This is a genomic window from Niallia circulans NBRC 13626 (genome assembly GCF_001591585.1).
GTDB lineage: Bacteria > Bacillota > Bacilli > Bacillales > Cytobacillaceae > Niallia > Niallia circulans.
The window spans coordinates 230,687-288,357 of record NZ_BCVE01000003.1 but is presented as its reverse complement, the minus strand read 5'-3'; the positions used below and the strand labels follow the sequence as shown (position 1 = coordinate 288,357).

The 57,671-nt window shown below is 36.8% G+C and carries 58 protein-coding genes and 1 riboswitch (2 of these 59 running past the window's edge); of the genes, 47 read left to right on the top strand and 11 right to left on the bottom strand.

Going from position 1 to position 57,671, the window contains the following annotated elements; genetic code table 11:
* The 10 genes from BCI01S_RS05625 to BCI01S_RS25170 all read left to right on the top strand — a co-directional run.
* On the top strand, nucleotides 1-1,685 hold the 3' portion of the coding sequence (locus BCI01S_RS05625; RefSeq protein ID WP_061797144.1) for a sensor histidine kinase. Its footprint begins 58 nt before the window's first position; the window shows 1,685 of its 1,743 coding nt (coding positions 59-1,743); its start codon lies off the left edge, out of view; the stop codon is at nucleotides 1,683-1,685.
* A gap of 77 nt (nucleotides 1,686-1,762) precedes the next feature.
* The gene (locus BCI01S_RS05620; protein ID WP_047940984.1) at nucleotides 1,763-2,434 is read left to right on the top strand and encodes a response regulator transcription factor; all 672 of its coding nucleotides are present in this window, start codon (nucleotides 1,763-1,765) and stop codon (nucleotides 2,432-2,434) included.
* Between the two features lie 17 nt (nucleotides 2,435-2,451).
* Nucleotides 2,452-2,598 carry a teichoic acid D-Ala incorporation-associated protein DltX gene (locus BCI01S_RS24635; RefSeq protein WP_082138248.1) on the top strand — a complete coding sequence of 49 codons (147 nt, stop codon included), beginning with the start codon at nucleotides 2,452-2,454 and terminating at the stop codon, nucleotides 2,596-2,598.
* A gap of 17 nt (nucleotides 2,599-2,615) precedes the next feature.
* A complete protein-coding gene (dltA, locus tag BCI01S_RS05615; protein ID WP_061797142.1) occupies nucleotides 2,616-4,118 on the top strand; it encodes a D-alanine--poly(phosphoribitol) ligase subunit DltA in 1,503 nt (500 codons plus the stop codon).
* Complete coding sequence (dltB, locus tag BCI01S_RS05610; RefSeq protein ID WP_047940982.1) at nucleotides 4,115-5,272, top strand: D-alanyl-lipoteichoic acid biosynthesis protein DltB; 1,158 nt, start codon at nucleotides 4,115-4,117, stop codon at nucleotides 5,270-5,272. The genes dltA and dltB overlap by 4 nt, the downstream gene beginning before the upstream one ends.
* 15 nt (nucleotides 5,273-5,287) lie before the next feature.
* On the top strand, nucleotides 5,288-5,524 hold the full coding sequence (gene dltC, locus BCI01S_RS05605) for a D-alanine--poly(phosphoribitol) ligase subunit DltC (protein WP_047940981.1): 237 nt from the start codon (nucleotides 5,288-5,290) through the stop codon (nucleotides 5,522-5,524).
* Nucleotides 5,524-6,684, top strand: coding sequence for a D-alanyl-lipoteichoic acid biosynthesis protein DltD (gene dltD, locus BCI01S_RS05600; RefSeq protein WP_061797140.1), 1,161 nt, complete (start codon nucleotides 5,524-5,526; stop codon nucleotides 6,682-6,684). The genes dltC and dltD overlap by 1 nt, the downstream gene beginning before the upstream one ends.
* A gap of 201 nt (nucleotides 6,685-6,885) precedes the next feature.
* Nucleotides 6,886-8,334, top strand: a complete 1,449-nt coding sequence (locus tag BCI01S_RS05595) for a DEAD/DEAH box helicase (protein WP_061797138.1) — start codon at nucleotides 6,886-6,888, stop codon at nucleotides 8,332-8,334.
* Nucleotides 8,335-8,756: 422 nt separating this feature from the next.
* Nucleotides 8,757-10,262, top strand: a complete 1,506-nt coding sequence (locus BCI01S_RS05590) for a sodium-dependent transporter (protein ID WP_061797137.1) — start codon at nucleotides 8,757-8,759, stop codon at nucleotides 10,260-10,262.
* A gap of 1 nt (nucleotide 10,263) precedes the next feature.
* Nucleotides 10,264-10,371, top strand: coding sequence for a methionine/alanine import family NSS transporter small subunit (locus tag BCI01S_RS25170; RefSeq protein WP_123258587.1), 108 nt, complete (start codon nucleotides 10,264-10,266; stop codon nucleotides 10,369-10,371).
* A gap of 81 nt (nucleotides 10,372-10,452) precedes the next feature.
* Here BCI01S_RS25170 and BCI01S_RS05585 read toward each other — a convergent pair whose 3' ends face one another.
* Complete coding sequence (locus BCI01S_RS05585) at nucleotides 10,453-11,625, bottom strand: MFS transporter (protein ID WP_061797135.1); 1,173 nt, start codon at nucleotides 11,623-11,625, stop codon at nucleotides 10,453-10,455.
* 83 nt (nucleotides 11,626-11,708) lie between these two features.
* On the opposite strand from BCI01S_RS05585, the gene yeiL reads away from it, so the two are divergent.
* From yeiL to BCI01S_RS05505, 16 genes are all read left to right on the top strand, one after another.
* On the top strand, nucleotides 11,709-12,380 hold the full coding sequence (yeiL, locus tag BCI01S_RS05580) for a transcriptional regulator YeiL (protein WP_047940976.1): 672 nt from the start codon (nucleotides 11,709-11,711) through the stop codon (nucleotides 12,378-12,380).
* A 126-nt stretch (nucleotides 12,381-12,506) separates the two neighbouring features.
* Nucleotides 12,507-12,688, top strand: a riboswitch (Lysine riboswitch).
* Nucleotides 12,689-12,796: 108 nt separating this feature from the next.
* Nucleotides 12,797-13,633, top strand: coding sequence for a transporter substrate-binding domain-containing protein (locus BCI01S_RS05575; protein ID WP_047940975.1), 837 nt, complete (start codon nucleotides 12,797-12,799; stop codon nucleotides 13,631-13,633).
* Between the two features lie 64 nt (nucleotides 13,634-13,697).
* Nucleotides 13,698-14,444, top strand: coding sequence for an amino acid ABC transporter permease (locus BCI01S_RS05570; protein ID WP_047940974.1), 747 nt, complete (start codon nucleotides 13,698-13,700; stop codon nucleotides 14,442-14,444).
* Nucleotides 14,445-14,462: 18 nt separating this feature from the next.
* Nucleotides 14,463-15,215: an amino acid ABC transporter ATP-binding protein gene (locus BCI01S_RS05565; RefSeq protein ID WP_047940973.1), complete on the top strand. Its 753-nt coding sequence runs from the start codon at nucleotides 14,463-14,465 to the stop codon at nucleotides 15,213-15,215.
* Between the two features lie 462 nt (nucleotides 15,216-15,677).
* The gene (locus BCI01S_RS05560; RefSeq protein WP_053215592.1) at nucleotides 15,678-16,949 is read left to right on the top strand and encodes a globin-coupled sensor protein; all 1,272 of its coding nucleotides are present in this window, start codon (nucleotides 15,678-15,680) and stop codon (nucleotides 16,947-16,949) included.
* Nucleotides 16,950-17,190: 241 nt separating this feature from the next.
* Nucleotides 17,191-17,688 carry an LURP-one-related/scramblase family protein gene (locus BCI01S_RS05555; protein WP_047940972.1) on the top strand — a complete coding sequence of 166 codons (498 nt, stop codon included), beginning with the start codon at nucleotides 17,191-17,193 and terminating at the stop codon, nucleotides 17,686-17,688.
* Between the two features lie 84 nt (nucleotides 17,689-17,772).
* Nucleotides 17,773-18,114, top strand: a complete 342-nt coding sequence (locus tag BCI01S_RS05550; protein WP_061797133.1) for a zinc ribbon domain-containing protein YjdM — start codon at nucleotides 17,773-17,775, stop codon at nucleotides 18,112-18,114.
* 270 nt (nucleotides 18,115-18,384) lie between these two features.
* Nucleotides 18,385-19,395, top strand: a complete 1,011-nt coding sequence (locus tag BCI01S_RS05545) for an ATP-binding cassette domain-containing protein (protein WP_156485389.1) — start codon at nucleotides 18,385-18,387, stop codon at nucleotides 19,393-19,395.
* Nucleotides 19,392-20,207, top strand: a complete 816-nt coding sequence (locus tag BCI01S_RS05540) for an ABC transporter permease (RefSeq protein WP_061797131.1) — start codon at nucleotides 19,392-19,394, stop codon at nucleotides 20,205-20,207. The genes BCI01S_RS05545 and BCI01S_RS05540 overlap by 4 nt, the downstream gene beginning before the upstream one ends.
* Before the next feature lie 100 nt (nucleotides 20,208-20,307).
* Nucleotides 20,308-20,985, top strand: a complete 678-nt coding sequence (locus BCI01S_RS05535) for a response regulator transcription factor (RefSeq protein ID WP_061797129.1) — start codon at nucleotides 20,308-20,310, stop codon at nucleotides 20,983-20,985.
* Nucleotides 20,985-22,082 (top strand): sensor histidine kinase, encoded by a 1,098-nt coding sequence (locus BCI01S_RS05530; RefSeq protein ID WP_082810003.1) that lies wholly within the window; start codon nucleotides 20,985-20,987, stop codon nucleotides 22,080-22,082. Before BCI01S_RS05535 ends, BCI01S_RS05530 begins: the two co-directional genes overlap by 1 nt.
* Nucleotides 22,083-22,132: 50 nt before the next feature.
* Nucleotides 22,133-22,435, top strand: a complete 303-nt coding sequence (locus BCI01S_RS05525; RefSeq protein ID WP_047940968.1) for a DUF3219 family protein — start codon at nucleotides 22,133-22,135, stop codon at nucleotides 22,433-22,435.
* A gap of 91 nt (nucleotides 22,436-22,526) precedes the next feature.
* Nucleotides 22,527-23,522, top strand: a complete 996-nt coding sequence (locus BCI01S_RS05520; protein ID WP_061797127.1) for an LLM class flavin-dependent oxidoreductase — start codon at nucleotides 22,527-22,529, stop codon at nucleotides 23,520-23,522.
* A gap of 37 nt (nucleotides 23,523-23,559) precedes the next feature.
* Nucleotides 23,560-24,540: an LLM class flavin-dependent oxidoreductase gene (locus BCI01S_RS05515; RefSeq protein WP_061797126.1), complete on the top strand. Its 981-nt coding sequence runs from the start codon at nucleotides 23,560-23,562 to the stop codon at nucleotides 24,538-24,540.
* 226 nt (nucleotides 24,541-24,766) lie between these two features.
* Nucleotides 24,767-25,042, top strand: a complete 276-nt coding sequence (locus tag BCI01S_RS05510) for a CD3324 family protein (protein WP_061797124.1) — start codon at nucleotides 24,767-24,769, stop codon at nucleotides 25,040-25,042.
* 127 nt (nucleotides 25,043-25,169) lie between these two features.
* Nucleotides 25,170-25,826: a FusB/FusC family EF-G-binding protein gene (locus BCI01S_RS05505; protein ID WP_047940964.1), complete on the top strand. Its 657-nt coding sequence runs from the start codon at nucleotides 25,170-25,172 to the stop codon at nucleotides 25,824-25,826.
* A 17-nt stretch (nucleotides 25,827-25,843) separates the two neighbouring features.
* Here BCI01S_RS05505 and BCI01S_RS05500 read toward each other — a convergent pair whose 3' ends face one another.
* Nucleotides 25,844-27,298, bottom strand: a complete 1,455-nt coding sequence (locus BCI01S_RS05500) for an aminotransferase-like domain-containing protein (protein WP_061797122.1) — start codon at nucleotides 27,296-27,298, stop codon at nucleotides 25,844-25,846.
* Between the two features lie 124 nt (nucleotides 27,299-27,422).
* On the opposite strand from BCI01S_RS05500, the gene BCI01S_RS05495 reads away from it, so the two are divergent.
* The 12 genes from BCI01S_RS05495 (at nucleotide 27,423) to BCI01S_RS05445 (ending at nucleotide 39,930) form a co-directional block, all read left to right on the top strand.
* The gene (locus BCI01S_RS05495; RefSeq protein WP_061797121.1) at nucleotides 27,423-28,040 is read left to right on the top strand and encodes a LysE/ArgO family amino acid transporter; all 618 of its coding nucleotides are present in this window, start codon (nucleotides 27,423-27,425) and stop codon (nucleotides 28,038-28,040) included.
* 95 nt (nucleotides 28,041-28,135) lie between these two features.
* Nucleotides 28,136-28,885: a methionine ABC transporter ATP-binding protein gene (locus tag BCI01S_RS05490; RefSeq protein ID WP_047940961.1), complete on the top strand. Its 750-nt coding sequence runs from the start codon at nucleotides 28,136-28,138 to the stop codon at nucleotides 28,883-28,885.
* On the top strand, nucleotides 28,878-29,540 hold the full coding sequence (locus tag BCI01S_RS05485) for a methionine ABC transporter permease (protein ID WP_047940960.1): 663 nt from the start codon (nucleotides 28,878-28,880) through the stop codon (nucleotides 29,538-29,540). The genes BCI01S_RS05490 and BCI01S_RS05485 overlap by 8 nt, the downstream gene beginning before the upstream one ends.
* Before the next feature lie 16 nt (nucleotides 29,541-29,556).
* Entirely contained in the window at nucleotides 29,557-30,384 is an 828-nt protein-coding gene (locus BCI01S_RS05480) for a MetQ/NlpA family ABC transporter substrate-binding protein (RefSeq protein ID WP_061797119.1), read from the top strand.
* Between the two features lie 237 nt (nucleotides 30,385-30,621).
* Nucleotides 30,622-32,184: a malate:quinone oxidoreductase gene (locus tag BCI01S_RS05475; protein WP_082138246.1), complete on the top strand. Its 1,563-nt coding sequence runs from the start codon at nucleotides 30,622-30,624 to the stop codon at nucleotides 32,182-32,184.
* 371 nt (nucleotides 32,185-32,555) lie between these two features.
* Nucleotides 32,556-34,160 carry a xylan 1,4-beta-xylosidase gene (gene xynB, locus BCI01S_RS05470; protein ID WP_061797117.1) on the top strand — a complete coding sequence of 535 codons (1,605 nt, stop codon included), beginning with the start codon at nucleotides 32,556-32,558 and terminating at the stop codon, nucleotides 34,158-34,160.
* 223 nt (nucleotides 34,161-34,383) lie between these two features.
* On the top strand, nucleotides 34,384-34,698 hold the full coding sequence (locus tag BCI01S_RS05465; RefSeq protein ID WP_061797114.1) for a PTS sugar transporter subunit IIB: 315 nt from the start codon (nucleotides 34,384-34,386) through the stop codon (nucleotides 34,696-34,698).
* A 55-nt stretch (nucleotides 34,699-34,753) separates the two neighbouring features.
* Entirely contained in the window at nucleotides 34,754-36,031 is a 1,278-nt protein-coding gene (gene celB / locus BCI01S_RS05460; protein ID WP_047940956.1) for a PTS cellobiose transporter subunit IIC, read from the top strand.
* Between the two features lie 104 nt (nucleotides 36,032-36,135).
* Nucleotides 36,136-36,450: a PTS sugar transporter subunit IIA gene (locus BCI01S_RS05455; protein ID WP_047940955.1), complete on the top strand. Its 315-nt coding sequence runs from the start codon at nucleotides 36,136-36,138 to the stop codon at nucleotides 36,448-36,450.
* Between the two features lie 18 nt (nucleotides 36,451-36,468).
* Entirely contained in the window at nucleotides 36,469-37,860 is a 1,392-nt protein-coding gene (gmuD, locus tag BCI01S_RS05450; RefSeq protein WP_061797109.1) for a glycoside hydrolase family 1 protein, read from the top strand.
* A gap of 136 nt (nucleotides 37,861-37,996) precedes the next feature.
* A complete protein-coding gene (locus tag BCI01S_RS26290; RefSeq protein ID WP_305781555.1) occupies nucleotides 37,997-38,317 on the top strand; it encodes an HTH domain-containing protein in 321 nt (106 codons plus the stop codon).
* 38 nt (nucleotides 38,318-38,355) lie between these two features.
* Entirely contained in the window at nucleotides 38,356-39,930 is a 1,575-nt protein-coding gene (locus tag BCI01S_RS05445; RefSeq protein ID WP_305781556.1) for a BglG family transcription antiterminator, read from the top strand.
* Nucleotides 39,931-39,994: 64 nt separating this feature from the next.
* Here BCI01S_RS05445 and BCI01S_RS05440 read toward each other — a convergent pair whose 3' ends face one another.
* Nucleotides 39,995-41,656: a peptide ABC transporter substrate-binding protein gene (locus BCI01S_RS05440; protein WP_047940952.1), complete on the bottom strand. Its 1,662-nt coding sequence runs from the start codon at nucleotides 41,654-41,656 to the stop codon at nucleotides 39,995-39,997.
* 372 nt (nucleotides 41,657-42,028) lie between these two features.
* On the opposite strand from BCI01S_RS05440, the gene BCI01S_RS05435 reads away from it, so the two are divergent.
* Both BCI01S_RS05435 and BCI01S_RS05430 read left to right on the top strand, forming a co-directional pair.
* A complete protein-coding gene (locus tag BCI01S_RS05435; RefSeq protein ID WP_061797104.1) occupies nucleotides 42,029-42,478 on the top strand; it encodes a GNAT family N-acetyltransferase in 450 nt (149 codons plus the stop codon).
* 158 nt (nucleotides 42,479-42,636) lie between these two features.
* Nucleotides 42,637-42,855 (top strand): hypothetical protein, encoded by a 219-nt coding sequence (locus tag BCI01S_RS05430; RefSeq protein WP_061797100.1) that lies wholly within the window; start codon nucleotides 42,637-42,639, stop codon nucleotides 42,853-42,855.
* Between the two features lie 45 nt (nucleotides 42,856-42,900).
* Here BCI01S_RS05430 and ahpF read toward each other — a convergent pair whose 3' ends face one another.
* Entirely contained in the window at nucleotides 42,901-44,430 is a 1,530-nt protein-coding gene (gene ahpF, locus BCI01S_RS05425) for an alkyl hydroperoxide reductase subunit F (protein ID WP_047940950.1), read from the bottom strand.
* 14 nt (nucleotides 44,431-44,444) lie between these two features.
* On the bottom strand, nucleotides 44,445-45,008 hold the full coding sequence (ahpC, locus tag BCI01S_RS05420; protein ID WP_047940949.1) for an alkyl hydroperoxide reductase subunit C: 564 nt from the start codon (nucleotides 45,006-45,008) through the stop codon (nucleotides 44,445-44,447).
* A gap of 446 nt (nucleotides 45,009-45,454) precedes the next feature.
* On the opposite strand from ahpC, the gene BCI01S_RS05415 reads away from it, so the two are divergent.
* Nucleotides 45,455-46,885, top strand: a complete 1,431-nt coding sequence (locus BCI01S_RS05415; protein ID WP_061797096.1) for a phospholipase D-like domain-containing protein — start codon at nucleotides 45,455-45,457, stop codon at nucleotides 46,883-46,885.
* Between the two features lie 61 nt (nucleotides 46,886-46,946).
* Here BCI01S_RS05415 and BCI01S_RS05410 read toward each other — a convergent pair whose 3' ends face one another.
* From BCI01S_RS05410 to BCI01S_RS05385, 6 genes are all read right to left on the bottom strand, one after another.
* Nucleotides 46,947-47,759 (bottom strand): ABC transporter permease, encoded by an 813-nt coding sequence (locus BCI01S_RS05410; RefSeq protein WP_061797093.1) that lies wholly within the window; start codon nucleotides 47,757-47,759, stop codon nucleotides 46,947-46,949.
* Entirely contained in the window at nucleotides 47,756-48,733 is a 978-nt protein-coding gene (locus BCI01S_RS05405; RefSeq protein WP_061797088.1) for an ABC transporter ATP-binding protein, read from the bottom strand. The genes BCI01S_RS05410 and BCI01S_RS05405 overlap by 4 nt, the downstream gene beginning before the upstream one ends.
* Nucleotides 48,734-48,745: 12 nt before the next feature.
* Nucleotides 48,746-49,555, bottom strand: a complete 810-nt coding sequence (locus BCI01S_RS05400) for an ABC transporter permease (protein ID WP_061797085.1) — start codon at nucleotides 49,553-49,555, stop codon at nucleotides 48,746-48,748.
* A 30-nt stretch (nucleotides 49,556-49,585) separates the two neighbouring features.
* Nucleotides 49,586-50,581, bottom strand: a complete 996-nt coding sequence (locus BCI01S_RS05395) for an ArsR/SmtB family transcription factor (protein ID WP_061797081.1) — start codon at nucleotides 50,579-50,581, stop codon at nucleotides 49,586-49,588.
* A gap of 219 nt (nucleotides 50,582-50,800) precedes the next feature.
* The gene (locus tag BCI01S_RS05390) at nucleotides 50,801-51,136 is read right to left on the bottom strand and encodes a type II toxin-antitoxin system PemK/MazF family toxin (protein WP_061797077.1); all 336 of its coding nucleotides are present in this window, start codon (nucleotides 51,134-51,136) and stop codon (nucleotides 50,801-50,803) included.
* A complete protein-coding gene (locus BCI01S_RS05385; protein ID WP_061797075.1) occupies nucleotides 51,133-51,372 on the bottom strand; it encodes an AbrB/MazE/SpoVT family DNA-binding domain-containing protein in 240 nt (79 codons plus the stop codon). The genes BCI01S_RS05390 and BCI01S_RS05385 overlap by 4 nt, the downstream gene beginning before the upstream one ends.
* Before the next feature lie 572 nt (nucleotides 51,373-51,944).
* Between BCI01S_RS05385 and BCI01S_RS05380 the strand changes: the two genes are divergently transcribed.
* From BCI01S_RS05380 to bglX, 6 genes are all read left to right on the top strand, one after another.
* A complete protein-coding gene (locus tag BCI01S_RS05380) occupies nucleotides 51,945-52,412 on the top strand; it encodes a hypothetical protein (protein WP_235844443.1) in 468 nt (155 codons plus the stop codon).
* Nucleotides 52,413-52,508: 96 nt separating this feature from the next.
* Nucleotides 52,509-53,543: a polysaccharide pyruvyl transferase family protein gene (locus tag BCI01S_RS05375; RefSeq protein ID WP_061797073.1), complete on the top strand. Its 1,035-nt coding sequence runs from the start codon at nucleotides 52,509-52,511 to the stop codon at nucleotides 53,541-53,543.
* Between the two features lie 242 nt (nucleotides 53,544-53,785).
* Nucleotides 53,786-55,033 carry a sugar ABC transporter substrate-binding protein gene (locus BCI01S_RS05370; protein WP_061797071.1) on the top strand — a complete coding sequence of 416 codons (1,248 nt, stop codon included), beginning with the start codon at nucleotides 53,786-53,788 and terminating at the stop codon, nucleotides 55,031-55,033.
* A 214-nt stretch (nucleotides 55,034-55,247) separates the two neighbouring features.
* Complete coding sequence (locus BCI01S_RS05365; protein ID WP_369988880.1) at nucleotides 55,248-56,078, top strand: carbohydrate ABC transporter permease; 831 nt, start codon at nucleotides 55,248-55,250, stop codon at nucleotides 56,076-56,078.
* A gap of 12 nt (nucleotides 56,079-56,090) precedes the next feature.
* Entirely contained in the window at nucleotides 56,091-56,921 is an 831-nt protein-coding gene (locus BCI01S_RS05360; RefSeq protein WP_061797067.1) for a carbohydrate ABC transporter permease, read from the top strand.
* 11 nt (nucleotides 56,922-56,932) lie between these two features.
* Nucleotides 56,933-57,671 carry the 5' end (the start) of a beta-glucosidase BglX gene (gene bglX / locus BCI01S_RS05355; protein WP_061797064.1) on the top strand. It continues 1,421 nt past the right edge of the window, so the window shows 739 of its 2,160 coding nt (coding positions 1-739); its start codon is at nucleotides 56,933-56,935; its stop codon lies off the right edge, out of view.

Genomic DNA, 57,671 nt, shown 5'->3' with positions numbered 1-57,671 from the left:
TGTTTTACGCCATGATTATGATATTTCAGTTAGTATTCTTTGACCGTTTTTATCAACATCATAAAACGAAAGAAGCAGCAAGGCACATCCATCAGTTAGCAGAGGGATATGAGCAAAATTCTTGGAGTGAAGCAGAACTGACAAAACAGACCTTGTCCTACATAAAGAAGACAAAAAGTCCGTTGACGATTGTGGACACAGAAGGTTATCAGTTGGTACAAGATCCTTTTAATATCATGTTGGAGACAGGGGATGGCGAAATTGTGGAAGTATCCCTTTCGTTACTCATCACAGATTACGGAAAACAAGTACAAGCATTGAATATTGCAAAGGGAGATAAAGTGATTGTGCAAGGAGAAGTAGATGCTCTAGTTCCTTCAGTCATTTATCCATCTATTATTACGAAGGATAGCTCTAGTGTCGGAGAAAGTCAGGCTGAGAATGAAGTGACCATCAAAGGGAAGGTAAAAAGTATTTCGCTGCCTAAGGGGAAAGTGGCAAGTAGAGGGTTAGGAATTCTCTATGATGCACTATTGGAATGGTTTCCTCTTCAAGAGAAGCAGATAAAGCAGCTTTCCGAAGGAGAAAGCCTGCAGCTAGACTGGGTGGAGTCATGGAGTGGAAAACATTATTTAGTATTAATGGAGCCAATTAAGAAAGACGGAGAAATGCAAATTATGTTCTCTGTCACATCTCTTCAGGAAATCAGAGATACTAATGAATCACTCCGAATATTTTATGTATATATCGGGATTGCTGGCTTTATTCTCATTCTTTTATTGTCGTTGTTCTTCTCTCGTCTTGTTAGTAGACCACTAATTAAGCTAAATGAAATGGCAAAAAAAATGGTGCATCTAGACTTCACATCGCTGAAGCCGATTAAGCAGAAGGATGAGCTGGGGAGTTTGGCGAACAACATGCTAGTTATGGCGCAAAACTTGGATATTGCATTAAATGGTTTGAAAGAAGCCAACGGAAAGCTGAAGGAAGATATGGAAAAACGACTGCAAATGGAGAAGGAGCAACGTGAATTTTTCGAACATGCTTCCCATGAACTGAAGACCCCTCTTAGTATTGTTAAAAGCTTTGCAGAGGGACTGCAAGATGGAATCAGTCCTGATAAACAAGATCACTATATAGAAGTAATTATTGAGGAATCAGAAAAGATGGAAGTGCTGATTAAGAATATGCTGGATTTGGCTAAGTTGGAGAATGGTGCGATCAAACTACGGAAAACATCTTTCTTGCTTAGTGAAATGATTGAGGATTTGGCAAATAAACTATTTTGCATAGCCAAAGAGAAAAATGTGGTAATTGAAATTATGCCGAAGAATGAACAGCATATTTTGGCAGATTATGAGTGGATGGAACGGGTAATGAAAAATCTTCTTATTAATGCAATCCGCCACAGCGAACCTGACTCTGTCATTAGGATTCGTATCGAATTAGATCAGGAAAATGGCAACAGTGTGTTCCAAATCGAAAATACAGGTGCACAGATACCAGAAGAACAGCTGGATAAAATCTGGAAACGTTTCTATCGGGCTGAATCTTCTCGCAGCCGAATGACGGGTGGGACAGGATTAGGATTGGCCATTGTTCAGCAAATACTTAGCCTGCATGGCTTTCATTATGGAGCAGAAAACATACCAGGCGGTGTGCGTTTCTATATTTACTTTTGTTAATGGTAATAATTTCTTATTAGGACACATGAAAGACATATAACCTTGTTAATATCTTTAAATTGGAAGGAAGATTCACGATGGGGAAGAAAGTATTGCTTGTCGAGGATGAAGTGAGAATTCGAGAAGTCGTAGCTGATTATTTTAAAAAGGACGGCTGGGAAGTATATGAAACGGATAATGGCAGCAGTGCAATAGATTGGTTTGATGCTATATATCCTGATTTAGTTATTCTTGATATTATGATGCCGCAAATGGATGGGTTTGCTGTCACCAAGCAGGTTCGCATGAATTCTGGCGTACCCATTATTCTGCTGACAGCGAAATCCAGTGATGATGATAAAATCCATGGCTTTGAACTTGGAGCTGATGATTATGTTACCAAGCCGTTCAGTCCAAAAGTGTTAGTAGCACGCGCTAATTCTTTAATGAAACGGGCAAAAGAGCATTATCTGCCGACTGGCCATATGATAAGCTTCGGTGAGGCAATTGTTAATACAAAGTCTCATCAGCTTCAGCTTGCAGGCCAACAAGTCGAATTGACGCCAAAAGAATATGAATTATTAGTTTTCTTGCTTCAGCATAAAAATAATGTCCTTTCACGGGAAACAATTTTGAATCATGTATGGGGATTCGACTTCGATGGTGATAGTCGAGTTGTGGATACACATATTAAAAAGCTTAGGGCTAAATTAAGCTTTGAATCCCATCATATCCGGACTGTTATTGGAACAGGCTATAAGTTTGAATAAAAGAAAGGAGAGAGAAGATGAATAAGCTTAAACAGTTGTATAGGCATACTGGCGTCCGGTTTGCTTTACAGACTTGTTTTTATTTTGCCATCCTCATTACCTTATTCTTGATGTATGGCTTCCATACGGCCAATACAGGCAACTATATTTATAATGATTTCTAAATGGAGAAGATAATAAAATGAAACTTTTAACTCGTATTGCGCAGCATGCGGTAAGAAAATCAGAACAGATAGCATATCGTACAGAAGGCCAGATGCTGACTTATGGAATGCTCTGGGATAAATCAAGAAGGCTGGCAAGCTTATTACATGCTATTAAGCTTGAGAGGCAGACGCCAATTGTAGTGTATGGACATATGGGAATAGATATGCCGGTATCGTTTCTCGCTTGTGTTCAGGCCGGCCATCCTTATATACCGGTAGATACGTCGATTCCAATCGAACGGGTACGTCTTATTGTCGAAAAGTCCGGTGCTGGAGTGGTAATTAATACGACAACTAGCAAGCTGGATTTTGATGGTGTTATAGTTTTACAAATGCTAGAAATGAATTTGGAACAAATAGAGCATATTGGAGAAGAGTACTGGGTCCAAAGTGATGAGGTTTTTTATATCATTTATACGTCCGGCAGTACTGGAAATCCTAAGGGAGTTCAAATAACTGCAGCGAATCTACAATCCTTTACCGATTGGATGACAGGGGACTTTCCGTTAGGGGAAGGAAAGGTATTCTTGAACCAGGCACCCTTTTCATTCGATTTGTCTGTAATGGACTTTTATCCAGCCTTACAGAGTGGGGGTACCATTCATACGCTGGAGAAAGAAGTAAGCAATAAACCGAAGCTTTTGTTTGAGAACTTAAGTCATTCGTCTATACAAATATGGACCTCGACACCATCCTTTGTGCAAATGTGTTTTCCTAATCCTGATTTTGATCAAAAGATGCTTCCAGAGCTTGAACTATTCCTTTTCTGTGGGGAAGTATTGCCACTTGCTGTAGCCAAGGAGCTGAAGGAGCGTTTCCCAAGAGCGAGAATTTTTAATACCTATGGACCTACAGAAGCAACAGTAGTGGTGACGTCTATTGAAATCACGGAAGAATTGCTTACGAAAGAGAAGGCTCTGCCAGTAGGCTATCCAAAATCGGATATGAGGGTTTTCGTTTTAGATGAATTGGATAATCCGCTCCCAGAAGGAGAAAAAGGTGAACTTATTCTTGCGGGGCCAAGTGTATCAAAAGGATATCTCGGTGAGCCGCAACTGACAGAAAAGGCATTTGGCATGATAAACGGAATGAATGTATATCGTACTGGAGACGCAGGCTTCATTCAAGACGGTGTGGTGTACTGCCAAGGAAGAATGGATTATCAAATCAAGCTGCATGGCTATCGGATGGAACTGGAAGAAATTGAGTTCCACCTGAATCAGTCTGAATATATTAAGAATGCCATTATTATTCCTTATGCACCAAATGAAGAAATTGAATACTTGATTGCGGCAGTTGTTCCAGAGGATCATGATTTTGATAAGGAATTCAAACTGACAGCTGCTATCCGTAAGGATCTTGCTTTGCGCTTGCCAGCATATATGATTCCTCGTAAATTTACGTATCATTCTTCTATTCCCATGACGATAAATGGAAAAGCAGACCGTAAGAAGATGAAGGAAGAGGTACTCGCATGACCCCGTATAGCTCTTTCCTTTTCTTCATAATTCTAGGTATCTTGCTGCTGCCGACGATAATCCTCGGTATAAAGGGCAAGAACCTGCGTTTTTACAATGTATTTGTTTCTATTGTTGTATTGGCCATTATCTTTTCTGGTGGGAATGCAGGCTTTTTCTCGTTAGTAGTTTTCACTATCCTTCAAGTGATATTGGTAAAAGGCTATATTCATTATCGCCAGGAAAAGAATAGTAGTCTCGTATTTTATGTAATAAGCTTTCTATCCATTCTGCCTTTAATTTTATCTAAAGTCTTGCCTATTTTGGCAGTGGATAATTGGGCGAGTTTTCTAGGTATCTCTTATCTGACATTCCGAGCTGTCCAAATTATTATTGAAACAAGAGATGGATTGATTAAAAATCAGCTTTCGATTTATCAGCTTGTTAATTTTATGTTATTTTATCCGACCATTTCATCGGGGCCGATTGACCGTTTCCGTCGATTTGAGAAGGATGAGAATAAGCGTTGGACACCAGAGGAATACAGAGATCTGCTTTATAAAGGGATTAACAAAATCTTCCTTGGTTTTTTGTATAAATTTATAATCGGCTATTGCATTAATGCGTATTTCATCATGAATTTAACTTATATTGCAGATGGTAAGCTTTCTTATCACCTGCTATACATGTACAGCTATAGCCTATACCTATTCTTTGACTTTGCCGGCTATACGGCATTTGCAGTCGGAGTCAGTTATATAATGGGTATCCGGTCACCGGAGAACTTTAATAAGCCATTTATGAGCCGTAATATAAAGGATTTCTGGAATCGATGGCATATGTCTTTGTCATTTTGGTTCCGTGATTATGTGTTTATGCGCTTTGTTTTCTTAATAAAGAAGAAAAAATGGATAAAGAACAATATGCTCGTTTCAAATTTAGGGTATATTCTCCTGTTCCTTTTGATGGGTGTATGGCATGGATTAGAGATTCAATACATCATTTATGGAGCATATCATGCCCTGATGATGAGCGGTTTTAATTTCTTCGAGACTTGGAATAAAAAACATAAACGCTGGCCAACAGGAAAAGCGATGACAGTGGTTTCTATCATTATTACTTTCCATGTCGTTTGTTTCGGTTTTTATCTGTTTTCCGGCAAACCATTTCAATAAAAAGGGGATCTATCTATGAATTTTAAAGAAAAAGTACTACAAGTTATTGCAGAAGTTTGTCAAGATGATGTGGTGAAAGAAGAGCATGATTTGGATTTATTCGATTCAGGATTGATCGATTCATTTGGGACTGTAGAATTACTTGTTAAATTTGAGGAACAACTTGATATCAATGTACCAATTACAGAGTTCGACCGAGATACATGGAATACACCAAATGCTATCGTTGAACGTCTGAATGAGCTGAAATAATGAAGAAGAAATATTTATTTGGACCAATCATTCTTGCATTGGTCCTGTTTGCCGGGGTTGTATTTATACCCACATCATGGCTGGCTAAGCTAGTTCCTGCTGATCGGTTAGAGGAATCTGCAATCAGTTTAGAGCCAAGTATGTTCCAAGGAACATACTTACAAAATGAGATGCTCAAAAGTTCGACCTATGTTCCGATTTATGGCTCTTCGGAGTTGTCACGCTGGGATCCATTTCATCCATCAAATTATTTCGAAATGAATTCCGCCCCATTCACACCTTATTTAATAGGAAAAGGCGGAATGACATCTATTATTCATGATTTAAACTTTGCAACACATGCTGCTCAATTGAAGAACAAGCAAATGGTCATCATAGTATCGCCGCAATGGTTTGTAAAGCATGGGACAGACGAACAGCATTTTGCACCAAATTATTCTGCCCTGCAAGCGTACCAGCTTCCGTTTAATAAGGATGTGGATGAGCAGGTGAAACGAAAATTGATGGAGCGGCTGATGTCATATAATGCGGTCAAGAATGATACGGTACTCTATCAACTTTATGATGCTTATCTAAATGACAAGAAGACAATGTTTAAAATGTTATCCGTTCCTGCAAAGGGGTATATATCCATCCTTAAGAAAAAGGATTTATATTTTACACTTTTGAAAGATAAACCAACCAATCGACATCAGTCAGCTGAAGTGAAGGATAAGACTTGGGAAGAATTACGTGCACAAGCTGATGCCTATGGCAAAAAACGGACACAGCATTCTAAATTTTACATTGATGATAAAGTATATAAGCATAAGAATGATTATATGAAGAGTATGAAAGGAAAGAACAAAGGCCATTCCTATGCTGAATCGCTGGAGTACGATGATTTTCAGCTGATGCTTGATATTCTAAAAAAGGCAGAAGCTGAACCGCTTTTTGTTATCATTCCAGTTAATGGTGCTTATTATGATTACACAGGCTTTCCTAAAAAAGGGCGGCAAGGTTATTACAATCGTATAAAGAAACAGATAAGCGATAACGGCTTTAACTATGCTGATTACTCCGGCCATGAGCACGATCCCTATTTTATGAGGGATACGATTCATATTGGCTGGAAGGGCTGGGTTTATGTAAGTGAGGATATGCAAAGATTCCTTGAATAGCATTAGGACGATTCACGTATGAAGTGGATCGTCTTCTTCTATTTCGACAAAGTGTATTTTGAAATTAAGATGAATGAATGACAATATAGTTCATTTAAGGCCGTCATTTTAAATATTCAAGGAGAATCAAGTGAAAAATAGCGTATAATAGGAGCTTACGGAAATAATAAAAGAATAATCCAAAATAAAAGAGGCTTTGTTATGAGTGGAAAAGGTTTTCATGCATTTAATTTAAGTAATCAAATAGTAAAAGCTCTAGATAGTTTAGAATATAAAAATCCAACAGAGGTTCAAAATAAAGTTATCCCCCTTGTGTTAGAAAAGATTGATCTTGTTGTAAAATCCCAAACTGGAAGTGGTAAGACAGCTTCCTATGGAATTCCTATTTGTGAATTAGTGGAATGGGAAGAGAATAAACCACAAGCGTTAATATTAACACCAACAAGAGAACTTGCTGTTCAAGTCAAAGATGACTTTATTGATATAGGAAGACTGAAGAGGATTAAAGCAACAGCTGTATATGGAAAACAGCCGTTTGCCATCCAAAAAACAGAATTAAAGCAAAAAACACATGTAGTAGTTGGTACTCCAGGTCGCGTATTAGATCATATCGAGAGAGGAACATTGACCTTAGAAAAATTGAACTATCTTGTGATCGATGAAGCGGACGAGATGCTAAACATGGGATTTATTGAACAGGTAGAGGCAATAATCAAGGCTTTACCAAAAAAAAGAGTAACTATGCTGTTTTCAGCAACGTTGCCGGAGGAAGTTAAAGAGCTATCCCAGCGCTATATGAAGACACCTATTGACATTGAAATCAAGGCAAATGGACTGACTACCGATAAAATTGACCATACGCTTATAAGAGTAGAGGAAAAAGAAAAATTCTCTCTTCTTCAAGCTATAACGATTGTAGAGAATCCTGATAGTTGTATTATCTTTTGTCGGACAAAAGATAGGGTGGACATGCTGAGTGATCAATTAACGGACTTAGGATATAACTGTGATCAAATTCATGGCGGGATGGTACAGGAAGATAGACTGGATGTTATGAATGATTTTAAAAGGGGAGAATTCCGCTACTTAATTGCGACAGATGTAGCAGCAAGAGGAATTGATATTGATAATATAACCCATGTGATCAACTATGATATTCCTTTAGAAAAGGAAAGCTATGTTCATCGTACTGGAAGAACTGGACGAGCAGGTAAACAAGGAAGAGCCATTACCTTCATGACACCATTTGAAGAGAAGTTTTTACAGGAGATAGAAGAATATATCGGCTTTAAAATTCCTACAAGGGCTGTTCCTGCAGAGGAGGAAGTTGCCGATAAGCGATCTGACTTTGAGGCAAAAAAGAAGGTTGAGCCGGCGATTAAAAAGGCAAAAAATGAGAAATTAAATAAACATATTATGAAATTATACTTTAATGGCGGTAAAAAAAAGAAGCTTCGAGCAGTGGACTTTGTTGGAACAATTGCAAAAATTGAAGGGGTATCAGCAGAGGATATTGGGATTATTACGATTATGGATACTTTTTCGTATGTAGAGATTTTGAATGATAAAGGACGTGTCGTGCTCGAAAAGATGAAGAATACACCAATTAAGGGTAAATCCTTGAAGGTATATGAAGCAAAGAAGGACTGACAAAGGCTTTAGAACAGTTCGCAGTCAAGATTAATTTTTTTAAAATGGAGCAGACTGAATACGCATAGACTCTTAGGGGAGCTGCGAGATAGTTCGACCCCCCTACCAAGCTCGTCCCATGAAAGCAAAGTGTATTCAGTCTGCGGATGATTACTACTAACTTCTTTCTTAAAATGAATGAAAAACGCGAACAATTGTCCTAATCAAATTTACACAGATTACTAAAGTATTTATACTACTTTTTCTTTTAAAAAGAGGGAAAATATCACACTATAAAAGCCTGGGAAAAATCACCACCTAAATTTCGACAAAAACTTCAAAAAGTAGTTTGACATTCATCTTAATAACCCCTATATTAATAGAATGCAAAAAACTAAACTATCTGAATCTTTTTAAAAAATAGTTTAATTGGAGGTCATCTTATGGAACAACGTCAGCAATGGGGGTCACGCTATGGCTTTATCATGGCGGCTGTAGGCTCTGCAATTGGTTTAGGTAATATTTGGAGGTTTCCAGCGGTTGCTTATGAAAATGGGGGAGGAGCATTTTTCTTACCGTATTTATTTGCGATTATAACAGCAGGTATCCCAATATTAATATTAGAATTCACAATTGGACAAAAATTTCGTGGTTCCGCACCACTTTCTCTATTTCGTTTAAATAAAAAGGCAGAATGGCTGGGGTGGTGGCAGTTGTTAATTGCCTTTGTCATCTGTACGTATTATTCTGTCATTGTCGCATGGGCAATTAAGTTTACTATTTATTCATTTGGGACCCAATGGGGTTCAAATCCGGAAAGTTTCTTTTTCAATGATGTTTTAAAGAGAGCAGATACAGCTGGAACGATTGGCGGTTTAGTTCCTGGTATTGTCATTCCAGTACTTTTTGTATGGGTTGTAGCGTTATTTGTATTGTATCGTGGAGTTTCTAAAGGAATCGAAAAATTAAATAGGATATTCCTTCCTGTTCTTATTGTGATGTTTTTGGTAATCGTTATTCGTGCCTTAACATTAGATGGAGCTGTCCAAGGCTTGAATGCTTTCTTTAAGCCAAACTGGGATATGATTTTGGACGGAAAAGTTTGGATTGCCGCATATGGGCAAATTTTCTTTTCTTTATCGATTGGTTTTGCCATCATGATTACTTATTCTAGCTATCTACCAAAAAAATCAGATATCAATAATAATGCGTTTATTACAGCATTTGCAAATTCTGGATTCGAATTATTAGCGGGGATCGGTGTTTTTGCTGCTCTTGGATTTATGGCTAACCAACAAGGTGTGGAGGTCCAAGATGTAGTCAGCAGTGGAATTGGACTAGCATTTGTGGTTTTCCCAAGCATCATCAATGAATTTCCTAGTATGAACGGATTATTTGGGGTATTATTTTTCCTTTCTCTTGTTTTTGCCGGTTTGACATCCATGATTTCAATCGTGGAAACCTTTATAGCAGGTGTGCAAGAGAAATTTAATGTATCAAGAACAAAAGCAGTATTAACAAGCGGAATTGCTGCAACAGTTATCTCCCTGCTTTTCGCAACAAACGGTGGTTTATATTTACTGGATGTAGTGGACTACTTTATTAATAATTTTGGAATTGTTACGGCAGGATTTGTAGAAGTAATCTTAATTGCATGGTTCTTTAGAGGATTAAACGGATTACAGTCACATACGAATGCTATTTCTGACTTGCGTATTGGTGCATGGTGGAAATTTTGTTTAAGTGTTATAACACCTATTGTTCTAGGCTATATGATGTTTGATAATATTCGCCAAAACTTAAGAGAAAATTATGGAGGATATCCAACAGAACTGATTCTGTCTGCCGGTGTGCTTGTTGTTGTGCTGAGCATTATTATTGGAGTTCTTCTATCTAGAAAAAAATGGAATGCGAATATAGCTCTAGAAAGAAATAAGGAGGTTGCTTGATATGTCAGCTAGTGCAATCACTATGATGATAGTGGGTATGATCATCCTCTGGGGTGGTTTAGCAGCCAGCATCTTTAACGTTGTAAGAGTATCTAAAAAGGCAAAATAATGACTAAAAGGATTGGTCCATCATAGTGGCCAATCCTTTTTAAATAAAGCAATAGTAAAGCTGTTTGGTAAGAAGGGTATATCAATTAGAAATCCAAGCTTGTTTTCGCTGCTCTAGCCTTTGATAAATCAGTGCAACGATCATTGCTGGCAGACTGCAAGCGAGCATACCAAGAAAGGCATATCTTGGTTCTATTTCGTATAAAAAGCCTCCAAGCATGGTGAATACGGCAGTGCTCCAGCTCAGAGCGAGAGCTGAGTATATGCCTTGTGCTTTTGGGATTTGTGCCTGTGGAATATTGTTGATCAAATATTTCATAAAGGCGTAATGTCCCATCGCAAATGAAAAGGCGTGTAAAGCTTGCGTTAGGCAGAAAACAATGACATTAGGAAACGCAAAAATGATTATCCATCGCAGAGAAGAACCAGCTGCTGCTATTGCCAATAACGTACCGACAGAGAATCTACTAAAGTGTTTATCTGCTATGGAAAAAAAGATGATTTCTGCAATGACGGCTATGTTAATGATTACTCCAATGAGATAAATAGGTGCATGTATATCCTGAAGAAAAATATAGCCATAATTATAGTAAGCAGCATGGGCTGCTTGAAGCAAAATGACAATAATAAGTACTAAAATAAAATGTTTGATGCGAAATAGTTGCAGCAAACTTATTTTTTCTGCTGGCTTAACTTGTGGTTTTTTCGCTAAAATTGCAGGTGCATTCATAAAACTAAGACCTACAAAGCTAATAATCCCTAGTAAGAGAGCCCAAAAAATGATCTCATCCCCGAACTTACCTGTAAAAATAGTTAATATGACTCCTACTGAAACAAACCCAATAGATCCCCATTGGCGGCTTCTCCCATAGTGTTTTAATTGTTTATTCTGCACAAGGACACTCGCGGCACTATCTAAAGCTGGCATTAGAGTTGGATAAAATAGATGTAAAATAACCGTTACGATTAATAGACCGGAATAAGAGTTTGTTAGCATATAACCACTAATAGAGACAAGTGTGCCGGCGCCCATTATATTTAATAACGTTTTACTACTAAATTTCTCCGACAAATAAGGAAAGGCAAATAATGTTGACAGCCCTCTAGCGATTAAGCCAAGACTCATAATGAAGCTGGCTTGTGAGACGGAGATTCCCTTTGTATAAATTAACCAGCCAGACCAATAAGGCAGGAATATTCCCCAAGTCATAAAAAAACTAAAAAAACGTGTACTCATCCATCGTTGTGTATTCATTCTTATCCTCCTCATTCATTTGCATGGTATCATAGAAGTAAAGATAAATAATAGGAGATATCTCTTATTTATGGAGGCAGAAGATGCAAATTTACAAAGGAGATAAAAAGCAGCAATTTTTAACAAGGAATTCAATTGCTGATCTATTTTCTTTCCAAGTAGAAGAGTATATAGAAATTCATGAATACCAGCGGGATGAATGGATTATAAAAGAAGGAATGAGACCGGATTATTTATTTTTTGTAATGGAAGGAAAAGCGAAAATATATGTAACACATCAAAATGGAAAGGTATCTTTAATAAATTTCATTAATGCAAATGATTATATTGGCGAAATGGAATTACTGCATGATGTGTATTATACAAAGGGCATACAAGCATCAACTAAAGTTATTTGTTTTGCTCTTCCGTTTTATTATTATCGAACAAAATTGTTGGAGGATGCTAAGTTTTTGCGTGAGCTTACAAGGTTTTTAAGTGAAAAGGCAACAGTAATGGCAGCTAAGTATTCGCAAACCCTTGCTTTTCCCCTTGAAAATAGACTTGCAGACTTTATCTTGCAAACGGCAGACAATGGAATTTATAAGGAGAAACATGTGATTGTTTGTGATTATTTAGGGGTATCCTATCGCCATTTGTTATACATGCTTACAAAATTTTGTGAAAAACAATATTTGCAAAAGAACGGAAGAAATTATCAAATAAAGGATTATCAGTTTTTAAAGAAACTTGCAGAAGCTTTAAAGAATAAATAATCTATAGGAAAGATTTTCTTAAAGAGACAAAGTAATATGGGAAAAACTAGAATTGAAAAACGGGTTGACTAAACTCGACTAAATACGGTACTATTAAAATTAATTGAATAAGACCTCACTTTTTTACAGTGAGGTAGAGGCGCGATATTTAACAGTCTTTAGTGGAGTTTGAGAAGCTATGATGCTAAGGAGAAGGAAATGTCGCCGAAGTTTGTAATATTTCTCCGTATTACATGCTGGGTCTGTAGTTAAGAGCTGCAGGACTGTCTCAATAAACGCCTAGTTTATTGAGTTGTGCTATCTCATTTGGGATAAAGAGAGGACTTTAGGGCTATTACATATACTACGACCTGAGTTGATCTCAGGTCGTTTTTTTTGTTTTAGTAGATTGAAAGAAAAATAGGAGGAGAGACAACATGAGAAACAAATTATTAATGATGATGGTTTTAATGGTCTCAGCCATGCTTTTATTGGCAGGCTGTGGAACAAGCGATAAGCAAGCTTCTGGATCATCAGATGACAATACATTTAGAGTAGGACTGGAAGCGGGATATGCTCCTTTTAACTGGACACAAAACGATGATTCCAATGGGGCTGTTAAAATCAAAGGATCATCAGAATATGCTAGTGGATATGATGTAGAAATTGCTAAAAAAGTGGCTGAAGGTCTCGGAAAAGAATTAGTCATTGTGAAAACAGAATGGGACGGGCTAGTACCAGCGTTAGTTTCAGGGAAAATAGATGCTATTATTGCAGGGATGTCACCAACTGCAGACCGTAAAGAAACTGTTGACTTTTCAGATAGCTATTATAAATCAAATTTAGTAATGGTAGTAAAAAAAGGCAGCAAGTATGAAAAGGCTTCTTCTATTCAGGATTTTAAAGGTGCTAAAGTTACAGCACAGCTAAATACCTTTCACTATTCTGTCATTGACCAAATTGAAGGGGTAGAAAAAAAGACAGCTATGGATAACTTCCCAGCCATGAGGGTTGCTTTAGAGTCTGGTGTTATTGATGGCTACGTATCAGAACGTCCTGAAGCAGTTAGTGCGTCAACTGCAAATGATAAATTTGTAATGGTTGAATTTAAGGAAGGATTTAAAACATCAGAAGAAGACACATCCATTGCTGTAGGGCTGCAAAAGGATAGTGATTTAACAGAGAAGATTAATAAAATCTTAGCAGATATCCCAGAGAAAGAACGTACAAGCTTGATGGATAATGCAATCAAAAATCAACCAGCAGCAGAATAAAAAAGAACAAAACCGGCTGTATATCTTAATACAGGCGGTTTTATACAGTAAGTGAGGAGAAAAAATGAGTCTTGAGTGGATCATTAAAATAATTTCAGAAAACTGGCCGATGTTTCTTCGTGGTGCTGGGTTAACACTTATCATTGCCTTGATAGGGACCATTATTGGAGCTGCTATTGGATTGATTGCGGGGGTTATCCGCACTATTCCAACACCGGAACGCGGCATAAAAAAGTTTATTTTAAAAGTAATTAATATCATCCTGTCTATCTATATTGAATTCTTCCGTGGAACACCAATGATTGTTCAAGCAATGGTTATTTATTATGGTTCTGCGCTAGCATTTGGTATAGACATGAATGTTTTTGCTGCAGCAATCATTGTAGTCTCCATTAATACAGGTGCCTATATGGCAGAAATCGTTCGAGGGGGGATTATTTCTGTTGATAAAGGGCAGTTTGAAGCAGCGCATGCGATTGGAATGAATCATGTGCAGACAATGTGGAACATTGTATTGCCACAGGTCATCCGTAATATTTTACCTGCAACTGGTAACCAATTTGTTATTAATATTAAGGATACCTCTGTATTAAACGTTATTTCTGTTACTGAATTATATTTTGTGACAAAATCAATTTCTGGAAATAATTTTAAGTATTTTGAATCATTCTTCGTAGCGTGTCTAATTTATTTTGTAATGACCTTTATTGTTACGAGAATATTGTTATATATGGAGAGAAAGTTAGAAGGGTCCGATAGCTACACTGTTATCGGAACAGATGCACAACCATTAAGGGGTAAATTAAAATAAGGAAGAAGGTGAATAAGGTTGGACAAAATTATTGATATCAAGCATTTGAATAAATCCTATGGGAAACATGAGGTATTAAGAGATATTGATTTTTCCGTTAATAAAGGTGAAGTGGTTTCGATCATTGGTTCCTCTGGTTCTGGTAAATCAACGCTTCTTCGGTGTATAAATCTATTAGAAAAGCCAAGTGGCGGGGAGATATTCTATCATGGCGAAAATATATTAGATGAAAAACATGATGTTGCGGTCTACCGAAAAAATTTAGGGATGGTATTTCAGCAATTTAACTTATTTAACAATCATAATGTACTGAACAATTGTATAGTAGGCCAAATAAAAGTTTTAAAACGCTCTAAAGAAGAGGCCGAAAAAGTAGCAATGCATTACTTAAATGTTGTGGGAATGGACAAGTATATTAATGCGAAGCCAAAACAATTATCAGGCGGTCAAAAGCAGCGTGTGGCAATCGCAAGAGCCTTATCCATGAATCCTGATGTGATGCTATTTGACGAACCTACATCAGCTCTTGATCCAGAAATGGTAGGAGAAGTACTGAAGGTCATGAAGGAGCTTGCACATTCTGGCTTAACGATGATAGTGGTAACACATGAAATGGAATTTGCAAAAGAAGTATCAAACAGAGTTATCTTCATGGACAAGGGCGTTATTGCGGAAGAAGGAAGTCCGGAACAAATCTTCCACCATCCTGTACAAGAACGTACGCAAGAATTCTTAAAGCGCACCATTGTACAGCCACAAGTCAGCCTATAGTACTTTCATGGAAAGACTTGTTATAGTGGTTCTCTTTTGTAAATTGTAAATCATCTGTTAAAAGAATCGAAAGAAAGCAGTATAATTTTCTAATTTCTTCTATGATGAGAAATAGTTTCCGGTGATTTAGAGAGAAAAATGGTGAAGCATGGCATCAGTAGTGACAAGGTTGATTAGATAACATAACTAGATAAAGAGAAGTCAATGGGCTTCTCTTTTTTTATGGCCATTTATAAATGGAATTATAGTTTCAATGTTATTTTTGTATAATAATTTAATGGTGTTTTTCATATTGGATGAGTCAATTTTATTTTTAAATAAATAGTTAATTATAAATAAGGTTTATAAAAAAATGGAATCTTTAATTATATCAATATACATCAATAAGTCCATTTACCTATATATATAATGGTATAATAGTTATAAATATACATTTTCTAACAAACAAGGAGAGACCTCATTATGCTCTTATTAGGAAAGAAAAAGGAAGAATTATATTTTTCCTCTTTAGGAACCATACAAGTTGATTTTAATTTGCCCAAAGAATTACAAACCCAAATTGAAATGATTGGATTAACAGAGCTAGATGTGAAGCGATTATTTGTTTTGCAGCCAATTATAGAAAGAGAAGCACAGCAACTAGTAGATTCATTTTATGAAACTATTGGGAAGGAACCTTCCTTAATTACAATTATTAATACCTATAGCAATGTTGAAAAACTTGGAAAAACATTATACCACCATATTAAAGAAATATTTTCTGGGAAGGTAAATGAATCTTACGTCATGCAGAGAAAAAGAATTGCCCATGTCCATGTCAAAATCGGATTAGGAACGAAGTGGTATGTTAATGCCTTTCAACAGCTGCTGAATACAATTATAGAAGTTTTCTACAAAGAAATAAAAAATAAAGCGGAATTATTTGAAGCTGTTAGTTCTCTCCAAAAAATCTTTAGTTTAGAACAACAATTGGTATTAGAATCCTATGAATTGAGGGAAGAGTCTCTTCGTAAAGTAAAAGAAGCAGAAAAAGAAAAAATACAGGAAACAATGAAAGAAACCGCTCATGAGTTATCAGCAATTTCGGAAGAAACAAGTGCCTCTTTAAAAGAGCTCATCAGCCAATTTGAAAAAATTCAAATACTCACTAAAGATGGAGGGCAAGCCATTCAAAAGGTAGAAGAATTATCTGAAGACGGAAAAGGGAGAATGAGCCAAGAAAAAGAGTCCGCCAGTTTAATAAGAAATCAGATTCTTGTTCTGCAAGATGAAATCAGGAAAATGAGTATGGTTAGCCAAAGGATTGATAGTATAGTAGACGTAGTAACTTCTATTGCTAATCAAATCAATCTTCTGGCATTAAATGCATCGATTGAATCCGCTCGTGCAGGAGAACAAGGCAAAGGATTTGCAGTTGTAGCAGGGGAAATTAGAAAATTATCGAGTTTAACTAAACAATCTACAGAAGAAATTGGTTCTTTAGTGAAGGATATTTCTCAACAAGTGAAACAAGTGCATATTTCAGTTACCGATTTTAATGAGGATATCGTAAAAAACCAAAAAATCACGGAAGAAACAATCGAGTTTTTTAATCAAATTGTCCATGCGGTTCAGCAATCAAAAGAAAAAACAGAAATAATATTTACCGAGATAAAAAACAGTGATTTAATTGTCAATCAACTTTATCAAGCAACAAATGAAATAACTCATTCAGCTGAAATGTTAGCTAACTAAACAAATAAATGAATTGAATTAGAGAATTATATCAAGAAATTAAAATAAATCATAGGAAAAGATAAACAAGAATTTAACTAGAAGATAACTGGTTGTATGTCGCTGCTTTTATGAGTGAATAAGAAAGGTATTATGTCATAAAGTGTTGAATATAAGGATAACATCTCTTTTATACGAAAGTAGATTTAGCCGATGGCTTTTCGTAGAGAAAAGGATACTATTTTAATTATGGAGGCACTGAATGAAACAACTCTATATGAAGCAAAAGATTTTTAGCCTTAATGAAAAATTTACAGTCAAGGATCAACAGGAAAAAGATGTTTATTATGTGGAAGGAAGCTTTTTTAAAATCCCTAAAACCTTTTCCATAAAGGATGCAAACAATAATGAAATTGCCCTAATTACCAAAAAGGTCTTTAGCTTTTTACCGAAGTTTTATATAGAAATCAATGGGGAAAATGTTTTAACGATTAACAAAGAGTTTTCTTTCTTTAAATCCCGCTATACCATTGATGCTGCTGGCATTGAAGTAAGTGGGAATTGGTGGGATATGGATTTTCGCGTTTTTCAGAATGGGGAAGAAGTCGGCAGGGTAAGCAAAGAGTGGTTTACCTGGGGTGATAGCTATAAAGTGCAAATACTGAAGGAAGAAATGGAAGCGATACTGATTGCTTTGGTTGTTGCAATTGATTGTGTAAAAGCAGACCAAGCTGCTACATCTTCTGCCTCTGTAGATTAATGAAAAGGGAAGCATAGGGGTGCTTCCTTCTTTTTGTTATAATAATATTTTTAAAGACAAATTAACCAGTGGAGGAATAAAATAATGAACACCTTGCCTAATTGTCCAAAATGCGAATCTGAATATACATATGAAGATGGAACTTTTTTAGTTTGTCCGGAATGTGCACATGAGTGGACATTCAATAGTAATATGGAGGCAAATGATGATAGCAAAGTTATCAAAGATGCAAATGGAAATGTTTTGAATGATGGAGATACCGTTACGGTTATCAAGGATCTTAAAGTAAAAGGGAGTTCATCAGTTTTAAAGCAAGGAACAAAGGTAAAAAGTATTCGCTTAGTAGACGGCGATCATGATATTGATTGTAAAATTGCGGGATTTGGAGCAATGAAATTAAAATCGGAATTTGTGAAGAAAGTATAGACTTTTAAGGCCAAGGCAGTCAAAAGACGGTTCTACTAGAGGGCAATTAATATTATTGTCCCCGGTAGAACCGTCTTTTTGCGCTTATTTCAAAAAAGATAAATTTAATATTGCCACTAAAAATAGATAGGATTATTGATAATAGAGATCTATTTTCATTCACAAAAAGACTTCTGTCATTGCTTCGACCTATCTCTTTATTCCAGTTCATATTTAGTTCATATTTATAATTTATTATCACTTCATAAGATGAAAGAGGGAGGATTTACTTTGAATCAAGTGACTAATAATAAAAAGATTATAGATAGTAGAGAATTGGCTGTGGAAGCGGAAGGGCTGGTAAAGGTATTTGGCGATAACCGTGCTGTTGATGGAGTGGATTTACAGGTTCGCACAGGTTCTATTTATGGGGTGCTGGGTCCTAATGGAGCAGGGAAAACAACTACGATTAGAATGCTCGCAACTTTGTTGAAGGCAGATGCAGGTTCTGCAAAGATTTTCGGCTACGATATAGGAAAGGAGCCACAGCAAGTTCGCCAATTAATTGGTGTAACAGGTCAGTATGCGTCTGTTGATGAATCCCTAAGCGCAACAGAGAATTTAATCATTTTTTCTCGGTTATTAGGTTTAGGGCGGACAGAATCAAAACGTAAAGCAATGGAATTATTAGAAGAGTTTGGCTTAACAGAAGCAGCAAAACGTCCATTGAAAAATTTTTCAGGAGGAATGCGGAGACGACTGGATTTAGCTGCAAGCCTTATTGCACAGCCGCCACTTATTTTTTTAGACGAACCAACTACTGGACTTGATCCACGAACGCGTAATCAAATGTGGGAGACAATCAGGAAATTAGTAAAAGGGGGATCAACAGTACTACTGACAACACAGTACTTGCAAGAGGCAGATGAACTTGCAGATCGAGTTGCGGTCATCGATCATGGAAAAGTGGTCGCAGAAGGTACAGTGAATGAGTTGAAGGGATCTATCGGGACTTCCTCCTTACACTTAAGTATCCAAAACGAACAAAATATGCAGGAAGCTCGCCTGATTGTGGAACGTGTGCTTAACGTTCAATCAGCTGTATCAGCAGAAGGTGGAAAAATTACAGCGCCAATGGCTGATGCGGATAAAGTAACCGATTTGCTTATGACATTAAAGACAGCGGGCATTCCATTGGCTGAATTAAGTGTGCAAAAGCCAACATTAGATGAAGTATTTCTAGCTATTACTGGTTCTAATGCAAATGTAGATAAATCTAGTAAAGGGGAGGGATTAGTATGAGCAGTACTACATTAAAACCAACCAGAGAACAAAAAATTTACAGAAACTCCACTTTTCGTCAAGCAGTGCGAAATTCATTAACAATGGCTTATAGAGGTTTGCTTAAGATAAAGCGTACACCTGAACAATTATCAGATGTTACCTTACAGCCGATTCTTTTTACTCTTATGTTTACGTATATTTTTGGCGGAGCTATTTCTGGCAATGTGCAAAACTATTTACCGGTTATTATTCCGGGAATTCTCGTTCAAACTGTTATTACAACATCAGTGGTAACAGGTGTCCAGCTCAGGGAGGACATGGATAAAGGGGTGTTTGACCGCTTTAAGTCTTTGCCGATTGCCAGAATTGCTCCTTTAGCAGGAGCATTGCTTGCTGATACTATTCGCTATACCATTGCCACAACTCTTACGTTTACGATGGGATATATTATGGGTTATCGACCAGATGGTGGTATAGGCTTTGTGATCTTGGCAGGAATTCTTGTTATTGTTTGTTCTTGGGCGATTAGCTGGATCTTTGCTTTCTTGGGTGTTATTTCACGAACTGCTTCGAGTGTACAAGGAATTTCTATGATTGTCTTGTTTCCATTAACATTTCTGTCCAATGCCTTTGTTCCAGCTGATACTATGCCTAATTTCCTTCAGTGGTTTGTAAAAATTAATCCTATCTCTCACTTAGTTACAGCAGTTAGGGATTTAACAAACGCGGGAACAATTGGCTTGGATTTCACTATCTCTCTTGTTGGAGCAGCAGTAATAGTAGCTATTTTTGCACCGATTACAGTAAGGGCTTATATGAGACGCGCATAAGTTTTTGAAGGATTAAATGGTAGAATAAAGAGAATAATCTATGAAGTAGAACGGCTATGAAATTAGCGGTTCTCCTTATTTTTTTTAAAGGAATGATAATATGGCGAAAATACTAGTCGTAGATGATGATCCACATATTAGAGAATTAATCCGTGTCATTTTAATAAAGGAAGGCTTCTCTATTATGGAGGCAGAAGATGGAGAAGCCGCGATGTCTATACTCGAGCAAGCAAAAATAGATTTAATTATTCTTGATATTATGATGCCGAATATGGATGGCTGGACACTTTGCCGTGAAGTACGAACCTATTACCCAGAGACAATGCCAATCTTGATGTTGACAGCAAAAGGAGAAACAACACAAAAAGTGAGAGGGTTTGAACTAGGAGCGGACGATTACTTAGTAAAGCCTTTTGCTCCTGCTGAGTTAGTTGCTAGGGTGAAGGTACTTCTCAAGCGCTACCAAATTAATGTTTCCAATCAGATTGAGATAGGAAATGTCGTGATTAATCGAGACACCTATAAAATTTCTATTGGAGTTGATGAAATTACATTACCTTTAAAGGAATTTGAATTATTATTTAAGCTTGCAACCCATCAAAAGAAAACTTTTTCGCGAGAACAATTAATTGAAGATATATGGGGCTATGATTATGAGGGGGATGAGCGCACCGTTGATGTTCATATAAAACGTCTGAGGCAGCGATTTGCCCAAGAGGACTGTCCCTTTAAAATAACGACAGTTCGCGGTCTTGGTTATCGATTGGAGGTTAATTAGTGAAGTTCTCACAATGGATGAAAAGAATAGCAGGCATTCTTGCAATTATTATTTTTCTAATGGTATGCTGGTCCTTCTCCTATTGGTTAACAGCATGGTTTTATGAAGCAATCCAAGTATCTCCAAGCGAATTCATCAGACAATTAATTAATTCAATTGCCGGATTCTTTCTCTTTGGATGCATAATAGCAGTTATCTCAAAAATTCCGTGGATTAGATCCAAACAGGATAAACACTTATACCCAATCATTCAAGCAATCAAAATGATAGCAGAAGGAAATTTTAATATTGACCTTTCCTATTATAAAAATCAGTTTAGAGAAGGTGACAATGATCATCCTTATTATCAAATAGTAACAAATATTAGTCATATGGCAGAAAAATTAGGAGAAATGGAGGAAATGCGTCAGGAATTTATCTCCAATGTGTCTCATGAAATTCAGTCTCCCTTAACCTCTATTAGTGGGTTTGCTCATGCTTTGAAAAATGATGATTTGAGTCCAAAAGAACGCAATCACTATTTAGACATCATTGAAATGGAAAGCATCCGCTTGTCCAAATTAAGTGAAAACCTATTAAAACTTACCTCTTTAGAATCAGAGCATTTACCTTTGGAGCAAAAAGAGTACCGATTAGATCGACAGCTTCGTCGAATTATTCTTGCCAATGAACCACAATGGACAGAAAAAGAAATAGATATGGATATCTCTCTTGCGAACATAACAATTATGGCAGATGAAGAAATGCTTGATCAAGTGTGGATTAACTTACTTCATAATAGTATAAAATTCACGCCAAAAGGAGGTACTATAACAGTCGAGGCATTTAAATCGGAGAATAAGGTTATTACTGTTAAAATAAGAGATACAGGAATTGGCATGGAACAGGATTCGCTCATGCATATATTTGAACGCTTTTATAAAGCAGATAAATCAAGAAATCGAAATATAGGAGGAAACGGCCTCGGTCTTTCTATTGTCAAAAAAATCATAGACTTGCATAAAGGCGAAATCCAAGTCAAAAGCCAAATAGGAAAAGGAACAGAGATAATAGTAAAAATAGGAAAGCAGAGGGACGGCTCTACGGAGATCAATTAGCCCGACCTCAGTAGAAACCGTCCCTCATTTTTAAACAAGGAGCGATTAGAATGGTCAATAAGGTTTTCTTAAATGATTTTGCATTAACGGTTTCAAATTTTAAAGAGGAAAAGGTGAAAAGTAAAAAATCAGAGAAGCTGTTAACGGTAGTAAGCTTTGAGTTTAAAGTAAGAGGTGGGGAAGAATACCACGTAGTTACGAAGTTTTTATATGAGAATATATTCGATGTCAGCATTCCTGATAAGTCATTGGAATTTAGAGGGGAAATTAATCAGTATTCCACCTCCTATACCAATTTCTCTGATGAAGACAGTACTAGTGATTTCTCTTTAAAATTAATGGAAGTGGAATAAATTTAGAAGGGGTTTGGCAAAACAGATCACCGTTAAGTGGATAGAGCGATCTGTTTTTTTGCTTCTATAAACGGAAAGGGCGGTTATCTATATGAAATTAAGTATTTTAGATCAAGCACCTGTATTATCTGGGAAGAGCGCGCAGGAGGCACTTAAAGAATCGATGAAGCTTGCTCAATCTGGTGAAAAATTGGGATACACAAGATATTGGATTGCAGAACACCATGATTTCCCTGGTCTTGCTAGTTCTGCCCCAGAAGTGATGCTTGGGTATATCGGAGCCAATACAGAAAAGATAAGAATTGGGGCAGGAGCCATACTATTGCCACACTATAAACCATATAAAGTAGCAGAAACATTTAATATGCTTGCAACGTTATTTCCCAATCGGATTGATCTAGGAATAGGACGGGCACCTGGTGGATCGGCCGAAGCCTCGATAGCTCTTTCTGGGAACTTTTTAGAAAATGTCCGAAATATGCCTAACTCAATTAAAGATCTTCTCCATTTTTTATATAATAATTATCCAACAGATCAGATGTTTTCAAAAATAACAGCACATCCTCTTCCAGATATACCTCCTGTTCCATGGATCCTTGGAACCAGTGAAAAAAGTGCTATTCAAGCAGCAAGTTATGGGACTGCCTATGCATTTGGCCATTTTATGAGTGACAAAGATGGAATCAAGATTGTCAATACATACAGGAATGCATTTCGACAGAGCAGCGGTCTCCAAAAACCACAAGCTATCATAACTGTATCGGTTATCTGCGCTGAAACCTCCGAACTAGCAGAAGAGCTTGCTTTAAGCTGGTTCCTATCAAAAATCCAAACGGATAAAGGTGAAAAAAATAACCGCATTCCTACTATGGAAGAAGCAAGAAATTATTCGTTTACAAGCGATGAGAAAGAAAGAATACAAGAAATGCGCAAAAAGATGATGATTGGAAACCCAAAAGAAGTGAAACAACAATTGGCTGAGCTGCAAGCTGTCTACAGTGCTGATGAAATCATGATTGTAACCATTACTAATAGCTATGAGAGTCGAAGAAAGTCATATGAGCTAATTGCCAAGGAAGTTTGGTGAAAAAGTTTTTTAGATGAAAAGGAAAGGAGGTATTTAAGTGAAGTTAAGTGTACTTGATCAATCTGTAATAAGTAAGAATGGGAATGCAAGCATGACTCTCGCAAATACCATTAAATTGGCAAAACGAACAGAGGAGCTTGGCTACACTCGTTTTTGGGTTGCGGAGCATCATAACTCAAATGGCATCGCTGGTACCTCCCCAGAGATACTTATTTCCAGTATTGCCGCTCAGACAAACAGAATTCGTGTGGGATCAGGCGGTGTTTTACTGCCCCAATATAGTCCTTTTAAAATTGCAGAAGACTTTAAAGTGTTAGAAGCACTTTATCCGAATCGAATGGACTTAGGAATGGGTCGTTCTCCAGGGGGGTCTACCCCAACCCGCTTGGCCCTTACGGATGGGGTTAGAAAAAGCTTAAATGAATTTCCTCGCCAAGTAACAGCACTTCAAGAATTTCTCATAGGTTCTTCGCCTAATCACGAGGTTCAAGCTTATCCTTCTGTTGAAACGCAGCCGGAAATGTGGATGCTCGGTGTCTCACAGCGAGGAGCTAGATTAGCCGCTGAAAAGGGAACTGCTTTTACTTATGGCCACTTTATAAACCCCATTAGCGGAAGTATTGCCATGCAGCATTATAGAGAGAACTTCCAGCCGTCTAGTTTTCTTGCAAATCCGCAGGCAAATGTATGTGTATTTGTTGTTTGTGCACCTTCCCAAGAAGAAGCCGAAGAAATGGCATTAAGTCAAGATCTATGGCTGTTAGCAATCGAAAAAGGGCAAGATACTTTCCTTCTTTCAAAGGAAGAGGCGGAAAGTATAAGGCTTTCGGAAGAAGACAAAGCAATCATAAGAAAAAATCGCAAACGGGCCATCATTGGAACCCCGGGAAAAGTAAAAGAAGAACTGCTCCAATTAAGTAAAGTCTACCAAACCGATGAAATGATGATTATTACGAACATTTATGATTTTGAAGAAAAAATGCAATCCTATACACTGCTGGCAGAAGCAGTTCTTTGAAATTTTCATGTAAACACTTGATAAAATTAGCTATAATAATGAAAAAAGGGGGTGCTTACAGTTGGAGAATCATATACGATTGTCTGATACTACTTCCACTCATGCAAAGCCTATTATTGGAAAGGCGATACTTTGCATGGGGCGAAACAACTAATTTTATCGCTGACTAATATTTTGGCTTTGCACCTTATTTTAGACAAAAATAAAAATAAGGGAGCGGGCAAATTTGAAGTATACAAACGCAATGAATGTTTTACCTGAAAAGCTTATTTTGGAAATTCAAAAATATGTCCAGGGCGAGACTCTATATATTCCAAAACAAGAAAATGCTCATAAGAAGTGGGGAACTTCAAGTGGGGGAAGATTAATGCTGGATCGCAGAAATAATGCGATAAAAGCAGCTTTTGCAAATGGAAGCACCGTTCAAGCATTGGCGAAGGAATATCATCTCTCCACAGAAACAATTAAAAAAATCGTCTATTCACATAAAAATAAAGAATAGCACTGGTGAGTTTTCATCAGTGTTTTTTTATGTAAAAATTGTTTCTTAGTCATCTTTTCCATTTTAGAAATAGAGTGTCTTTACTAAAATAGGAAGAGAGGATAATCCATTAATAGGAGAGAATGATATGACAGAAGCATTTATAAAAAATGAACAATTAAATTTTATCAAAAAGCAAATTTCCAACATTAAAGAAAGTATGAATAAAAGTTTACCTAAAACAGTGTTAGCTGCAGTAATGGAGTTAGCTGAGGCAAAAATTTTCGAGCTTTTTCCCCAAGCAACAAGTGATCAGCAAGAGTTATTGGATATTTCCAAATGGAAAACAAAGGATGAATATGAACAATATATAGAGCGACTTGCTAAGTATGTATTGCCGTTTCCAAAAATTACAGAACAGCAGCTAAAAAAATTATTCCCAAAGCAAAAGAAATTAAGATTACCTGATTTCGCAACAATAGACCTTCATCAATTAACCTATTTAAGCTGGACAGATGGAAAGTCTAATAGAAAATTTGTCATTTATGAATTAGATGGGAAATTAGTAGGGGTGGAAGGGAAGATGACGCCGACTAATAAAAAAAATATTTGTTCCTTCTGCAATAGCTTTGGAGAGGTTGCCTATTTTTCAACGATTACCAAAGACAAGAAACCTAAAAATGCAGATTATTACAAGGCTATCGGAAACCTGATTTGTACAGATAGCAGCGAATGCAATAAGAACATGGACAATACCGCTTATTTGCAAGAATTTTTACTGACCGCAGAGGGTCGATTTTACTGAGAACGTCCTCGGTGGAATCATCCCTCTGCTACCCTGTTGATAAGCTGTGCTAAGGTTATTAATCCTTTTTCTAATTCTTCTAATGAGGCATAGGAGTAGGATATTCGCAGATGCCGGTCATCTGCTTTATCGTATACGATGCCTGGATTGATAAGAATTCCTTCTTTAAGAGAAATCTCAAATAGCTTGCGTGAAGAAATCATTGGTTTTAATTTCAGCCAGATGTAGAATCCGCCATTAGGTACTGTCCATTCAGCAATATCTGAGAAATTTTTCTTTAATAGATTATTTGTAAAATCTCTTCGTAGTCTTAGCTCTGCTCTTACTTCTGTTAAGAAATCCTCGTACCATCCGTTTTGCAGCCATCTTTCTACAGCAAATTGAGATAAACTGCTAGAACCATAGTCTGTCTGCATCTTAATATCGGCTAAATGCCCGATAACTGGTTCAGGTCCTACAATCCAACCAATTCGGAGCCCTGGGCTTAATGTTTTGGACATACTTCCGATATAGAGAACGTTTCCTTGTGTATCAAGTGCTTTTAAGGGCTTGGGCGGAGGAGTGTCTAACCATAAATCTCCGTATACATCATCCTCAATGATAGGTATTGCTTCTGTTTGACTAATTGCTATTAACTCCTTTCGTCTCCTTTCAGACATGACAATGCCAGTTGGATTATGAAAGTTAGGAATTGTATACAGCAGCCCGGCTTGATGCTGTCTTTTTAGCCGTCCAATGGTATGACAGGTAATTCCTTCTTCATCGAGCGGCAGGCCTAATAAGTGCATTCCTGCTGATTGGAAGACATGGATGGAACTTAAATAGGATGGTGTTTCATGAAAGATGGCTGCTCCTCGCTTTAATAGACCAATTGATAGTAATTGAAGTGCTTGGAGCCCGCCTGAAACAATTAAGATCGATTCAGAGGTAGCGACTATTCCCCTCTCTTTTAAATAAGAACTAACCGCTTGTCGCAAAGCTAAACTTCCTTTAGGCTCGGTATATCCAAGTGAAAAGCTTAGATTATCCTTAAGGTGAAAGATTTCTTCCATCCGTGCTTTAGGTAATAGCTTTGGAGAAAGCTCGCCAGTACCAAGTCTAATAATATTCGGATTTGCTTCAGCTTTATTAATTTTTTGGATAATAGAGATGTTCGGTCGATGAATGCTCGATTTAACATAACTAGTCCAATCAGGAGGTGGAGTGGAGGCAAGTAAACTCCATGTATTATTTATTACCTTTGTTCCACTTCCTACTTTTGTTTCAATTAACCCATCAGCAGCTAATTCTTCAAGTGCTGTAACAATGGTGCTCCGGTTGACTTCGAATTGTTTTGCCAAACTTCTTTGGGAAGGGAGTTTCATACCAATCGTCCATTCTCCATGAATTATTTTCTTTTTCAGATAGGTAGTAATTTGTTGGTGTAAGGAAACGGTTGAATCCTTTTGTGGCTTCCATTCCATTTCTGCCATTAATTGTATACTCCCTTTGCTTTTTCTTTTATTTTAACAAAATGGTTGGGGTTGTAACCATCCAATTGGATGGAGACAGATAGCCTATTCTTCGTTATGCTCAATAAAGCAAGGGGGAATAAGGATGGAACCAATATTACATGGAATTTTATTAGCATTTGGGTTAATACTACCATTAGGCGTTCAAAATATATTTATATTTAATCAAGGAGCAACGCATAAAAAATTTAGTTATGTGTTACCGGCCATAATTACGGCTAGTATTTGTGATAGTTTACTTATTTATTTAGCAGTTGCAGGTGTTTCAGTAGTAGTTTTTACCTTTGAATGGGTGAAAACAGTGCTTTTTACTGTTGGCTTCTTTTTCTTAGCGTATATGGGATGGTCTATGTGGAAAACAGCAGCCATGGTGGGGAGCAAGCAAGAACAGCTACTCTTTTCTCCACGCCGCCAAATAGCATTTGCTGCGTCTGTTTCTCTATTAAATCCACATGCTATTCTCGACACAATCGGCGTGATTGGCACAAGCTCCTTAGCCTATACTGGAGAGGAGAAAATCTTGTTTACTGCTGCTTGTATAAGTGTATCTTGGATTTGGTTTTGTTTATTGGCAATAGCAGGGAGAAAGATTGGACAAATCACCGGGCGCGGAAAGCTGATTAAACGCATTAACCAAGTATCAGCAGTTATTATTTGGGCGATGGCACTTTATTTAGGTCTAAATCTAATAATCTTAAAATGACATCCCGCTTTGGGCATTCAGAATGACATCTCCTTTATATTTCGCTATAATGAGAGGGCTGTAAGTGCCCTTCAAATGAAAAAGGGGGTTATGTAATGATTCAATTGCGTAATGTTAGTAAACGTTTTGCGGATGATGAAGTCATTAAGTCTATTTCTTTAGCGATACATAAAGGAGAAATTTTCGGAATTATTGGAGCGAGTGGTGCTGGTAAATCCACGTTGCTGCGGTTAATGAATTTATTAGAAGTTCCGGAAGCAGGAGAAGTGCTAGTGGACGGCCGAGAGCTGACCAGTATTAACTATAAAGAACTTCGACAAGCCCGTCAATCAATTGGGATGATATTTCAACATTTCAATCTTGCTGCAAATAAGACCGTTTATGATAATGTGCTAGTGTCTTTAGAATTGGCTAACTATTCAAGAAAGGACAGACGAAATCGAGTAATAGAGTGTCTCCGATTTGTTGGATTGGATAGCTTTATGGATAAATATCCTGCACAATTAAGCGGAGGTCAGAAGCAGCGTGTAGCGATAGCACGCGCAATTGCGAATAATCCGCAAGTATTATTATGTGATGAACCAACCTCTTCCCTTGATCCAAAAACGACAGGGGAAATCTTGCATGTTCTAGAGGACGTTAATAAGCGTCTAGGTGTAACGATTGTAATCGTCAGTCATGAGATGGAGGTAATCAAAAGCATCTGTAACCGTGTGACAGTTTTGGAAGATGGAGAAATTTATGATACCGTTGCAATCCAGCCAAAAGGAATTCAACAAATAAATAACACCTCCAAAAGGTTAGTAGAACAGCTGAAAAAGGATGGTGAAGTAGACCATGCCTGAGATATTAATTCAATATAGATTGGAAATTTGGCAATCTATTGGGGAGACTTTTATAATGGTAGGCATGTCTATCCTAGCAGCGATTATCATCGGACTGCCAGTCGGAACATTGCTTTTCTTAAGTAGAAAAGGAAAGATGCTCGAAAATCGAATAATTTTTTCTACACTGAACTTAATAGTAAATATTATTCGTTCTTTTCCATTTTTATTATTAGTAGTCTTTCTTATTCCATTTACGAGAATCATCATTGGAACGGCTATGGGTACAGCAGCTGCAACGGTCCCATTATCGATTATTGCCATCGCTCATTATGCTCGTTTAGTGGAGCAATCATTACTAGAAGTGCCAAAAGGCGTAATAGAAGCAGCCATTTCGATGGGAGCATCTGTCAGGGAAGTTATCTTCAAATTTCTTTACGTAGAAGCTCGTTCTGGACTTGTGCTAGGACTAACAACTTCGATTATCAGCTTTATTTCTTATTCAACCATTATGGGAGTTGTTGGCGGCGGCGGTATTGGAGATTTTGCGATTCGTTATGGATATCAACAATTTAAAACAGATTTAATGATTTATATGATTATTATTATGGTCATATTAGTACAGGCTATTCAGTTTACTGGTACAGCAATAGCAAAAGTAATTGATAAAAGATAAATGAGGAGATAAGAAAATGAAAAAAATATTATTTTTAATGATAATAGGCCTATTTCTGTTAGCAGCTTGCGGAAAAGAAAAGGCAGAAACAGATAAAAAGCAAACGAATACCAAGGAAAAAGAAGAAGTAACGCTAAAAGTAGCGTCTTTAATACCACCAATGACGGAAATCCTTGAGTTAGTAAAACCAACATTAGCAGAGGAAGGTATTAACCTTGATGTTAAAGTATTAAGTGATAATGTACAGCCGAATACGGCACTTGCGGCAGGGGAAGTGGATGCAAACTTCTTCCAGCATGTCCCCTACATGGAAGAGTTTAACCGAAGTAATAACGCTGAATTAGTGCCAGTAAAAGCTATTTATTTTGCAAATTATGGTGTTTATTCAAAACAATATGATTCTATGGATGATGTGCCAGAAGGTGCTGTAATCGCAATTGCTAATGATGTATCCAATGTAGACCGTTCTTTGGCATTATTGGCTCAACATGATGTCATTAAGCTAAAAGAGAAAACGGGTCCTTATTACACCAAAGCGGATATTATCGAAAATCCGAAAAACTATAAGTTTGAAGAAGTTGATTTATTAATGCTTGCAAGAATGTATGATGATGCCGATCTAGTCGTGATGACACCAGCTTATGCTTCCCCACTTGGCTTAACACCAAAAAGTGATGCCTTGTTAGTAGAAGGGGTAGAAAATGATTTTGCGATTACATTAGTTGCTCGTAAAGATAATGCAGATTGGGAACCTATTCAAAAGCTAGCGGAAGCAATGACTAGTCCAGAGGTTCGTAAATTTTTAGAGAAAAAATATGACGAAACAGCCATTCCTGCATTTTAAATAAGAGGTTGTCTAAAGACAGTCATATTTCACTGATAAATAGCATATCAATGCCTTATCCTAACTATTTATAAGGATAGGGCTTTCTTTTTGGGGAAATTCTGGCTTTAAAAAAATGAATAATTAGCGTATAATTATAGGTAACTATTTAAAATTTTTTGAAAATAAGTTGGGCTGTAACAAGGTGATGCTTGATCCAGAAAAGATGATAGCTTAAATAATTCCTTGGTTACTTTAATGCATCAAAAAGGGAACGCTTACATTCTTTCTGAAAATAAAAGTATAAGGAAGGTTAAAATGAGCAGACGAGAGACGAAAACAGACGTTATTTTAATTGGTGCCGGGATTATGAGTGCAACTCTAGGAACGCTTTTAAAAGAATTAGACCCAGATTTGAAAATTACAGTGTTTGAAAAATTGGCTAGTGCAGGTGAAGAAAGCTCGAATGAATGGAATAATGCGGGAACAGGCCATGCGGCACTATGCGAATTGAACTACACAGTAGAAAAACCAGATGGCTCTGTAGACATAAGTAAAGCGGTAGAAATTAACGAACAGTTTCAAGTTTCCTTGCAATTTTGGTCTCATCTTGTAAATAATCAAGTATTACATAATCCACAAGATTTTATTAGACCATTGCCACATATGAGTTTAGTGCTAGGGGGAAAAAATGTAGCATTTTTACAAAAACGTTTTGAGGCAATGGTAAGTAATCCGCTATTTAAAGGAATGGAATTTTCAAAGGATCCTGAAAAACTAAAAGAATGGATACCTCTCATTATGCAAGATCGCGAATTAAAAGAGCCGATAGCCGCGACAAAGATTGATTCTGGAACAGATGTGAATTTTGGTGCCTTAACACGCTTGCTGTTTGCTGATTTATTGAAAAAGGGGGTAGAAATTAACTACAAGCACAGTGTAAATGATTTAAAACGAACGAAAGATGGTTTATGGGAAGCAAAGGTACAAAATTTAAATAGTGGCACAATGGAAACACATGCTGCTAAATTCGTCTTTATTGGTGGCGGCGGCGGCAGTTTACATTTACTGCAGAAATCTGGTATTCCTGAAGGTAAACATATGGGTGGGTTCCCAGTCAGTGGTATATTTTTAGTCTGCAAAAATCAAGAAATAATCGAAAAACATCATGCAAAGGTGTATGGTAAAGCAAAGGTCGGAGCACCACCCATGTCTGTTCCCCATTTAGATACACGATTCATCGATAATCAGAAATCATTGCTTTTTGGCCCTTTTGCTGGTTTTTCACCTAAGTTTTTGAAGACAGGCTCCATGTTTGATTTAATTACATCTGTTAAGCCAGATAATTTGTTAACGATGCTGGCAGCTGGTGCAAAAAATATGTCCTTAACAAGTTATTTAATCCAGCAGCTTATGCTTTCAAAAGAAAAGCGAATAGAAGAATTACGTGAATTTATCCCGAATGCCAAAGCGGAGGATTGGGATCTTGTGGTAGCTGGGCAGCGTGTCCAAGTAATAAAGGATACAGAAGCTGGCGGAAAAGGGACACTTCAATTTGGAACAGAGGTTGTAAGTGCGGCAGATGGCTCTATAGCAGCATTGCTTGGTGCCTCACCTGGTGCCTCTACTGCTGTTCACGTTATGCTGAAAGTAATCCAGAAATGTTTTACAGAAAAAATGCCAGAATGGCAGCCGAAATTAAAGGAAATGATCCCATCGTATGGATTATCCCTAAAAGAAAACCCCCAGCTATTGCATGACGTTCATACATTAACAGCAGAAACATTGCGATTGTCTGAAAAAAGCCCTATTCATCACTAATCGAAATTAGATTGTTAATACATTCAACTTATGAGAGAAAAAATTTTTTTCGAACAAGTAATACAAAATCAGATACATTTATTTAAAAAAACTTTCATCATGGGATGGAAGTTTTTCTTTTGGAGGAACCGATAGAAGCTTCGCTATTCCTATGTTTTTTCTATATGTATAGAAAAATGATTTAAATTTTGCGAAATGATTGACAAGCGCTTTCAAAAAATGGTTAACTTTGTTTATACAACAAACAAACTAACTTTCGGCTTACAAATTATTAGCTGGGTAAGTTTGAAAGTTGGAGGGAATTTTGAAAAATTGCAAATTAGAAAAATACTAGTCTATTTAAATCATTATGCATAAGGAGGATTTTTTAAATGAAAATTATCAACCCTGTACTGAAAGGATTTAATCCAGACCCAAGCATTTGCAGAGTCGGTGAAGACTACTATATCGCAGTATCTACCTTTGAGTGGTTTCCAGGAGTACAAATACATCATTCAAAGGATTTGGTGAATTGGGAATTAGTTGCACACCCATTACAAAGAGTTTCTCAACTAGATATGAAAGGAAATCCTAACTCTGGTGGTGTTTGGGCTCCTTGCTTAAGCTATAGCGACGGGAAGTTTTGGCTTATTTATACTGATGTAAAAGTAGTGGATGGCGCTTGGAAAGATTGTCACAATTATTTGGTTACTTCCGAAACGGTAGATGGGGATTGGGGAGAGCCGATTAAATTAAATAGCTCTGGTTTCGATGCTTCCTTGTTTCATGACGCGGATGGCAAGAAATATTTATTAAATATGCTGTGGGATCAGCGTATTGGCCGTCATCCTTTCGGCGGAATTGTTATGCAGGAATACTCTACAAAGCAGAAAAGGCTAATTAATAAGCCACAAATAATTTTTAAAGGCACGGATATTAAATTAACAGAAGCGCCGCATCTTTATCATATTGGTGAATACTATTATTTATTAACAGCAGAAGGCGGAACGAAATATGAGCATGCTGCAACAATTGCACGCTCCAAAAATATAGAAGGACCTTATGAGGTTCATCCGGATAACCCACTTTTAACTTCCTGGCATGATCCTAGAAATCCATTGCAAAAATGTGGGCATGCTTCTATTGTTCACACCCATACGGATGAATGGTATTTAGCTCATTTAACTGGCCGTCCTATTCATCCAGATGATGATTCTATAATCCAACAAAGGGGATATTGTCCTTTAGGAAGGGAAACAGCGATTCAAAAGCTGGAATGGAGAGATGGCTGGCCATATGTAGTTGGCGGAAAAGAAGGGAGCTTGGAAGTAGAAGCTCCAAAGATTCCAGAAACAAAATTTCCTCCAACTTATCCAGTTGTCGATGAATTTGAGGAAGATAAGCTCAATATCAATTTCCAAACATTGCGCATTCCTTTTACAGAGAAATTAGGTTCTTTATCAGAAAGACCTCATCATTTACGCTTATTTGGCCAAGAATCATTAACATCAACCTTTACACAATCTTTTGTTGCTAGACGTTGGCAAAGCCTTCAATTTGAAGCGGAAACAGCCGTAGCTTTTACGCCAGAGAATATACAGCAGGCTGCAGGTTTAGTAAATTACTATAACACTGAAAACTGGACAGCATTGCAAGTGACATATGATGAAAATCTTGGACGCATCCTTGATTTAACGGTTAATGACAACTTTTCTTTCTCTCAACCATTGAAGGAGAAAATAATTGTTCCAACCGAAATAGAATATATTTACTTAAGAGTCACAGTCGAAAATGAATACTACTACTACTCTTACTCATTTGATAAAGTAGAGTGGAATACACTAGATATAGTATTTGAATCAAAAAAACTATCTGATGACTATATTCGCGGTGGCGGTTTCTTTACTGGAGCATTTGTAGGAATGCAATGTCAAGATACAAGTGGTCAAAATATACCAGCAGACTTTAAATATTTCCGCTATCAAGAAAATGAATAATGGTAAAACCCAGGAAATTAGCTCCTGGGTTTTTATTTTTTTCCTTTTCTAGCACATAATATTCTCTTATATATGCGGAAGTAAAATGAAAGTGCTAACATTTCATTTCCCCCTTTAGACGGAAAAACAATATGTTAAGTTGTAAGAGTTTTCATTGTAAGATAAAAGCGTAGTAATCATCATAAATAATTTACTTAAAATAAATTACTCGGAGGTCATTAAAATGAAAAGAATATTATTAGCTTGTTCTTCAGGAATGTCTACTAGTCTATTAGTTTCTAAAATGAAAGACGCTGCAAAGGAAAAAGGCATTGAAGCAGAAATTTGGGCTGTTGCTCAAGATAAAGCACAGACAGATATGGAACGTGCAGATGTCCTTTTAATTGGTCCGCAAATGCGCTTTTTAAAAAAGAAACTAGCTACTCAAGCAGAATCAGTTGGAATTCCATTAGATGTTATTGATCCAGTTGCTTATGGACGAATTGATGGATTGGCTGTTTTAAACAAAGCGTTAGAATTAATCGAGAATAACAAGTAATCGTTTATTTCCAAATGAAAGCATTTACTAAAAGAAGGAAGAGAGGAAAAACCTTATGAATAAATTTATGGAGGTTTTGGAAAATATTCTATTGCCAATTGCTGAGAAATTGAACAACAATCGTTATTTAGCAGCATTACGTGATGGATTTATGGTTGCCTTGCCGCTAATCATTTTTGGATCAATTTTTGTTGTAATTGCAAACTTTCCTTTCCTAGATAAGATGATAAGCGAAGATGCTTATGCAGCTTATCAAAATGCATTAGGTCCAGCATCCGCAGCAACGCTAAGTATTATGGGACTCTTTGTCATAATGGGAATTGGATATAAGCTGACACAGCATTATGGTCTTGAAGCAATTTATGGAGCTGTTGTAGGGGTTGCATCATTCCTTATTTTAAACCCACAAGAATTAGGGGAAGTAACTGGGGTTATCCCAACAGTTATTCTTGGCGCACAAGGTATGTTCTTGGGGATTTTCACAGCATTTATTTCCGCAGAGCTATATCGCTTCTTTGTGAAGAAAAATTGGACGATTAAAATGCCGCCAGGTGTACCGGACTCTGTATCTAGATCCTTTAGTGCATTGATTCCCATTACACTAACATTAACATTCTTTTTAATCATTCGTATTCTTTTCAGCTTTACACCATTTGAAACAGTACAAAACTTTATTTATACAATTATTCAAGAGCCATTAACTGCTCTAGGTAGTAGTCTTCCAGCAACAATCGTAGTGGTATTATTAATTCAATTATTCTGGTTCTTCGGTTTACACGGACAAATTATTATGAACTCTGTCCTTGACCCAATCTGGTATGCATTGAATGACCAAAACTTTACTGCTTTCCAAGCAGGAACAGAGCTTCCAAACGTTATCACAAAACAATTTATGGATACGTTCCTAGTAGGTATGGGTGGTACTGGGATGACATTGGGGGTTGTTATTCTTATCTTCTTAATCGGTAAGAGTAGACAAACAAAAGAACTTGGAAAACTAGGTGGACCAGCTGGAATTTTCAACGTAAATGAACCAATTATCTTTGGTTTACCAATCATTATGAACCCATTAGTTCTTATTCCGTGGTTATTAGCGCCAGTAGTAGTAACAATCATTACGTATTTGACAATGTCAGCAGGTATCGTTCCGAAACCAGCAGGTATCATTGTTCCGTGGACAACACCGATTGGTATTAGTGGATTCTTAGCAACTGGTAATGATTGGAGAGGGGCAGCACTGCAAATCTTTAACTTACTTGTTGTGATGGTGATTTGGTGGCCATTCCTAAAAGTTCTAGACAAAAATTATTATGAAACAGAGAAAAAAGGATAAGCAGTCAGCAAGATAGAAATAAGTTTTACATTAAGAGGAAGGGGATTTACCTTAGTTAACCTTAAGTGTAAACCCCCTTTAGTTTTAGAAATGGAGTGACAGGGATGGAAACAGATAACAAAATGACAGAAATAGCTTTTCAAATAATTCTTTTTGCTGGAAATGGACGTTCATGTGCAATGGAAGCAATACAAGAAGCAAAAGAAGGAAACTTTGAAGAAGCGGATCGATTACTAGAAGAATCAAGTTCCGAACTTGGTAAAGCGCATGGTTTTCAAACGAGACTACTCCAAGAGGAAGCGAGCGGAAATGGTGCGGGCGTGAATGTGATTTTAGTTCATTCTCAAGATCATTTGATGACAGCTATTACTGTTCGTGATTTAGCTACTGAAATAATTGAGATTTATCGTAATAAATAATTTTGGAGGTTTCTTAAAATGACTGTTCAATACAAATTTCCTAAAGGTTTTTGGTGGGGAAGTGCCACATCTGCAACACAGATAGAGGGAGCAGCGAATGAAGCAGGAAAAGGAAAAAACATTTGGGACCATTGGTATGAGGCAGAACCAAATCGCTTTTTTAACAATGTAGGGCCAGAAACTACTTCTAATTTCTACTATCAATATAAAGAGGATATTCAATTGATGAAGGAAATTGGGCATAATTCTTTCCGCTTATCTATTTCTTGGTCTAGATTAATTCCAAACGGACGGGGAGAAGTGAACCCAGAAGCTGTAACTTTTTACAATAATGTAATTAATGAGCTACTAGCTAATGGAATCGAACCATTCGTTACCCTGTATCATTTTGATATGCCACTAGAGATGCAGAAAATCGGTGGCTGGGAAAATCGTGAAGTTGTAGATGCTTACCAAGCCTATGCTTTGCAATCCTTCCAGCTATTCGGTGATCGTGTGAAAAAATGGTTTACGTTCAATGAACCGATTGTTCCGGTAGAAGGTGGATATTTATATGATTTTCATTATCCGAATATCGTAGATTTTAAGAAGGCTGCACAAGTAGCCTATCATACAGTTTTAGCACATGCGAAAGCTGTTCAAGCTTTTCGAGGATGGAATCAAGACAAAGATACAAAAATAGGGATTGTTTTAAATTTAACACCATCCTACCCAAGAAGCCGGAATCCATATGATTTAAAAGCTGCGAATATTTGTGATTTATTCTTTAATAGAAGTTTCTTAGATCCTGCTGTTCTTGGTGAATATCCAGAGGAATTAGTAGAAATATTACGTGAACATGGACAACTACCGAATAGTGAGCAAGGAGATTTAGAACTAATTAAAGAAAATACAGTTGATATTCTTGGTGTCAACTATTATCAGCCCCGCCGAGTAAAGGCAAAAGAGCATTTACCAAATCCTTATAGCCCTTTTATGCCAGAATGGTTCTTTGATCCCTATGAGATGCCAGGCAGAAAAATGAACCCTTATCGCGGCTGGGAAATTTACGAAAAAGGTATTTACGATATCATGGTGAATTTAAAGGAAAACTATGGGAATGTGGAATCCTTTATTTCCGAAAATGGCATGGGAGTACAAGATGAAGAGCGTTTCTTGAAAGATGGTCAAATTCAAGATGATTATCGTATTGAATTTATTGAAGGACATTTACAATGGCTGCATAAGTCTATTGAAGAAGGCTGTAATGTTAAAGGATATCATCTATGGACATTCATGGATAACTGGTCATGGTCCAATGCTTATAAAAATCGCTACGGTTTCATTTCAGTAGATCTAAAAACACAGACAAGAACACCAAAGAAAAGTGCTTACTGGTTTAAAAATGTAGCAGCCAATAATGGATTTTAGGAACAACCGTGAATGTTTCTGATATAATCTTTCTAGATATCAAGATAGGTTCTGATCAAGAGTTAAGATCAGAACCTTTTTGAGTAAAAATGTATATGGATAAAATAGTAAAAAATGAATGGAAGGAGACTTTATTTTGTTAAGCTCCCGAATGAAACAAGTATTAAGTGAATTATTGGCAGCGGATACACCAGTAACAGGTGAATATTTAGCTACTGTTAATCATGTGACAGCGCGAACAACAAGAGAAGATATTAAAAACCTAGATGCTATATTAAATAATCATGGTGCAAAAATAATTTCCGTTATCTCAAAAGGTTACACGTTGGAGATTTGGGATAAAGCTGTATTTCAACAGTATTTACATTCTATATTTGTAGAAAACTCACTTTCTCATACTGGTATCCCTAAAACACCAGAAGACAGAGTAACTTATATTATTATCCGGTTTTATTAAATGATCAATACCTTAAATTAGATGATCTCGCAGATGAACTGTTTGTCAGTAAGTCTACTATTCAACAAGACATTAAGCATGTGAAAGAAAGTCTCCAAAAGTATGACATTATATTAGAAGCACGACCGAATTATGGACTTAAAGCAATTGGGGATGAAATTAAAGTTCGCTTTTGTTTATCAGAGTATGTACTTGACCGTAAAAAACAAACAATCAGTACAATAGATAGTCCTCATCCTTCTATTTTTAATGAAGAGAAAATGGATAATATCCAAGAAATTATTTTAAGACAAATAAAAAAGTATCAAATTACTTTATCGGATATCGCTATTAATAATTTATTGATTCATATTGTAATCGCCCAAAAGCGGATTGTTAGTGGTCATTATGTAGCAATATTTCATGCCGATTTGGATGAAATTGAACAACAAAGGGAATATCATGTAGCAAATGAAATAGTGAAGGAAGTAGAAGATCTATATCAAATTAAGTTTCCACAGGCGGAGATTGCCTATATTGCCATGCATTTACTTGGAACAAAGTTAGTTACCCAGAAAAAGGGTCATATTGATCATGTAATTGAGGATGATATTCTTCAGCTGGTTCATTTTGTTTTGTCCAAAATAGAAGAAAAATTAGACTTAGGCATTGAAAAGGATGAAGAACTTATCTTTGGAATGAGTATGCATTTAAAGCCTGCAGTTAACCGCATTAAATATGGAATGAATATAAGGAACCCCATGTTGCAAGAAATTAAAAATAACTATCCACTTGCCTATGAGGCAGGGATTATTGCAGGACTGGCCATTAAAGAATACACAGGAATCGAAATGGATGAAAATGAAGTTGGTTATTTAGCGCTTCATATTGGTGCAGCAATGGAAAGAACTAAATTACGTTCAGGTCCAAAACGCTGTTTAGTTGTATGTGCTTCTGGGCTTGGAACCGCCCAGTTAATTTATTATCGTCTTAAATCTTATTTTGGCAGTAATTTAGATGTGGTTGGGACGACAGAATATTATATGCTCGATCAATATAATTTAAATGAAGTTGATTTTATCGTTAGTTCTATTCCGTTTAAGGAGAGCTTTGACATTCCAGTCATTGAGGTAAATGCAATATTGAAGGAAAGTGATTTAAAGGCAATTGAAAAATTTATTCTAAACCAAAGTAATCATCAGCCAATCGAATCCTTTTTTCGCCAAGATCTTATTTTTTTAAAGAAAACATTCCATTCCCAAGAAGAGGTTTTAACCTTTTTACATACACAGTTAACGAAGAAAGGTTTAGTGGGAAAACCATTTTTAGACGCGGTATATGAAAGAGAAAAGGTAGCGCCAACCGCTTATGGGAACTTGGTTGCTATCCCGCATCCGATTACGCCCCAAACAGAAAAAACATTTGTATGTGTATGCACCTTAGAAAAACCTATCGATTGGAATAATAACTCGGTTCAGATTATCTTTTTGCTATGTGTAAAAAAGAACAGTCAAGAGGATTTGCAGGAAATGTATGATGTCCTCGGTAAATTTATTGAGGACCACACAAGTGTTCATAAAATATTAAAGGCAAGTATGTATGAGGAATTTATCCGCATAATGAAGGAAGCATGATGGTTAGATAGTAAAGAGCGGGGGTTTACCGATATAGGTATACTCCCGCTTTTTAAGTTAATTCTTATTCTCCTACATCTGCCCACTTATATTCATAAGTTGCTCCGAATGGATTTACAAATACATTCTTTACTTTTGGTGAAATCAATTGTGCTCTTGATGCTTGGTAAACAGGTGCAATTGGAGCATCTTCAAATAATAGCTTTTCAGCTTTTAAGAAGTTATCATAACGAGCAACGTTATCAGTTGCAAGTTTAGTTGCTGTATCGCCAACTAATTGATCATATTCTTTATTAGAATAGCCTGTTTTATTGTTTCCTCCATCTGTAATCCACAAATTCATGTATGTGAATGGATCAAGGAAGTCAGGGCCCCATCTAGAAAGTTGCAGCTCATAATCCATGCTAGAATCTAGATCAAGTCGTTGCTCTTTTGGAACTTGTTTAATTTTAACATTCAAGCCTTCTAAGTTTGTAGATAACTGGTTAGCCACATATTCAACTAAAGTTTTTGTTGTTGCATCATCATCTGCTAAAAACTCTAGCGAAACATTATCTGTACCTAATTCTTTTAAGCCTTTTGCCCAGTAATCTTTTGCTGCTTTTAAATCATAAGTAACAAGATCTCCACTAACTTTGCGGAAGTCCTCACCAGTTTCTGGCATTGGAGTAAAGTCAGCTGGGACAAGTCCATTTGCTACGATAGAACCGTTATTTAAGATTTCATTAACTAAAGCATCCTTGTCAAATGCACGGCTAAGAGCTAAACGAATATTTTTGTTTGCTAAAGCTTCTGATTTTGTTTGGTTAAATTTAAGGAAATACACAAATGTGTCTGCTGAAACATTATAATTCTCATCAGTTGAATACTGGTCAACTAAATCAGATGTAAGATCCATTCGATCGACTGTTCCTTTTTCATATAAACCAAGAGCTGTTTGTGGGTCTTTTACTACTTCAAATGTCAATTTATCCATTTTAACGGTGCTTGCATCCCAATAACTATCATTTTTTGCAAGAACCCATGAAGTACCTGTACTATCCCACTCAGTAATGCTATAAGGCCCGTTTGCTAATAAGTTCTCTGAACTTGTTGCAAATTTATCTCCTTTTTCTTCCACAAACTTTTGGTTTAATGGCAAGAATGTACCAAAAGTAGTTAATGTCTCAAAATAAGGTGTTGGGTTTTCTAATTCTACAACAAGTGTATAATCACCGTCCGCCTTCACACCTAATTGATCAACAGCTAGTTCCCCAGAACTGATAGCAGCAGCATTTTTAATGACACCGTTCATCATATAAGGACCATATTCCGATTTAGTGTCCGGATTAACAGCGCGTTGCCATGCATACACAAAGTCGTTTGCTGTAACTGGGTCACCATTTGACCATTTAGCATCTTCTCTTAATGTAAACGTCCAAGTTAATCCATCATCACTAACTTTGTGATCAGTTGCAATACCTGGTGATGGCTGTGTATCTTTATCTAAACGGTAAAGCCCTTCCATTGTAGCACCAAGATAAACAAATGAAGATTCATCTGTAGCTAAAGCTGGGTCCATTGACGGAATTGCCTCTGGATTTATAAAGTTAAGGACTTTTTCGTCTGATTTACCGTCCTTATCCTTTGAGTCGGTAGAAACGTCGGTATTATCGCCAGAGCATGCAGCTAATACACTTAGCACAAATGCAAACGTGAGAAGTAATAACCAATTTTTTCGTTTCATGAAGTATTCCCCCTGTTTATGTTGTTTAATTCTGAATATTATCTATCTAGTGAACATTCAAAACTATAAAAATTATTATACCTACTAGTAGATGTGGTTGTAAAGTTATTGTTGAATAATTATTGAAAGATTTAGTATATTTAGACCTATTTTGTCTGAAGGATTTTATTTTATAAGAAAAAGAGATTCAGAATTATGGAACGATAAGGTTAGAAAATAATGAATATTCCTTTCTAAAGATATGTGTTGGGGGGATTAAGGAACGATTGTTGTTCTTCTTGCTGTCTTAATCCGTTACGTGATAGAGTTTGAAGGAGTACTGCCTGCTTTTGGGTAGATTATATATAAGGAAGTTGGAAGGAGAGGAATTGAATGGAATATCGCAAAGCGACTAGGGAAGATATTAATCTGCTAATGGAGCTAAGAAAATTCCAGTTAGTAGATGAGGGAATTACTGCAGATAAAGATATTGATAACGAACTAGAAGATTTTTTTCAAAGGAAATTAGCAGAAGGTTCCCTTATTCAATGGCTTGTAATGGAGGAGAATGAAATAATTGCAACAGGAGCTATCGTAATATATGAATTCCCACCTACTTATACGAACAAGAGCGGAAAAAAGGCCTACGTAACTAATATGTATACAAAGAATGCTTATCGCGGAAAAGGAATAGCTACCACTCTACTAACAAAATTAGTTGAGGAAGCTGAAAGCTTAGGTATTAAGAAAATATGGTTGGGTGCTTCGAAGCTTGGTAGACCTGTTTATAAGAAGTTCGGCTTTAAGGAAACGGATGAGTGGATGGAGTTGGAGCTAGAATAATAATGCAGGAGTGGTTAGGGTCATCCTTTTTGTGGACAGACCCTCTTTTTTATTTGGTAAAAGTGATGGGGAGTTTATTTGGTCGATGAGGTATAGTGGAATGGCAGCAGATGGGATAGATATAAGCTCATAATTGTGGTATATCAGCCGAAGCAGAGGTGAAATCAGCCAAAGCGGAGAGAAAATCAGCTAAAGCAGAGGAGGAATCAGCCAAACTGGAGGGAGAATCAGCCAAAGCGGAGGTGAAATCAGCCAAACTGGAGGGAGAATCAGCCAAAGCAGAAGGGAAATCAGCTAAAGCAGAGGTAAAATCAGCTAAAGCCCAAAATACTAGCCAATCTCTCTCTCTTCACCCACCAACGCCTACCTCAACATAACTAAAAAAGAGCCTCCGCAAAAGGGAAGCTCTTTCTCAAAATCTATTAATTACGAATCAGATAATCAAATGCACCTAACGAAGCAGTTGCACCAGAACCCATGGAAATAATGATTTGCTTATAAGCGCTGTCTGTACAATCTCCAGCTGCAAATACACCTGGCAGGCTTGTAGCGCCATGCTTATCAACAAGAATTTCACCCATTCTGTTACGCTCCACTGTGCCTTCTAACCAATCTGTATTAGGAACTAGACCAATTTGGACGAACACTCCTGCAAGCTCGATATGTTTTTCTTCACCGGTTTCGCGTTCAACATAAGTAATACCGTTAACTTTATCAGTACCAGTTATTTCTTTTGTTTGAACATTTTTAAGAACTGTAACATTTGGTAGGCTGTTTAAGCGTTCTTGTAAAACAGAGTCTGCTTTTAATTCCGACATATATTCAAGAACTGTTACGTGTTTCACAATTCCTGCCAAGTCGATAGCAGCTTCAATTCCTGAGTTACCGCCACCGATTACAGCGACGTCTTTTCCAGTAAATAATGGTCCATCACAGTGTGGACAATATGCTACACCTTTGTTCTTAAACTCTGCTTCTCCCGGTACGCCAACATTGCGCCAGCGAGCACCAGTTGATAGAATAACAGATTTACTTTTCAGAACGGCGCCATTTTCCAATTCGATTTCTATTAAGTCTTTTTTCTCTAAACGCTTAGCACGTTGAAGGTTCATAACGTCAATGTTATATTCTTTTACATGCTCTTCCAGACTTGCTGCAAGCTTTGGACCTTCTGTTTGTTTCACACTAATGAAGTTTTCAATAGCTAACGTATCCATGATTTGGCCACCGAAGCGTTCTGCAACGATACCAGTGCGGATTCCTTTACGTGCAGCGTAGATTGCAGCACTTGCACCAGCTGGACCACCGCCAACTACTAATACATCAAATGGTTCTTTATCAGCAAATTCAGAAGCATCAGCTGTGCTGCCCATTTTTGCTAAAATTTCTTCTAATGACATACGACCGCTGCCAAAAGATTCCCCGTTAAGGAAAACGGTAGGAACTGCCATGATATCTTTGCTTTCTACTTCTTCTTTAAAAGCTGCCCCATCAATCATTGTATGTGTGATACCAGGGTTTAAAAGACTCATCACATTCAACGCTTGTACTACATCCGGACAGTTATGGCAAGTTAAGCTAATGTAAGATTCAAAGTGGAATTCACCTTTGATTGCTTTAATTTGATCGATTACTTTTTGATCGACTTTAGGAGCTCTACCACTTACTTGAAGTAAAGCTAATACTAAAGAAGTGAATTCATGTCCTAGAGGGATACCAGCAAAAGTAATTCCAGTATCTTCGCCAACACGATTTACACTAAAACTTGGTGTTCTTTCTAATTCAGCAGTTTCTACTTTGATATGAGCTGACATAGTAGCTAGTTCATCAACTAGGGCTAGCATGTCACGGGATACTTCATCCGATCCCGTGCTAACCTTAAGAACAACATCGCCTTCCATCATTTGCAGATATTGGTTCAGCTGCCCTTTAATTTCATTATCTAGTAACATATAGAGCCACTCCCTTAAATTTTGCCAACAAGGTCTAGGCTTGGCTTAAGTGTAGTGCTGCCTTCTTGCCATTTAGCTGGGCAAACTTCACCTGGATTGTTGCGAACATATTGTGCAGCTTTAATTTTGTTTACTAGTGTGCTTGCGTCACGGCCGATACCGTCTGCATTGATTTCAACCGCCTGGATTTTACCATCTGGATCGATAATGAAAGTTCCGCGATCTGCCAGACCAGCTTCCTCGTTAAGAATGTCAAAATCACGAGAAATTCTTTGTGTTGGGTCACCGATCATTATGTACTCGATTTTGCCGATTGCCTCTGAATGATCGTGCCATGCTTTGTGAGTGAAATGAGTGTCTGTTGAAACAGAGTAAACTTCTACTCCAAGATCCTTCAATGTTGCATATTCGTTTTGTAAGTCTTCTAATTCAGTTGGACATACGAAAGTAAAATCAGCTGGGTAGAAGCAGAAAATACTCCATTTACCTTTTAAGTTTTCTTCTGTTACTTCAATAAATTCACCGTTATGAAATGCCTGAGCTGTAAATGGTGAAACTTCTTTTCCAATAATTGACATAATAAAATTCCTCCTAATATGAATAATTTATTACTAGTTTGGACAAATAATCCAAACTTATGCAAATAATAATTATTACAATTCAACATTTATTATTATATAAACTTAATTATTTTGTCAAGGATAATCTAAAACTTATTAATACTTATTTTAATTTTTATTAATAATAACTCTTGCGTGAATTTGTGAAAAGCAGACAACATAAGTACTGTATTTGCAGTGTTTTTGTTATCGATCTATTAATTTTCATTTATTAAAGATTATTCTCAATTAAGGGGGGGCTCGTTCGCCTATCAATAATATAATCAAGCCTTCTATAAAAATAGGAATACCGTTTTCAAAAAATTAAGAAACAAAACTATGTAAAAGAAGAAGAGGTCTTTTTCATAATTAAAGATTTATTGGAGAAACTACTTTGTATCTAACTTAAATGGGTGGGAAACATTATGATACATAAAAGCATAAATATTATTTTGGTTTTGGTTGGATGCTATCTTTTATACCTTATTGTATTCTGTGTTATCGTGCCTTACTTTTACAAGCCTAAGGAAAACTCTTCTTGGAATCCAGCTGTGAACCTCTCGCAGAACGAAGAGAATGTAGTGTCATCTGATAAAGTAGTATTACTTCAAGACAGGGAAGATTCTGGTTTAGCAAGATTGCAGTTAATAAAGAATGCAAAGAAATCTATTGATTTATCTACTTATGCCATTCAAAAAGGTACATATTCTGATTTGTTTTTTGCTTCTCTATTTGAAGCAGCAGATCGTGGGGTAAAAGTACGTATTTTACTGGATGGAATGGTCAATCAATTTAATAAGGATTTACGTTTGTATAGCTATGCTATTTATCAGCATCCGAATATGGAATTAAAGTATTATGAACCCCTACATTTAGGAAAGCCTTGGACTTGGAATAATCGATTTCATGATAAGCTATTTATTATAGATGAAGAACTTGCGTTAGTTGGCGGTAGAAATATAGGAGATAAATATTTTAGTGCACAAGGATCTAAAGGAGCTTCCAATGATCGCGATGTTCTTGTGTTTACTGAAAAATTAGAAACAAGTGTGTTAAAGCAGATGAATGTTTATTATCAATATGTTTGGGAACACCCTTTTACAAAAAGTTCCGTAAAGAAACTTTCACAAAGGAAGGAAAAGTTAGGGGAGCGAAAGCGAAAAAGAGCCATCCACTTATTAAAACATGCTAAAGAGGTTTACCCATTGTCGTTAGATAAAATGATTAACTGGAAAAAAGATGCATATCCAACGAAAAAAGTTCATTTTCTTTTTAATCCACATCAGCGCTTTAATAAAGATCCTCTTATTTGGAAAGAAATTGTATCACTAAGTGAACAAGCAAAATCCATTTATTTAGAAAGCCCTTATATTGTGCCAACGCAGAAAATGCTGGCATATGTAGATAAAAAGAAAATAGCGGTTGATCATTGGAAGGTCCTAACAAATTCCGTTGCCTCTTCACCGAACTTAGTTGCATTTTCTGGATATTGGGCAAGCAGGAAGGACATTGTTCATTTCGTTGATGAGTTATATGAGTACCAGCCGAAAACGGAATCGCTTCATGGAAAGACGTATATCTTTGATGGGAAAATTAGTTTAATTGGCTCCTATAATCTAGATGCAAGAAGTACTTTTTTAAATACCGAAACAATGGTATTGATTGATAGTGAAGAATTCGCTCACTTTCTTCAAGAGGAATTAAATAAAACGGTAAATGATCAAAGTCTTCAAGTTTTAGAAGATGGGGCTTATAAATCAGATGATAAAGTGAAGGAAACAGAAGCAGGTTTTTGGAAGAAACTGACGGTAAGGGCATTGTCCTTTTTCGTAAAGCTAGTGGACTTTTTAGTGTAGGCTATTTTCTAGAAAATAGCCTCTGTGTTTCACGTGAAACGCAGAGGCATGATTATTATCCTTAATAAAGGACCATATTTCCTGTATTCTTAGCATGGGTTTCTGCCTTTTTTAAAAGCAAGACAGAGGCAGCGGCAAGGATAAGAATAATGGAAAATAAAAGCGAATATTGTCCGACCATTTGCGTAAAACCTTTTCCATTCAGCACAAGATCTCGAAAGATATCTAGTACATAAGTTAGTGGAAAAAGGTAGGCAATTGCTTTCCCCCAAATTGGAAAGGCAAGGATTGGAATACGTACACCAGAGAAGAATTGCATTGGTTCCTCAAAAATGGTAAAAAGGATTCCAGCATCTCGCGAAAAGAGAAAGACAATATTTAAAAATCCCCCCCAAACAATGGCAGATACACTAAGAAGAAATAAGGCAAGTGGGACATTTGCCCAATAAATTTCAGCCGCCTTTCCTGTAACAATAAGCACCAATAGAATGAAGGTAGTGAATAGCCATACGGCTTCAAGCAAATTTCCAGCTGCGCGTGCAAACATGATAGTTAAACGATTTGCAGGTGTAAGAAAGATGAGCTCAAGTGTACCAGCCTGACGCTCATAGCTCATATTCCAAGCGGATTGAACGAGACTCCAGAAGAAAATATATCCTAAGTACCCAGTTAGTAAAAACATAGTGATTTGGTCAACATCCATATAGGCCGATAGCGGACTAGATTTCGTTAGGTTAAAGGGTTTAAAGGAATAATAAGACGTAATAAACAATAAAGCTGGCCATAAGAGTAAGGAAAAATAGATTAACTTGTTATGAAAATTATGTTTATGACTTTTAGCCATTTCTGCTTGTAAAATAGAAAACAACTTCATGCAGATTTCTCCTTTGCTAAGGCTAGAATCGCATCTTCTAATCTTGGCCGCTTAAGCTCCAGCTTTAGGATTGGAACAGATTCATTCATACAAATATTAATAAGGAAAGAAGTGGGATCATATGGTGCATCGACAAGAATCACTGTGCTCTCTGTCAGCCAATTAAACTGAATGCTGCAATCGACTAATGCTTGTTTGAGTTTATTTTGCACATTTGCTGATAGGGAACTTGTTTCCATCCTCAAATGATAGCTTTTTACAACAGATGAAATAATTTTTTCTGGTGTGCCATCTAAAATAATCGATCCCTTTTCAATAATATAGATGCGGTCACAAAGCTCCTCCACTTCTTCGAGGTAATGACTTGTTAATAAGATTCCTTTGTCTTCCTGCTTTGCTAAGTTTTTCACTAATCCTCTCAATTGTTTGGCTACTGGTGCATCCAGGCCAAGCGTTGGTTCATCAAGAAATAAATATTTAGGATCATTAATAAGTCCTCTCGCAATTTGGAGTCTTTGCTTCATCCCTTTAGAATATAGTTCTACTGGAATATCTTTTGCCTCTTTTAATCCAACTTGATCGAGAAGATAGGCGATGCGTTTTTCCAGCTCTAGACCTGATAGTTGATAGAGCTTTCCGAAATAGCGGAGGTTTTCGGATCCAGTCAGCCGCCAATATAGCATTCTTTCTCCGCCAGCAATCATATTAATGTGCTTTTTTACTTTCATTGCCTCTTTTACAGCATCAAAACCATCAATCGTTATTTGTCCCTCTGTTGGATTTAGTAAGGTACTGAGCATTTTAATGGTTGTAGTTTTTCCAGCCCCATTTAAACCGAGCAAGCCAACGATTTCTCCTTCTTTAATAGAGATGTTCAAATCTTTAACAGCACAAACAACTTGCTTTTCTGAACGGAAAAAATTCTTTCTTTTTTTCACTGTGTAATACTTACTAATTCCTTTTGCTTCGATCATCTTTCTCACTCCTTATCCAAAATGCTTTTCTAGTACGTATTTCTCCATTTTTTTCATCAAATATGAGCCTATTGGTAAATAAATTAATCCAAGCGCCGCCATTTTTAGTAATGGAGCCAAAAGCTCATGAAGTGGGGTCCCCTCTATCCAGACCATTCGTAAAGCATCAATCCCATAGGTGAGTGGCATGACTTGGCTGACCCACCTTACTCCCTCTGGTAAAAAGTCGCTGGGAAAAGTGATGCTGCAAACAAGTCCCATAAGGACAAATAAAGTGTTCTGCGTGATATATGTATCTCGAAAGTAGAGCATAAACGATCCTAATACTAATGCCATCGAAAAGGTGGAAAGAATCAAAATGGTAAGAACAATTATGACATGAAGCCAGTTTATTCCTTGTAAATGCAAGCCGAATAGAGAGCCAGCTGCAATAATCACAAGGAATTCCAACATAATTCTAATCAACCCTTGCGCTACATAGCCGAGAAAATATCCCTTTCTAGTCGATGGTGTTAGAAGAAGGGATTCTAGGGTCCCTTCTCGCAGTTCTGTGATAAGTGTCCGACTTGTAATCATTAAAAGAGACACTGAAAAGGAATAAAGTAATCCACCTAAAATGCAGTAGGAAAGATAGTCATCTGTCCCCGCATAAGCAGAGAAACTGGATGATAATTCTCCTTTAAAAACAAAAAAATAGGTAAGATAGGCAAAGACAATAATATAAATGGCGCTTAATATATGACCTAGAAAAAAAGACCAAGGAAAAGCTCTTTTCATCACGAGATAATTTCGCCAAAAAGTAGCAGAAATGCTCAACCACATTTATGTATCCTCCTTTTGACCAAGGGAAGGCTAATCAAAAAACTGATTTAAGTCGACCTTCAGTTGGTCTAATTTTTGCAAATTTGTTTCATAAAACACAAAGTGTCCATGTCTTTCCCCTTTTATTAAGCACGCCTTTTCTAAGATTTTTAGATGCTTAGAAATTGTGGCCTTTGCAAGCCCGGTAGATTCAGATAATTGCAGTGTACAAAAGGGATGCCGGGACATTTGTCTTAATAATTGTAATCTCGTTTTGTCCCCTAATGCAGAGAGAGTAGAAAGCAAGTCTATTGGGACTATATCTTGACTAGCTCCCAGCTGATTAGGAAAGGAGACATGCAAATAAACAATGATGGCAGGAACCTCTAAGCCAACTAAGAGATGTGGAGCGATAAAGCTGGATGGGTATATCGTCAATGTTTCTATCTCTTCATAAGCAAAAATCCAGGTGTCTGCTTTATAAAACCGTATCGATTTTTGATCAAGTTTGAAGCGTGGATGGATAGCGTTGATCGCTTCATAGGGATTTGCTGCTATTGCCTTTTTTAATTCATGAACAGATTTAACTAACCACGGCTCCATTCGGTATAATTCGCGCGCAAAATAATTTTGCTGGTAATCATAGAGCAAATCGCAAAGGAGATTCCGATAATAATTAGGTTTTTTTAAAACCTTTTGTTGATTTGTATTTGCGTCTGTAAAATTGCTTTTACCTAACAGGAAAGCAAGAAATTGCTGTTCTGGCAGTAAACGTAATCGTTCAATGGCTTCCTCAACATGCTTCTCTTCCAATAAAAGATAATCATTCAAATCGAGAAAATTAAGCCATTCATTACTAATTTCCCCAAAAAATTGAATCATTTTCCAATGCTTTTTTGATATTGCTTCTTTTGTTTTTTCTGCCCAGTCTAGCCTCGTCAGGTGATGAGCTGGATTGTGTAAAACATGTAAACTTGTTAACATTTCACGAAATGGGGAGTAAATGACACGTACATGTTTTTCAATCCAAATGTTTACTTTATCCATGGATCTCTTCCTTTTATTTTGATTCGCTAAAGAGCGAATCAAATTGATAATTTTGCAAAATTATTCAGTATTTTATAGAGAGAGGTTGGATTTGTCAATGGGGAATTATTCTTTACTGTGAAAGCTGGCATTTAGGAAGGGGATGAAAGGCACATAGCCATTATAGAAAGAAAACCCGTACCGAGATTTCGATACGGGTTAAGAAAACAAGAGAGTTCATTACGGTAAAAAAGTATGGATGAGATCCATACATGATTCCAATACTTCTTCTGGAGCTTCGTCTCGCTTATTGAAATTTCTTGCTCGCCAGTTTACGCTCCTTAATTGGTCTGTTAATATATACCCTGTAATATTTAGTCCAGGAGGCAAGGCTACTTCAAACGGCCAATCTCCGCTTCGCGTGCGAATCGGACAGACGATAGCAAGACCTGTTGCGTAATTAAAAGATTCGGGACTTAAAATAATACAAGGGCGATGACCGGCTTGCTCCACCCCTGATTGCGGATTGAAGTCTAAAAAGCCGATATCCCCCTTTTTAGGAACAGCGTTATTCAAATGTATTCCTTCCCTTCTGGTTTGCCAAAGTCATAATCTAAATGTGGATTGGGTCTCCCTTTTATTTTGGCTAGTAGATCATCTAATGTAGGTTTCGTTTTAGCGGGGCGGATCATGATTCCGTCATCACATAATTGAAGTTCTATTTCGGAACCGTTATCTACCCCAATGTTTTTAGCAAGATGAGTAGGAATGCGGACGGCTAAACTATTTCCCCATTTTTGAAGGGTTGTCATATGTTTTCCTCCTTTTTTGTCATGTGAACTTTTATTCTGGTTTCCTTCTTTGTCGTTGTAAACCATTCTATCATCTCGTTTCTACATTGTATATACATATACATATCCAAATCAGTAGAAAAGAATACGATATTTTGCAGAAATGAGTAAAAAGTCCACATTCCCTTCGTCATTTTCTTGTTTCACATAGATTATCGGTCAGGAGCGTAGCGACTGGCTGGCTTGATTTTGCTCCGTCTATCAAAAAGAAAACCCCTACCATAAAATAATATAGGTTTCTATATTTGCATAGCATACAGATCATTCAAACAATCAGAGCAGGTTCCAGCAGTACAATGACTACACCCCATCGCAGTCATTCGAGCAGCTGTTCGAGAAAGGCGTATTTATCCAGAGACTCTCCCTTCGAAATCAACTATCTGCCAAAAAAATTATATATAAATATTACCAATATCTATCAAATCTCTAATACGGGATTGGTTCCAATGCGGAAGAGGTATCTTACATATAGCCAAATTTTAAAAGATAACTAGTAACTTAAACTGCCCATCTTAAAAGGGGAGAGAAGGGGGATGAAGATGTTTACTCTAAGTGATCTCGACAAATTTGCATGGGCCTTTTTCGTCGTTTTGCCTATTGTTAATTTAGTTCATGCTGCCGGGCATCAACTCTTTGTATGGATATTTGGGTTGAAGGGCGATTTAACGATTGGCAGGGGAAAAAGACTGTTTTCTATAGGGTGTATGCATATTCATGTACTTTATTTTGTAGATGCTGCCTGCCACTATAAAGGGATAGAGAAGAAAAAAAGATGGCAGCAGACATTGATTCATGGGGGAGGTGTATTATTTAACTTATTGTCGATTCTAGTCGTTAATTCTTTAATCATTCAGGATGTTCTACCAAAAAGCTCATTTTTCTATCAGTTTGTTTATTTTTCCTTTTATTTTATTTTTTTTGCCGTGCTTCCTTTTAATTATGGAGAAGATTCTCCGAACGATGGCAAATCAATTCTATTGATATGGAAGCAAAAAAAGTAAAGGAGAAAGTTAATGTTTTCGGAATATTTATAGCTTGTTTTGGGTACATGACAATTAACCCTAGGTTCTATCGAAGTGAGAAGGAGGAATAAAGTTATGTTAAATCAAGCAAGGAAAGAAGAATGGAATATTGTAAAAGGAATTGCTCCTAATGTAGATAAGGAAGCATTATTTAATAATAAGAGAAAAGTATTCCTATTTGGATCGCCAAGTTATACGAATATTGGGGATCAAGCTATTGCCTATGCTGAGGAGAAGTTTATTAAAAATTGTTTTCCTTACTATGAATATATTGAAATTATGGACTATGCAACAGAAGAAGGAATAGAGCTAGTCAAAAAGATTATAAGCGAAGATGATATTGTTTGTTTTACAGGTGGAGGAAATCTCGGAAGTTTATACGTAGATATTGAGGAAGATCGTAGAAAAGTAGTTTCATCCTTTAAAGACTACAAAACAATTGTTTTTCCACAATCCGCCTTTTTTGAGGATACAGAGGAAGGTAGAGAAGAGAAGCGGAAAAGCCAAGAGGCATACAATCAAAATCCTAATCTAACTTTAGTGGCAAGAGAGAATCAAACTTTAGATATTTTAAAAGAAACCTTCCAGGCAAATGTTATTTACACTCCAGATATGGTATTATCTCTGTCTATTGAGCCAAGGGAGCTGGAACGTGATGGTGTTCTATTTGTTCTAAGAGCAGATAAGGAGAAGGTGACAGAAGAAAGCTTTGTTTCCGACTTAATGGAGTTATTTGGAAAAACGGAGTCTGTGGAGCGGACAGATACGGTTTTATCAGAGGTTGATGTGATTGATTATGCGGACCGTGAAAAGTACTTCTTAAAAACGCTTGATAAAATTGGTTCCAAAAAGTTAATCATTACAGATCGGTTGCATGCTATGATCTTTTCTATTATCACTAAGACACCTTGTCTAGTGTTCGGAAATAGCTATGGAAAAGCAAAACATTCTTATAATGATTGGCTGCATGAGTTATCCTTTATTGAATATACTGATAACAAAGATCTAAATGACATACCAGCAATGGTAGAAAGACTGCAAAATGCAGAGCCGAATAAGATTGATGTAATGGAAGATTTCCAAGTACTAAAAGACTTTTTTAAAGGATAAGTTCCAATGAACGTGGGGAGATCCAACGGAGGTAAAAGAGGAAAGAATGTCAATATAAAACATTGATATTACTTAAATCTTTGCACTTTGTTGGGTCTTTTTTATTGTGTTTTGTGAAACGTTTCTACTAATAATATTAAATGTATTAATTAGAAAACGCTTGCAAGTTAATTTTTCGTGATATATACTAACTTATATCGAAACGTTTCTATAAAATTCATCTGAAAATGGAGGAAACAAGAATGAATTTCAAAAAGAAATTTGCATTGCTAGGAACCACAGCATTACTTGCAGTAGGATTAATGGCGGGATGTTCTGAGAGTAAAAATGATGCTAGTGACTCAGAAGTACTAACCGTTTGGGGAATGGGAGATGAAGTGAAGCAGCTCCCTAAAATGGCGGAGGAATTTACGAAAGAAACAGGCATTGAAGTAAAAATTCAAGCAATCCCCTGGGCTAGTGCTCATGATAAATTACTGACAGCCGTAGCTTCGAAGGAAGGACCTGATGTCCTTCAAATGGGCACTACTTGGATGCCGGAGTTTCAAGAAGCTGGTGCATTGGCGGATATGGGGCCATTTATTGATAAAAATGATCATTTAAAGCCAGAAAACTTTTTCGAAGGGTCAGTAGAAACAACCAAGTTTGATGATAAGTATTACGGGATTCCATGGGCGGCAGAAACGAGAGTTTTATTCTATCGTACGGATATTTTAGAATCCGTTGGATATAAAGAGGCGCCTAAAACATGGGCAGAGCTTGAAGACGCCGCGAAGAAATTATCAGAACGAGGAGACAATATGTATGGTTTAAATGTCGATTCGAAAGAACAAACACTTGGTTTCATGTTTGCTCGACAAAATGGTTCTGAATTACTGTCAGATAAGGAAGAAGCGCGATTTAACCAAGCGCCGTTTGTAGAAGCAGTGACGTTTTTAAATGATATGATCCAAAAAGGTTATGCGCCTAAACAGGACTTAGGAATGGATGTTTCGCAAACGTTCTCAGGAGATGCTATTGTACCAATGTTTATTAGTGGTCCGTGGATGGTGAAAACAGTCAATGATACAGTGCCGGATATCGAAGGCAAATGGGCAACTGCCGTTCTTCCTGCTGGAAAAGATAATAATGATTCTAGTCTTGGTGGATCGAATTTAACCATATTTGAACATTCGAAGAAAAAAGATCAAGCGGCACAATTTATTGATTTTATGGTCAGCAAGGAAAACCAATTAAAGTGGTTAGAATTAACAAATGCCATGCCAACAGTAAAAGAAGCGTGGAAGGATGAAAAGCTAGCCGGAGATCCATTATATGAAGTATTTGGAGCACAAATGGAAAATTCTCATCCCATGCCATTGATTCCAGAATTTGAAGAAATCGCTCAAAACTATTTGAAGCATTTTGAGAAAATTTATTTAGGTGGAGCAGATGTACAGACAGAGATGGATGCATTTAATGCAGAATCAGAAAAGGTTTTAAGTAAATAAATGAGCAGAAAGGAGTATCTAAAACATTAGAGGAAGCTATCTGAATAAACCGTTCGATTAGAAAAATATCTTTCTAATCTGAATGTGTTAAAAGGAATCTTTCTCTAAAGAGATGCTCCTTTCTATTTAAAGTAAAGGAAGTGCTTTAAAATTGAGAAACTTTACTAGTAAAAGAGCCCCATATTTATTCATTTCTCCTGCATTGCTCTTACTAATGTTGTTTTCCTTAATTCCTATAGTTGTAGCTTTTTTTATTAGTTTTACAGATATCAGCTTAGTTGGATTAGCGGATTGGTCACAGATCAATTTTGTGGGATTAAGTAATTACAAGGAAATCTTAACAGATCCTGTTTTCCTCAAGTCTATTGGAAATACCTTGTTTTATGTAGTGATTGGTGTGCCTTTAGTTATCGCCTGTTCCTTAGGAATCGCGGTTATGATTAACTTCGGGGAAAATAAAATATTTCAATTTTTTCGGTTGATTTTTTATACGCCGTCGATAACAAATGTGGTCGCCGTAGCAGTGGTTTGGAGTTATCTTTATAACCCGAGCTTTGGATTTTTAAACTATTTACTGTCTCTTATCAATGTTTCTCCAGTACCGTGGCTGCAAGATCCGACAATGGCGAAAGTGTCATTAATTATTCTTGCTTTATGGCGAGCAATTGGTACGAATATGATTATTTTTTTAGCGGCTCTTCAAGGTATACCGAAAGAATATTATGAGGCTGCCTCATTAGATGGCGCTAATCGACGTCAACAATTATTTCAAATTACGATACCAATGCTTAAGTTTGCAACTTTCTTTGTAACGATTACGACGATGATTGGCTGGCTCCAGTTTTTCGAAGAACCGTTTATTATGACCAATGGCGGGCCTTTAGATAGTACTACTTCCGTTGCGTTATTTATTTACCGGAACGGGTTCCAATTTAGTAAGTTTGGTTATGCAGCGGCAGGGTCATTTATTTTATTTATTGCGATTATTATCGTTACCTTGATTCAATTCCGCATTCAGCGTAAGAGTGATGAAGAATCATTATAGGAGGAAATAGCTATGCATACATCTCAAAAGCAAATGAGAACTTCAAAGTGGATTGTTGGAATTATTCTTACTGTTGGCGGATTTTTTATGGTCTTACCATTTATTTGGATGCTGCTTTCTTCCCTGAAAACGGATGCAGAAATTATGCAGTTTCCTCCAACTATTTGGCCGCAGGAGATTACTTTTGCTAATTTTAAAGAATTGTTTTTAGCGTTTAACTTTGCTGTGTATTTAAAAAATACATTAATTATCGTCCTATGCTCATTTGGCGGACTAATTTTGAACGCAATGGCAGGATACGGCTTTGCAAAATATAACTTCAAGGGAAAGAATATTCTCTTTTATTTAGTGCTTGCGACAATGATGATACCTGGGCAAGTCACAATGATTCCAGTCTATTTGATTTTAAACGCAATGGGTTTAACAAATACAATGGCAGGGATTGTTCTTCCGGGTCTAGTGGGGGCTTTTGCCATTTTCCTATTCCGTCAGTTTATGTCTACTATATCGAACGAATTATTAGAAGCGGCTCGATTAGATGGTGCGAGTGAATGGAAAATATTTTGGAAAATAATTATGCCTGTTTCACGCCCGGTTATAGCTGTGCAGGGAATATTGACCTTTATCGGTGCGTGGAATTCCTTCTTATGGCCGCTAATTATGGCTAATGATGAAAAGTATTATACATTATCTGTTGGTCTACAGCTTTTAAAAGGACAATATGCAAGCAATTATGCTCTGCAGATGGCTGGTTCTACCTTTATGATTATTCCAATCATTATTGTATTCATGATATTCCAAAAATACATCCTGCAAGGATTCAATGTATCAGGATTGAAGTAAGGAGCATGTAAATGAGACAAGAAGATTTAGTTAAATTAGTGGATGAAATGACAGTAGAGGAAAAGGTAGATCAGCTTCTACAGCTTTCTGCCGATTTTTATACAAAAAAAAGTGAAGAAATGACAGGACCTTTAACTGATTTAGGGTTAACAGAAGAAAATATCAAACAAGCTGGCTCTACATTAGGTTTATCGGGAGCTGAAGAAGCTATTCGTATCCAAAAGGAATATATGAAAAAGCATCGCTTAGGAATTCCAACCTTAATGATGGCTGACATTATCCATGGATTTCGAACGATTTTCCCCATTCCTTTAGGTTTAGGGAGTTCCTGGAGTTTAGAAGCTGCGGAAAAAATGGCGCGAATTTCTGCATTAGAAGCTAGTGTATCTGGTTTACATGTAACCTTTTCACCGATGGTTGACTTAGTGCGCGACCCTAGATGGGGGAGAGTGATGGAATCAACAGGAGAAGATGCTCATTTAAATAGTGAATTTGCGAAAGCGTTAGTGCACGGCTATCAAGGAGAAGACTTGAAAAGCGATACAGAACGACTAGCGGCCTGTGTAAAGCATTTTGCTGCATATGGTGCTCCAGTAGGAGGAAGAGACTATAATACGGTCGATATGTCTGAACGGCAACTAAGGGAAAGCTATTTACCGAGTTACAAAGCTGCTATTGATGCAGGTGCTAAATTAGTAATGACCTCCTTTAATACAGTGGACGGGATTCCCGCAACTGGGAATGAGTGGC

Excerpts from the sequence above, each read along its gene's own strand:
- BCI01S_RS05620 (WP_047940984.1), top strand. The coding sequence starts at position 1,763 with ATGGGGAAGAAAGTATTGCTTGTCGAGGATGAAGTGAGAATTCGAGAA.
- BCI01S_RS24635 (WP_082138248.1), top strand. The coding sequence starts at position 2,452 with ATGAATAAGCTTAAACAGTTGTATAGGCATACTGGCGTCCGGTTTGCT.
- dltA (WP_061797142.1), top strand. The coding sequence starts at position 2,616 with ATGAAACTTTTAACTCGTATTGCGCAGCATGCGGTAAGAAAATCAGAA.
- dltB (WP_047940982.1), top strand. The coding sequence starts at position 4,115 with ATGACCCCGTATAGCTCTTTCCTTTTCTTCATAATTCTAGGTATCTTG.
- dltC (WP_047940981.1), top strand. The coding sequence starts at position 5,288 with ATGAATTTTAAAGAAAAAGTACTACAAGTTATTGCAGAAGTTTGTCAA.
- dltD (WP_061797140.1), top strand. The coding sequence starts at position 5,524 with ATGAAGAAGAAATATTTATTTGGACCAATCATTCTTGCATTGGTCCTG.
- BCI01S_RS05595 (WP_061797138.1), top strand. The coding sequence starts at position 6,886 with ATGAGTGGAAAAGGTTTTCATGCATTTAATTTAAGTAATCAAATAGTA.
- BCI01S_RS05590 (WP_061797137.1), top strand. The coding sequence starts at position 8,757 with ATGGAACAACGTCAGCAATGGGGGTCACGCTATGGCTTTATCATGGCG.
- BCI01S_RS25170 (WP_123258587.1), top strand. The coding sequence starts at position 10,264 with ATGTCAGCTAGTGCAATCACTATGATGATAGTGGGTATGATCATCCTC.
- BCI01S_RS05585 (WP_061797135.1), bottom strand. The coding sequence starts at position 11,625 with ATGAATACACAACGATGGATGAGTACACGTTTTTTTAGTTTTTTTATG.
- yeiL (WP_047940976.1), top strand. The coding sequence starts at position 11,709 with ATGCAAATTTACAAAGGAGATAAAAAGCAGCAATTTTTAACAAGGAAT.
- BCI01S_RS05575 (WP_047940975.1), top strand. The coding sequence starts at position 12,797 with ATGAGAAACAAATTATTAATGATGATGGTTTTAATGGTCTCAGCCATG.
- BCI01S_RS05570 (WP_047940974.1), top strand. The coding sequence starts at position 13,698 with ATGAGTCTTGAGTGGATCATTAAAATAATTTCAGAAAACTGGCCGATG.
- BCI01S_RS05560 (WP_053215592.1), top strand. The coding sequence starts at position 15,678 with ATGCTCTTATTAGGAAAGAAAAAGGAAGAATTATATTTTTCCTCTTTA.
- BCI01S_RS05555 (WP_047940972.1), top strand. The coding sequence starts at position 17,191 with ATGAAACAACTCTATATGAAGCAAAAGATTTTTAGCCTTAATGAAAAA.
- BCI01S_RS05550 (WP_061797133.1), top strand. The coding sequence starts at position 17,773 with ATGAACACCTTGCCTAATTGTCCAAAATGCGAATCTGAATATACATAT.
- BCI01S_RS05540 (WP_061797131.1), top strand. The coding sequence starts at position 19,392 with ATGAGCAGTACTACATTAAAACCAACCAGAGAACAAAAAATTTACAGA.
- BCI01S_RS05535 (WP_061797129.1), top strand. The coding sequence starts at position 20,308 with ATGGCGAAAATACTAGTCGTAGATGATGATCCACATATTAGAGAATTA.
- BCI01S_RS05525 (WP_047940968.1), top strand. The coding sequence starts at position 22,133 with ATGGTCAATAAGGTTTTCTTAAATGATTTTGCATTAACGGTTTCAAAT.
- BCI01S_RS05520 (WP_061797127.1), top strand. The coding sequence starts at position 22,527 with ATGAAATTAAGTATTTTAGATCAAGCACCTGTATTATCTGGGAAGAGC.
- BCI01S_RS05505 (WP_047940964.1), top strand. The coding sequence starts at position 25,170 with ATGACAGAAGCATTTATAAAAAATGAACAATTAAATTTTATCAAAAAG.
- BCI01S_RS05500 (WP_061797122.1), bottom strand. The coding sequence starts at position 27,298 with ATGGCAGAAATGGAATGGAAGCCACAAAAGGATTCAACCGTTTCCTTA.
- BCI01S_RS05495 (WP_061797121.1), top strand. The coding sequence starts at position 27,423 with ATGGAACCAATATTACATGGAATTTTATTAGCATTTGGGTTAATACTA.
- BCI01S_RS05490 (WP_047940961.1), top strand. The coding sequence starts at position 28,136 with ATGATTCAATTGCGTAATGTTAGTAAACGTTTTGCGGATGATGAAGTC.
- BCI01S_RS05485 (WP_047940960.1), top strand. The coding sequence starts at position 28,878 with ATGCCTGAGATATTAATTCAATATAGATTGGAAATTTGGCAATCTATT.
- BCI01S_RS05480 (WP_061797119.1), top strand. The coding sequence starts at position 29,557 with ATGAAAAAAATATTATTTTTAATGATAATAGGCCTATTTCTGTTAGCA.
- BCI01S_RS05475 (WP_082138246.1), top strand. The coding sequence starts at position 30,622 with ATGCATCAAAAAGGGAACGCTTACATTCTTTCTGAAAATAAAAGTATA.
- xynB (WP_061797117.1), top strand. The coding sequence starts at position 32,556 with ATGAAAATTATCAACCCTGTACTGAAAGGATTTAATCCAGACCCAAGC.
- BCI01S_RS05465 (WP_061797114.1), top strand. The coding sequence starts at position 34,384 with ATGAAAAGAATATTATTAGCTTGTTCTTCAGGAATGTCTACTAGTCTA.
- celB (WP_047940956.1), top strand. The coding sequence starts at position 34,754 with ATGAATAAATTTATGGAGGTTTTGGAAAATATTCTATTGCCAATTGCT.
- BCI01S_RS05455 (WP_047940955.1), top strand. The coding sequence starts at position 36,136 with ATGGAAACAGATAACAAAATGACAGAAATAGCTTTTCAAATAATTCTT.
- gmuD (WP_061797109.1), top strand. The coding sequence starts at position 36,469 with ATGACTGTTCAATACAAATTTCCTAAAGGTTTTTGGTGGGGAAGTGCC.
- BCI01S_RS05440 (WP_047940952.1), bottom strand. The coding sequence starts at position 41,656 with ATGAAACGAAAAAATTGGTTATTACTTCTCACGTTTGCATTTGTGCTA.
- BCI01S_RS05435 (WP_061797104.1), top strand. The coding sequence starts at position 42,029 with ATGGAATATCGCAAAGCGACTAGGGAAGATATTAATCTGCTAATGGAG.
- ahpF (WP_047940950.1), bottom strand. The coding sequence starts at position 44,430 with ATGTTACTAGATAATGAAATTAAAGGGCAGCTGAACCAATATCTGCAA.
- ahpC (WP_047940949.1), bottom strand. The coding sequence starts at position 45,008 with ATGTCAATTATTGGAAAAGAAGTTTCACCATTTACAGCTCAGGCATTT.
- BCI01S_RS05415 (WP_061797096.1), top strand. The coding sequence starts at position 45,455 with ATGATACATAAAAGCATAAATATTATTTTGGTTTTGGTTGGATGCTAT.
- BCI01S_RS05410 (WP_061797093.1), bottom strand. The coding sequence starts at position 47,759 with ATGAAGTTGTTTTCTATTTTACAAGCAGAAATGGCTAAAAGTCATAAA.
- BCI01S_RS05405 (WP_061797088.1), bottom strand. The coding sequence starts at position 48,733 with ATGATCGAAGCAAAAGGAATTAGTAAGTATTACACAGTGAAAAAAAGA.
- BCI01S_RS05400 (WP_061797085.1), bottom strand. The coding sequence starts at position 49,555 with ATGTGGTTGAGCATTTCTGCTACTTTTTGGCGAAATTATCTCGTGATG.
- BCI01S_RS05395 (WP_061797081.1), bottom strand. The coding sequence starts at position 50,581 with ATGGATAAAGTAAACATTTGGATTGAAAAACATGTACGTGTCATTTAC.
- BCI01S_RS05385 (WP_061797075.1), bottom strand. The coding sequence starts at position 51,372 with ATGACAACCCTTCAAAAATGGGGAAATAGTTTAGCCGTCCGCATTCCT.
- BCI01S_RS05380 (WP_235844443.1), top strand. The coding sequence starts at position 51,945 with ATGAAGATGTTTACTCTAAGTGATCTCGACAAATTTGCATGGGCCTTT.
- BCI01S_RS05375 (WP_061797073.1), top strand. The coding sequence starts at position 52,509 with ATGTTAAATCAAGCAAGGAAAGAAGAATGGAATATTGTAAAAGGAATT.
- BCI01S_RS05370 (WP_061797071.1), top strand. The coding sequence starts at position 53,786 with ATGAATTTCAAAAAGAAATTTGCATTGCTAGGAACCACAGCATTACTT.
- BCI01S_RS05365 (WP_369988880.1), top strand. The coding sequence starts at position 55,248 with ATGTTGTTTTCCTTAATTCCTATAGTTGTAGCTTTTTTTATTAGTTTT.
- BCI01S_RS05360 (WP_061797067.1), top strand. The coding sequence starts at position 56,091 with ATGCATACATCTCAAAAGCAAATGAGAACTTCAAAGTGGATTGTTGGA.